The organism is Parafrankia elaeagni (assembly GCF_000374165.1).
In the GTDB taxonomy this organism is placed as follows: Bacteria; Actinomycetota; Actinomycetes; order Frankiales; family Frankiaceae; genus Parafrankia; species Parafrankia elaeagni.
Genome location: NZ_KB893736.1, coordinates 1 through 56823 on the forward strand (window position 1 = coordinate 1; position 56823 = coordinate 56823).

Here is a 56823-nt window from a genome sequence, read left to right on the forward strand (position 1 = left end):
GACGGCAGTAGGCTTTCACCCGTTCGCTCATCTTCCTGATCCCCACCTGCCCGGGTCTTACCCGGACTTCTCCCAGACCGTTCAGCACCATTTCCAGTCTTTAGCTAAGGCACCGCTGGGTGGTTTGAAGCCTCCCCCCGCAGGGCGACTCCGGAGGGCCGCGCGGCACCCGATACGAAGGGACGCCGCTTCCTCCATCTCTCGTACAGCATCACGTCAGGTAAACGTGCCATCAGCTGTCGCTCACCTTCCATGTTCATGCTCACAACGACCTTGTTCCACTTCGACGTCCCCGGCGGGAAATGACACACCGTGATCGTCAGGCCGGTCTCGAGGGCGAACGCGGCGAGCTCGGTCTTCCATGCGCGGGTGCGGTAGCCGTTCGAGCCGCCAGCGTCCGCGGTGATCAGCAGCCTGCGCGCGTGCGGGTAGGACGCCTTGCCCTGCCCGTCCCACCAGCGGCGCAGCGAGGCGACCGCGAACGCGGCGGTGTCGTGGTCGGTGCCGACGCTGACCCAGCCGGCGTCCGCCGCCAGGTCGTAGATCCTGTAGGGGACGACTTTGCCGAGTTCCTTGTCCGGGAAGTCGTGCGTGTCGACCTTCACCGGGTCGCCCTTCGGCCGCCACTGACGGCCGCGGTTGGCGTACTCGCCGACGAGCTCCTTTTTCTTGGTGTCGACGCTGACGACCGGGTCGCCCGCGTTCAGGCTGTCGGTGACCTGGGAGTTGATGTAGCGGAACTGCGCGTCCCGGTCGGGGCTCTGCGCGCCTTCCAGCGTCTTGCTGTTGCCCTGGAGGCTGAACCCCTCCGCGCGCAGCAGGTCGCCGACCGTGTCCGCGCCGACCCGGTGGCCTTGCCGGGTCAGCTCCTCGGCCAGTTTCCTGGTCGACTTCGTCGTCCACCGCAACGGCGACATCGGGTCGCCCCGCTCGTCCGGCTCGACCAGGGCCAGCAGCGCCGGCCGCAGACCAGGGTCGACCTCAACCGCCCGCTTACGGCCCCCACCCGGCCGGCGGACCCGGCCCAGCGGCGGGGCGCCGGCGTCGAGCTCGTCGACTCCCCGCGACACGGTGGCCTCGCGGACTCCCGTAGCCCGAGCGACCGCCCGGATCCCCCCGTGCCCCAGCGCCCGCGCCTCGGCCGCCATCACCAGCCGGCGCTGCCGCTCATCCAGGTGCGGGAAGACCGCCTCGAACTTCGCCGCGAGCACCCGCTGAACGTCCTCCATGGAGGCCATACCACACCAAGACGAGTGATCCTGGGAAGCTACGGGTTATTTTTCGGCAAGCCCTAAACGGCATTGCATCCAGACCCGGGCCCACGTCACCGCGACTACGCGCGGGCCCGGACCTCGGAGAGCCTTCTTACACCGCCTCCGCGGTGTCTCATTGCTGGGCATCACGCCGGATGATGGCCCCTGCACCCCTCTTTTTGACCTTGAAGCCAATCTTGGTCTTAGCCAGGAACGGCAGGGCGTAGGAGATGAGAGTCGCGATGTCGCCAGCGGGTGCGGGATCCGCCAGGCCTTCGGGCTTTTTCGGGCCGGCTGGTGCAGCGTCGAGCGCGAAGTTCAGCAGCAGCGCCCCGCGGGTCGCCGTATGTAGCGCGAGCGCTTCCTCGCCCCCACTCGGGTCCAAGACCGTCCCAGGTCCGGACGGGTTGTCGATCAGGACCCCAGAGATCGTCTTCATCGCGTCACGCTGCCGGCGGTAGCTTCCGTTGAAGCCCGCACGATCACCGGAGCGTCGCCCCAGGGTGGTGATCGGCAGAGGCTCGGGATGGTCCCCTAGGCGCTTGTGCACAACCTTGAGTAAGGGCACGAAGACGACGAAGTCCCGCAAGCTGCCATCGTTGATCAGCTCTTGGACGGCTGCGAAGCGAGGGCGCGGGTCCCAACTGGGAAGCCAACGGAACTGTTCCATAACATCGTGTACCAGCTGCGCTGATACGACGCCGAACCAAGCCGAGTATTTTCCCTTCTTACCGCCAACGCCGGCATCCTTGTCGAAATATTGGAACTCCGCCTGCCTGTCCAGCGCCGCGAGCAACGGCTGGATCGCGGTCAGGTTATGGGCGTTACTCGATCCGTCACCACGGTCGGGCAGGAGGGTGAAATCCTCCACTTTTCCGCCAGCGCCCTGCCGGACAAGTTCGGCGTTGTACATTTTGCTGCCGGACGTGGGCTTGAGCCAGGGAAGCTGCTGGAAGACCATCGGAGGGACATCTTCCGGTCGAACGCGGGGAGATCCGTCGGACGCCGGCTCGGAGTAACGGCGCAGCTCCGCACGAAAGTCCTCCTCATCTTCGACGGTGGCTTGGAACGCCTCGTAAAGGTCGTACTCCCTGTTTCCAATGCGGACGTTGCGGCCTATGTAGAGACGGACGAGGTCGTGGTATCCACGGCGGAAACCGAACCAGCGACCCATCTGCATGAGCGAGTCGGCCTGGCCCGTTCTTCTGGTGTAGTAGGAGACCGTGAGGCCCTCGACGGTGAAGCCACGACTCAGCTTGGTGCCACCGACGAGAATCTTCCAGACGTCACCGGCCTGGAAGTCGAGCTCGTCCTGCTCGTAGTCCTTCTCCTTGCTCCCGTTGACGACGATGACCGGGGAGCGTCCGGTCTCTATCCGGTCGAGCACGGATCCAATCTTGCCAACGAGGTCGTCGAACGTCGCGGGCGCAGGTAGGGCATCCGGCGGCTCTTTTCCCTCGGATTCGGCGCGTGCCACGGCTCGGCCGTGTAGCGCGGCGATGACGGGTTCGAAGTCCCCTTCGAAGAGCTTACGCAGCCGGGCCGTTCCGCTCGGCCCGTCGTAACCGGAACAGCGCCAGAGCTCACAGATCCTGTCCGCGAGGTCCGCGTGATCAACGACCTTGACGGATTCGTGGACCAGCATCGTGTGGTGTCGGAACCTGTAGCGGGGTGACACGGCTTCACGGTAGAGCTTGATCGCACCGGAGAGCACGAAGGCGTCGAGGGCGCCCTGCATCTCGTCGCGCCAGAACTCCTCGTCATCGACCGAGGCGGTCAGGTCCCGGACGTAGGCCTTCTCATTGGAATTGTGGATTGTCTTGGCCTGATCGCCGTAGTCGACGCCGAGGTCGTGGAAGTCTGTGGCGCCCATGTACCCGTCAGGACGTTCGAGGGCGAGGATGAAGTCCTTCGGGAAGATGTCCTCAGAGTCATCGGGATCGACGAAGACATTGGCGAACGGAGTGGCCGTGTAGCCGATGTACTGTGCTCGGCTCAAGACCCGCAAAAGTTGCGAGATCTGCTGATTGACAGCGGTTCGCTCCCGCTTCTCCTGCGATGTCGGGGGTTTGCGGGTGTTGACAGAAGCCTGGTCCGCCTCATCGTCAATGATCAAACTCGGGATCTCGCCGAGGTTCGCACGGATCACCCTGAGGTCGGCGACAAGCTTCTTCAGGACGGTGCTGTTCTTCTTGACCACTGCGATCCGGACATCACTGGAGAGGAGATTTTCGGAGCGGTAGAGAGGAACTAGCTTATTCTTGAGCTGGTTTTGCGCGCGGAAATCGAGCACGCCGAGACCCTGCTTGAGCCGCTTGTAGTCCCCGCTGTAGGTACTGAGCCGGTGAACGGCAGGGACCTCGTCGAGATTGCCGATGTCGACACCGTGGCGCAGAAAGTGGCCTTCGTGCCAGCCGGTGTCCTCGTGGTAGTCGGTTTCCGCGAACTGCGCGGGGTCCTTCTCATCGACGCCACCGAGGATGTTCTCGACGCCAATCAGCTCCATGTCGAGGCGTCGCTGCGTCTGTTTGCGCAGAATCTCGACGGTACCGGTCAAGACGATGACGAGCCGGAAGCCGGCGTCCATCGCCTTCGCCACGACTCCGGTGAAGTTGGCGGTCTTGCCGCTCTGCACATAGCCGACGACGAGACCGCGCGCCTGGAAGCGCTCCTCCCAGGTCGGATCAGCCAGACGTTCGATTACCGCAGTGGTCGCCGTGTCGAGCCGGCCAAGCGCCGAGGCACTCCACCCCTGTCTGGCCAGAAGAAGGCCCGAGTAGGCCTTCCAGTAGAAATCGTGACCGGCCCGACGTTCGGCGGTGTACCAGTGGTGCCAGTCCTTGTCCCTGGCCTCGATGACGACACCCGCTGGATCGGGCGGATAGACCGCTTCGATCGCCGGCCAAGAGGGCTCCGCGAAACCGAGCGCGCGGTAGACCACAGCCCGGCGTTCGGCCGTGTGATGCCTGGTTCCTTGTGCCCAGGAGGCGTCATCGCCTGTGACCGCGTCCCAGCGCGCGATGAGGATTTGAAATTGGACCCGAATTTCGTCGTTGGACCCCTGCGTGGTGAGGGCGGCGACTAGCGACCTTTCGTCACAGGTCGAGGCGCCCCTCTTCACGGCGAAAAAGTTGACCGTGTCGAGCAACGCCGCCGGCGCCTCGTCCAGCATGCTGTTCAGCGCCGGCGGCAGGCCGACGACACCACCGCTCATAATCAGGAAACCCCCGTGAGGTAAGAACCGGTGAACCCGTCGAGTGCCGCCGGTGGTGTCTCCGGGGGCCAGCTCGTCAGGTCGAGGCGGTACGAGACGGCCGTGACATGTTCCGAATGGGGGATCACGGCCTCGACTCGGGCCCGGGTAATCGCCGGAAAGTCGTCGTCGACGAGGTAAGCCGCGGGCAGGGTTCGTGGAAGGTAACGCTCACGGTACAGATCGGCATCGGCCTCGCGCCAGCCAGCAGAGCGCAGAAGCTCGTCGAAAGCCATGGTCTCCGCAATGAGCCGTCGGCGTACCCTGGCGACGAGTTCCGGCAGAGTGAAGCTGTCGGGGCTGGGCCCGGTCCGGGTCAGCTGGATCGAGACGAGCCACAGCGGGCGGTACGGGTTCGCCGTCAGCTGTGTTTCGCTTCCGATCAGGTGAGACCGCCGCTCGTACAGGGTCGCTTTCACCTCGAGGTCGACGTCGTTCAGCGCGAAGTCGTGTTCACCGCGACATGGCCCGAGCCATGCCCCGACGGCCGTCGATTCGCCGATACTGGTCAGCAGTTGCTCGAGCACCAGGAGCTCAGCGAGTAAACCGATGGTTCTCTCCTCGCTGAGACGCCCACGGGTGGCCAGCAGATCGTGGAACGACGCGATGGACTGACCCGTGGCCTGACGTAGAGAGTTGCCGGCGACGAGGTTGTCGACGACGGCCTCGACGAGCGCATACGCCTCGACGCGAGCCCGGTGCGCGTCGACACCGAGCACGAACCAGGGCCCCTCGCCTTCCCGTCGCACAGTGGCAACCGAGACCCGGCTGAACGCTGCAACGTCAGGCTCAGCACCGTCGACCGGTGTCCACAGCTCAAGTCGGTCGTCCGCCGGGGTGATCTTCAAGAGACAAGTCGGCCGGTCGGCAAGCGACACCGTGACCGGGGATCCTGCGCCGAAGTACCTCTCCAGTGTCTCCGGGGTCAGATGCTCCCGCAGGTTCAAACTCACCAGTCCTCTCTTTGCTGACCGAGGCCTGCGTCGATCTGCGCGTGCACGGCCCGGTAGAGGATCTCCTGCCACGCCGCCAGCTCGGCCTTGGCCCGCGGACCGAGATAGCTGCCCTGGAACAGCTGGTTCGTCAGCAGGTGCAGCAGCGCCTTCACGACGGGTGCGTCGTCTGGATCGTCGCTGTCCCAGCCGACCAGCGCCTCCCGGTACCGGCGGTTGAGCACCAGCTCGGACTCGCTCCGATCAACCTCGAACACAGTGCGTCGCGGCAGCCACCGCCAGCGGATCGCGATCGGCGCGACGCCGGAGGCGAACTCGACCGCATCGGCGTACCCGGCCAACAGTGCGCCGGGCAGTCCACCGGCCGGTTCGACGACGGTGACCGGCTGACGTTGACGAGCGCGCCCCCGCTTCTCGACGGCCGCCGCCACGTCGAGGTACTCGAGCAGCGTCTCGCCGGTGACCACGCATCGGGCTGTCTCCAAGGCTCGGCGCAGATCCGCGGACAGAGCAAGGCCCGACTTCTCGGGGTTGATCGTCGCATGGCCGCCGCCGGTCCCGACGACGTCGAGCGCGATGCGTGCGAGTTCCCATCCGGGTCGGTCGGCCCACAGTCCGCACCAGCCGCCCTTCTGCAGGAGCCGGTCACGGCGGTAGGCGAAGATGCCCTGGAACTTGCCTCCCGGATCGCCGCCGAGTTTAAACTGCGGGGCCTGTGACCGTGCTGGCCAGATGTGCGCGACCGCCCTGATGGGCTCGGATCCGTCGGGCAGCTCGATCCGTAGCCGCTGAGGGAAGTCCGGCTCGCCGGCGAACGGATAGGCGAACGGGTCGATCACCTCGACGGTTCTCGGGACCCCGGTGACACCGAGAATGACGTCGAAGGTGTCCACCTTGATGCGTGGTGCGGAGGCACGCGCGAGGAGGCGATGAAACACGACGCCCAAGTGGTTCCGGATGTCGAGGATTGCTCCCTGAAGCCAGCGTCGTTGCTCGTCCGGGTCACGGGTACTCGGAAAGGTCCGCACGTCGCGCCACTCGATCAGCGTCCCGGTCCCGCGTCTAGCCCCGGTCTCGATGCCGTCGAGTCTGGCCGCCGCGTCCGCGGGGCTGAGAACGCCGACCAGCGGCGCCGTCATGTCACCCGACCTGACCAGCTTGCGTCCCACGGGAGTCGCGCCGGCCGCACGAGAGCAGATCAGAACAGTGTCGGCCCGGCTGAGTGAGGCCGCCTTGAGGCCGACACCGAAATGCCCGAGGTCGGTGTCGCTGTACTCACGTGCGCCCGCGTACGTCATCGCCGCGTCGACCGCAGCCTCGTCCATGCCACGGCCGTCGTCGACGACCTGCAGGCCGACGGGCGCACCGTCAGCGAGGAGTATCCGAACCCGGATGGTCCGGGCACGGGCGTCGATGGAGTTGTCGACGAGGTCCGCGACCGCCGAGGCGAGCGTGTGGTGGAGGCCGATCGTGTTCGCGAGCGCCGCGTCCATCTGCACAGCGTGCATCGACCCGACAGCAGCCGGAACCTCGAACGTCGTCATGAACCCCCCGCCCATGATCAACCACTCACCCGACATGGACCACATGATCGAGCTGATGAGGACGATATGATACGGGACCGCTCGGTTCGCGCGAAACTTGCACCCCGATTACACAGAGTGACAATCTGGGGCCCGGATTTACCGTCTGACTAGATACTGATCTCCAACAGACCGGCAGACAAAGCCCCGGATCTACTCGCTGCCTCCATCGCGGCGATCTGCTCACCGATGCGCCGAGCGAGCAGGCTGGGTACTGCGTTGCCGACCTGCAGGGCCATGGCCTCGACACCGCCGGCCAGCTGCGCGTCCGACGGGAAGGTCTGGAGCAGCATCGCCTCGCGGAGTGTGATCGCGCGGTCCTGTTCGGGATGGGCGAAGCGTCCGCGTGTGACGTTGGTGCATCCCGAAGTGAGGGTCGGCGCGACCTGGTTCCACCACATCCGGCCGTAGATGTCGTAGTGACCCTGGTGGTCGCGATGACAGGCGAGCACCAGGTCGTCAGGAAGGTCGGCGCGTCCTCCGCCCTCCGGGACCGCCCGCAGCCGTCGGAGCGCGATCTCGCTGTGCCGACGGGCCACATGAAACCGGTCGTCCGGGTCCCTCTGGCCGGACGCGAGAGGTCGCAAGGCGCCGATCGCCTCGCGCACCGTTAGATGGAGACGCTGACCTGGCATGGGCAGAGCGTCTGGGGCATGGTGGGTCGCAGGTGGCAGTTGCGGCTCGGCGACACGGCTGGCGACCACCAGGACACGCTTGCGACGTTGAGGGACTCCATAGTCGGCCGCGTCGACGACGTGCGAGACGGCTTTGTACTCGAGGTCGGCAAGCATTTTACGGAAGACTTCGAAGTAAGAGCTCCAGCGGCCGGTGACCAGGCCGGGAACGTTCTCGAACGCGAGGTGCCGGGGGCGCAGTTCCCTGACCATGCGCAGGTACTCGTAGATGAGGTCGTTGCGACGTCGGTCGTAGGCGCTTGCATCTTGCCCGCGGCGCAGGACTGTGAAGCTCTGGCAGGGCGGGCAGCCGAAGAGCAAGGTCAACTCACCGGGGACCACTCCCGCCGCGCGGAGGTCATCCAGCGAGACATCCCGGATGTCTCGCACGATCGGCCTAAGGCCGAGGTTGGCCTCATAGGCCGCAGCCGCGAGATCGTCGATCTCGACTGCGGCCACTGGCGCGAACCCGGCCTTTCGGAAACCCATAGAACCGCCGCCACATCCCGCGAAGAGATCGACGACCGTGTACACGAATCCGTCACCCTTCCCGCAACGCCTCCGGCCCGACACGCCAAACCCCTACAGAAGTCCAGCAGAAATCTCTGTCAGATTAATGGCCATTCGAAAGCCATTTTAATCCGCCAATCACTAGGTATCATACCCGACCGGTGATCCGATTTCAACCACCGCTAGATGTTGTAGTGATTTTGATATAAAACGCTACATGTTGTTGGAAATAAGCCCATGTGTGGCCGGTAAGGTGAATCGGGAGAGCTTCGGTCGATCTTTCCCGCCCGTTCAGAGGATGGCAGGCTTTCCCCCTCGGATGACCTCCGCAACTCTGTGTGCAGCCGCACGCGGGTCCTCGTGCTCCCACACTCGGATCACCCGCCAGCCGGCCTCCTCGAGGAGATGATTGGTGTGTAGGTCTCGCTCCCGGTTCGCGCGGATCTTCTCAGCCCAGAAGTCGGCGTTCGTCTTCGCCACAGTGTGATGCTGCGGGCAGCCGTGCCAGAAGCACCCGTCGAGGAACACGACCACCCTCGCCCGGGAGAACACCAGGTCGCCCGTACGCCGGACTGCCGGTAGCGGCCGCGTGCCGACCCTGTACCGCAGGCCGAGGCTGTGCACAGCGGATCTCAGGGCCAGCTCAGGTTTCGTGTCGCGCGACTTGTTGGAGCGCATCGAGGCCCGGACGCCCGCCGAGGACGCCCATGACTCCCGATCAGTCGTCACGAAGTCCAGCCTATCGAGATCGACGGTCGTCCAGGCGACGGACGTCCCGAGCCCGGAGCCAGGATCACGGGACGCACCGCCTCCGGCTCGTTCGCGCCCGGTTCCCACCGAGTTGGTGGGAACACATCGCCGGCAACGGGTGCCACGCCTCGCGCTCATCTGGTCGGAACATCACTAAATGGTGGCCGCGGTCTGTCCAGGACAGATACCGTTTCCGCGTGACCACTTCGAGGGCGGCACACGCACGCAAGTTCACGATCAGCGCAGCAGTGAGCGGCGGATTCAGCCGCGAGAGCCGCAGGCCGGCCACAACGCGGACGGTGCCGGATACCGCGGTCTGTCGGTACGTCGATGCACGATGTGTGGACCTCGGAACCCGAGGACCGGAGCTATGACACCGGACGCCGAGCCCCGCGAACTGCCGTCAGCGCCCGAGCCACCCTCACACAGTCATATACTTCCGCGTATCGGTATCCACCTCCATACCGAACCGCCTGACGGCTTCGAATACTGGATCCCTACCGCGGAAGAGTTGGACAACGACGAGGGCGGCCTCGGTTTCTTCCACGAGACCTGGATCATCACAGGACTGACCCGCGAAGACGCCGCCGCCATCGTCCGCGCCGAGTCGGCACTCGTCCAGCTCCTGATCGCCACCTCCGACGGGCCGGATCAGTTCGACCAGCTCGCGCGAGGAATCGAGGGCAGCGGGGAGTTACCCGACCGATTGGAGGCCGACCACGGCGGACCTGTATCCGCCGATGTGGACATCGCGGTCCTCAGCGCTGTCGAGGTCGGCGTCAGCGGCCTCGTGCACGTGCTCGCCGCCATCGGCGCATATCCCGCCGCGAGCTGCCGCGGGCACACAGGAGCCGACGCGTGGGCGAGATGGCCCGTCGTCTACTTCACCGCACGTAAAGAACTCGTCCGAGACATCCGGCCACTGGTCGCCCAGTCGGGATGCGGCTTCAACCTCGATGGGGAGAGACCGGAGTTTTTGGTCATCGAGGGGCCGTCGATACGGGAGACCATGCTGCTGGCCGGACTTCTGCTCGAGCACCCCATGGCATCCCACGACTGGACCCAGATGTCGATCAGCTGGCCTCGCGGTGAGAGCGTCCCGAGCGAGAAACGAGCCAGGCGACATGTTGATCGGGCCGACGAGCGATAGTTCACGGCGGCTCTGTTGCGTCCGGCCGGGGCAGGCCCGCGAGCTGGCGGTCGGGCATGATCAGGTGATGAGTCGAGGGACGGTCACTCCGCCGGTGCCGGTGTCGGAGTTCGTGGGCTTCCGGTTCCCGCCGGAGGTGACCGTGCTGGTGGTCCGCTGGTACCTGCGGTTCGCTTTGTCGTACCGGGACGTGGAGGAGCTGCTGGCCGAACGCGGTCGAGGTCAATCACGTCACGGTCTACCGGTGGGTGCAGCGCTTCACGCCCCTGCTCGTTGAGGCGGCCCGGCCCTGCTGGCACCGGCCCGGGTACAGGTGTACGTGGATGAAACGTATGTGAAGGTCGCCGGCCGGTGGACCTACCTGTGCCGGGCTGTCGACCAGCACGGACAGGTCATCGACGTCCTCGCCAGCACCCACCGCGACCAGTCCGCCGCCCGCCGGTTCTTCCCCCGAGCCCTGTCCCATGGCCGCCCGGTCGAGGTCACCACCGACAGCACCGGTCTACCCGCGGATCCTCAACGAACTACTCCCCGAGGCCTGCCACGTCGACGCCGCCCGGGAGAACAATCGGATCGAAGCCGACCACGGCCGGTTGACGGCCCGGCTGCGGCCGATGCGCGGGTTGAAACGCCCCGGTCTGCCCAGACCGTCAGCGCGGGGCACGCCCTGGTCCAGAACATCCGCCGCGGACACTACGAACTCGCCCTCGACACCGACCCCCGCCTTCGGCTGGTAGCCGCGTTCACCGAGCTCGCAGCAGCTGTCTGATCCAGGCCGCCAAGGCCCTGGCATGTACTGTCTTCCCACAACGTAACAGCGCCGTAACAGGTACAAACGAGACCAGAACTCAGACCACGAAACCCGCCGATGATCTCGGCGGGTTTCGTTTTACCTGCTGGTGTGGGTGGGCAGGGGCGGGGTCGAACCGCCGACCTTCCACTTTTCAGGCGGACGCTCGTACCGACTGAGCTACCTGCCCATGTTCTACTTTGTGTCACTAATGTACAACGCGGTCCCGACGGGATTCGAACCCGCGACCTCCGCCTTGACAGGGCGGCGTGAACTCCAGACTTCACCACGGGACCATGTTTGTCTTCAGTTGTCCGCTGCCCATCCTAGAGGATCGGATGGCTTTGCACCAAACCACTTCCCCAGCGGATCAGGTCAGCTGCTGTCGAACTGGAGGTCATGCTACAGGACTCCGCACCCCATCCGAGCGCTGGGGGCCAGGAAGTTTTGGCGACGTGGCACGAGGCGGGTGGCACGAGGCGCGCGGGGGCCCGGTCCGCGGGGGGCTGCTGCAGCCGACCCCGCAGGCTGGCCGGAGCTCCGCGCGCCGCACGAGCCACCCGGGAGACGGGGACGTCCACGATCTTCCTGGCGGGTCCCTCACACTCGGGTCCGGACGAATCCGGCGGCTCCGCTGACCTTCGCGATCAGAGCCTGTCGGCTAGGTGACTGTCTTCCGAAGATCGGTGCTTACAGAGCACAATCGGTCACGGTCGCATGATTTGGATCTTTCGCCGAGAAGCGGGTGAGTTCATGGCATCCCAGGCGCCCGGCTGCGAGGAGGAACCGGACGCGGCTCGGCCGGGAACGCCGGCGCCGGCGGACCGGTCCTTGCAGCCTCGAGCGGCTGCGCCAGGCGGGCAGGCGGAGGACGGCGCTACTCGGCTGATCGGGAACCCGCCGGCGCCGCCGCCGGGTGCGGAGAGCTTCGTGCCGGACGCCGCCCACCGGCCTGTGGTCCTGCCCACCGGGGCGTCACCTGCGGGGAACACCAAGGCAGCCGGCCCTGAGGGTACGGAGGGTCCTGAGGGTACGGAGGGTACGGAGGAGGACGTCAGAGCGTGCCCGTATCCGGGGCTGCGGGGGTTCGACGAGTCCAGCGGGCAGTGGTTCTTCGGCCGAGAGCGGATGGTCTCGGATCTGGTGGCAAGGGTGGCCACGACCGCCCGCGCCGGCACCTGGGCTCAGGATCACACCCGGGCCCAGGCCTCGGCCCACGTCCGAGGCCACGGGCAGGCCTCCGCCGAGGCGGCGTGGCACGGGCCGCTGGTGCTGGTGGGTGCTTCGGGGTCCGGGAAGTCGTCGTTGCTGCGCGCGGGGCTGCTGCCGGCGCTCGCCGGCGGGGCGCTGGCCGGTTCGGCCGATTGGCCGCGGCTGGTCATGACGCCCGGGGAACGTCCGCTGGAGACCCTCGTCCAGCGGACGGTCGAGGCGATCGGCATGCCGGCGATGGCGCGCCTGCTGCGCGACAGCCTGCGCGGGGAGCCGGAGCGCTTCGGCGAGGTCATCGGCGAGCTGCTCACCGGACGTCCCGCGGAGGACCGCCCGGCCGACGGACGGCCACCCGATGGGCGGCCAGCCGACGGGCGGCAGCCGGACGGCCAGCAGCTTGACGGGCGGCGGCGAGTGGTCATCGCCGTCGACCAGTTCGAGGAGATCTTCACCCAGTGTGATGATCAGGCCGAGCGGGAGGCGTTCGTCCGGGCGCTGTGCTCGGCCGCGGCGGGCGGGGGCGACGCCGTCGTGGTGCTGGGGCTGCGGGCCGACTTCTACGGTCAGTGTGCGGCCTTTCCTGAGCTGGTGGAGATGCTGCAGGTCAATCAGGTCGTGGTGGGGCCGATGGCCGCGGGCGACATCCGCGAGATCGTGGTGCGGCCGGCGCGTGCCGCGGGACGGGACGTCGAGCCGGGGCTGGTGGAGCTCGTCCTGCGCGACCTCGGGGCTGTCGTGTCTCCGCCTCCGTTGGAGGGAGCGGGTTCGGGGGACGCCGGTGACGGCGGTGACGCGGTGGCGGGGTTCATCGCCGATCCGGGAGCGCTGCCGCTGCTGGCGCACGCGCTGCGCGCGACCTGGCTGGCCGGGCCCGGTGACACCCTCACCGTCGCGGACTACCTGCGGGTCGGCGGGCTGACCGGCGCCGTCGCGCAGACAGCCGAGGCCGTCTACACCGGTCTGGACGCCGAGGCGCAGCAGGCGGTGCGCCCGTTGCTCATGCGGATGATCCGGATCGGGGAGAACGGGGCGGACACCCGGCGCCGGACGAGCCGGGCGACGCTGCTGGCCGAGGTTCCTTCGCCCGCCGCGGCGTCCGCGCTGGACGCCCTCATCGCCGCCCGCCTCGTCGAGGCCGACGCCGGCGACCACTTCGCCGCGGGAGCAGCGGCCGGCGCAGGTACCGGCGCAGGTACCGACACGGGTACGGACGAAGCCGGGCGGGGCAGCGTGCAGATCGCGCACGAGGCGCTGGTGCGGGCGTGGCCTCGGCTGCGCGAGTGGCTGGACATGGATCGCACGGGGGCGGTGGCGTTGCAGCAGCTCGGCGATGCCGCCGAGGTGTGGGAGCGCGGGGGGCGTGACCCGTCCTACCTGTTCTCGGGCAGCCGGTTGGCGGCGGCGCGGGAGTGGGTGCGGGAGGCGAGCGGTGATCGCGGGCTGTCTCCGGTGGCACGGCGGTTCTTCGAGGCGAGTGTCGCGGCGGAGGCGGAGCGGGAGCGGGCGGCGGCGCGGCGGGGTCGGCGGCTGCGTCGGCTGGTGGCGGCGCTGGCGGTGTTGCTGCTGGTGGCCGCGTCGCTGGCGGGGCTTGCCTACGAGCAGAGCGTGTCGTCGGCGCGGGAGCGGGATCGGGCGTTGTCCCAGCGCATCGCCACGCAGGCGCAGGCTGCGCGCCGGGACAATCCGGCGTTGGCGGCACAGCTCAGCCTGGTCGCGCTGCGCACGGCGGACACACCGGAGGCACGCGGCGCCGTCCTGTCGGCGTTCAACGGGGGTGCGGGCGTCCCGTCCCGTTATCCGGCGCATGGGAGGTCGGCGGGCGCGGTGGCGTTCAGCCGGGACGGGGCGCTGATCGCGATGGGGAGCGACGACTGGACGGCGACGCTGTGGGATGCGCGTGATCCGCGGCGGCGGACGCCGCTCGCCCGGCTGCCGGACGAGCGGGGTGGGGGGCACGGCCGGGCGGTGAAGGCGGTGGCGTTCAACCGGGACGGCTCGGTGCTCGCCACCGGCGGCGCGGACGGGCTGACGAAGCTGTGGGACATCACGGACCGGTCGGCGCCGCGGCTGCTGGCGACGCTGCCGAGGGCGGGTGTCGAGGTGTACGGCCTGGCGTTCGACCCGGTGGCCGACCGCCTGGCCGTCGGCGGCTACGGGAACACCGCCCACCTGTTCGACGTCTCGGACCCGGGACGTCCGGCGAAGCTCGGTGAGCTGTACCTGCACCTGGCGCCGGTGGTGGCGTTGGAGTTCGCCCCGGACGGCCAGTTCCTGGTCGCCGGGGACAGGGGCGGCTCGGCGCTGGTGTGGTACGTCGGTAATCCGTCCAGACCGTTGCCAGTGCAGGTCCTCGTCGAGGATGGCGGGCCGAGCCTCGATCAGGCGGGCGCGGTCCGGTCGGTGGCGTTCGCCGACGACGGGCGGACGGTCTACACCACCGGGGAGAGCGGCTACGTCCGCCGGTTCACCGGTCCTGATCTGCTGAACCTGCGGTTCGCCGGGCGGGGTGGCACCGGGGAGTCGGAGATGACGACAGTGGCCGCGGCACCGTCCGGCGGGCTGGTGGCGGTCGCCGGGCCGCGGTTCCTGGGGGCCTCGCTGTACGACCTCACTGCCGGCGAGCGTCCGCTCACTTTTCTACAGGAGGGGCCGAACGTCTGGGACGTCGCCTTCAGCCCGGACGGGTCCCGTCTGGCGACGGCGTCGTCCGACGGGTCGCTGCGGGTCTGGGAGGTCCCCGGCCCGGCGCTGATCGGGCGGGACGGTGAGCAGCAGGAGGTGGCGGTCAGCCCGGCCGCGGACCTGGTCGCGGTGACCACGGACACCGCCGTCGAGCTGTGGGATGTCACCGACACCTACGCGCCGCGGGCCCGCGGAGTGCTGCGCGACGCCGTGGTGGACGAGTTCGATCCGACCGGTTCGGCCGCCTTCAGCCCGGACGGGCGGACCCTCGCCGTCGGCACCGCGAGGAACATCGTCTTCTATGACGTCGCCGATCCGGCGCGGCCGGTGCGGATCTCGGCGGTGGCGGGTCCGCTGGGTGGCACGTCCCGGGTGCTGTTCAGCCCGGACGGGCGGACCCTCGCCGTCGGCGGGTTCGTGGCGGCTCCGGCGCCGGCCTTCGAGGTCAGGGTGGAGCTGTGGGACGTCGGTGACCTGGCCCGCCCGCAACGGCTTTCCTCGACGGTCGGGCACCGCTCGGTCGTCCGCTACCTCGACTTCTCGCCTGACGGGGCGTCGCTGGTGTCGGTGGCGGACCGGTCCGTGCGGATCTGGGACGTCTCGGACCGGCGGCAGGTACGGCCGCGGGCGGAACTGCCGGAGTTCCCCGGCGGCGTGTGGGAGGCCCGGTTCGCCCCCGACGGACGGACGCTGGCGGTCGGCGGTGCCGGCCCGTTCGCGACGCTGTGGGACGTGACCGACCTGGCCGCGCCCCGCCAGCTCGCGGACCTGCCGGGACACACCATCTCGGTGCTCACTGTGGCCTTCAGCCCGGACGGGCGGTATCTCGTCACCGGCAGCAACGACAACACGGTACGGGTCTGGGACGTCACGGACCGGGACGACCCGACGCTGGTCGAGCGGCTGGCCCGGTCGTCCGGGGCGGAGGCCGGGGTCGGCGCGATCGCGTTCACCCGGGACGGGGAGCGCCTGGTGGGTGTCGTCTACACCGAGCCGGGTGTGGTCTGGGATCTCGACCTCGACCGGGTCCGGGCCCGGATCTGCGAGCGGGCCGGGGTGGGCATCACCGAGTCCGAGTGGCGCCAGTTCGTCCCGGATCTGTCCTACGATCCGCCATGTGACTGATCGCCGCCGTCGGCGAGTCGAGGCGGCGCTGCCCGGCTACCAGGTGCTCGGCGTTCTCGGGTCGGGCGGCTTCGGGGTGGTGTACGAGGCCCGCCACCTGCGACTGGAGCGGCACACGGCGGTCAAGGTCCTCGTCCTGCCCGACGCCGGCGAAACGGGCGGGACGGGCGGGACGGGCGGGACGGGCGGCGAGGGGTTCGCGGCCGAGGCGCGGCTGCTCGCCCGGCTGCGCCACCCACACATCGTGGAGATCTTCGACTACGTCGAGGCCGACGACCTCTGCATGATCATCATGGAGATGTGTGCCGGTGGGACGCTGCGTGCCCGCGCCGCGGACGGCCTGCCCGTGGCGGACGCCGTCGGCTTCGGCCTGGCGATCGCCGCGGCCCTCGACGAGGCACACCGCCACCAGGTGATCCACCGTGACATCAAGCCGGACAACATCCTGTTCACCTCCCCCGTCGACGGCACCGGCACCAGCGCCTCGGGCACGCGAGGCACCCCGGGCACCCCGGGCACCCCGGGCACCCTCAAGGTCACCGACTTCGGGGTCGCGAAGCTGGCCGCGGGCACCGTGGGCGGGGCCGGGCCGCACACGATTGTCGGCACCCCGGCGTACATGGCACCGGAGCAGTTCAGCGGTGCGGCGCTGAGCCCCGCGACCGACCTCTACGCTCTCGGCGCCGTCCTGCATGAGCTGCTCACCGGACGGCGGCCGCCCAGCCCGGGCGCGATGCCGCCGGCGATCGGCGCCGTCGTGCACCACGCCCTCAACCCTGACCCGGCAGCCCGTCCAGCCAGCGCGCTGGACCTCGCGCTGGCCCTGGCCCGCGCGGCCGTACGCGACCTCGGTTCGGGCTGGCTGCGCACGTGTTCCGCTTCGCTGCACATTCCGGACGCCGTCCGCACCGCGGCGACTGCTGCTGCGGCGACTGCTGCTGCGGCGACGACGGCCGTGCCGGCGGCGGTGACCATTCCGGCGCCCGAGGCGACGGCGCCGGCCGATTCCAGCCGGGGCAGCTGGTGGCCACGACGCCACCGGTCGGAACCCGGAGCCGAGCCAGACCGCCGCCGCGGCAGCTCCCGCGACCGCCCCCGCGGCTCCCGCGCTGGCTCCCGCGCTCCGGCCACCGGCAGCGGGACGTCCGGTGTCGTGCACCTGGCGGTGGACGGGCCGCTCGGGCTGGCGGTCGTCGCCGGGCCCGGCAGTGCTGGGAGCAGCAGTGCCGGGAGCGGAGGCATGCTGTACGTCTCGCAGCCGCTGCTGCATCGGGTGATCCGTGTCGACAGCGCAGCCGATCCGGTGGTACCGATCCTGGTGGCCGGGTCGGGGCGGGGCGGTCACTCCGGTGACGGGGGCCCGGCGACGGCGGCGGACCTCGACAGCCCGGCGGGTCTCACGGTGGCCTCCGACGGTGCGCTACTGATCGCGGACCAGTTCAACGACCGGATCCGCCGTGTCGCCCCGGACGGGACGATCACCACGATCTCCGCGTCCCTGCCGTTGCGCCGGCCACGGGCCGTGACCGTGGCCGCGGACGGCGCGCTGCTGATCGCGGACACCGACGGGCACCGCGTCTGGCGGCTCGCCCCGGACGGATCCACCGCCGAGGTCCTCGCCGGCACCGGCTCCCCCGGTTTCTCGGGGGACGGCGGCCCGGCACGGCACGCGGCGATCGGACGGCCCGCATCGCTCGCGGTGGACCAACAGGGACGCCTGTTCCTCGCCGACCCGGAACACCGGCGGGTGCGCTGCGTCGAGCCGGACGGGCGCATCCGGACGTTCGCCGGCACCAGCTACGGGGGCCGCCCCGCGGCCGAAGGCGCCGCCGCGGCCAGCACCGACATCGGCACCCCGACCGGTGTCGCGCTCGCCGACGACGGGACCGTCTATCTGGCCGACCCGTCCGGCCATCGGGTCCTGGCGATCCGCGTGGACGGAACCGTGCGCGTGGTGGCGGGCGGGCCCAGCCCGATACCGGTGCGGGACCCCAGGCAGGTCACCGCCGGGCCGGACGGACAGCTGTTCATCGCCCAGCCGGGCCAGCGCCGGATCACCGTCATCGCACCGCCATCGCCCCCACCAGCCTGAACGCCTGACGCCACCCGTCTGGCGCAGAAGACCACGGGCGGGACCACAGTGGTCTGTATTCCGCCCGAACACGGAACGGAGCAGGATGGGCCCCGTGGGGGATTCCGTCACCAGAAGTGCCTACTCGCGCACGCAGCCCACTCTGGGTCGAGGCGCCGGCCCATGAGCGGCTCGGCGACGTCCACGCTGGCGAACGCCGCAACGACCCTCGCGTATCTCGCGATCTGCCTGTCGATCGCCCGCGGCCTGTGGCACTCGGGTCAGTGGCGTAACAACCCGCTCGGCCTGGCGACAGCCGCGATCTTCTTCACGTGCGCGATCGGCCACGGCTCGCACATCTTTCACGACCCGCACCACACCAGCCATGGTGGGCACGGCGTCACCGGCGGAACCGGCCTCGGCGGGACCGATACGTCCACCGGGACCGATACGTCCACCGGGACCGGCACGTCCACCGGAACCGGGGTGGCGGCCGAACCGAGCCTGGTCGACATCCACTTTCTCGCCACCAGCTGGGATGTCCTGACTGCCACGGTGGGCATCTGGTACTGGACGTTACGCGGCAGGTTCCCGGCGCTCGTCCGTGGCGCCGCCCTGTTCGAGGATCTCCGGCTCCGAGAGGCCACCCAACGGACACTGCGCGAAAGCGAGGAGCGCTACCGCGAGATCGTCGAGACGACCTCCGACGGCGTCGTCCTCCTGAGCGCCACCGGTGAGATCACCTACTGCAACACCCAGTTCACCGCACTCGTCGGGCGACCCGCCCCCGGCACTCCTTTCATTGACCTCGTTCTGGACGTCGACCGGGCCGAGGCCCTCGACGCGCTCGACGCCATCCGCGGCGGTGCGGCCCGCCGGCTGGAGGTGCGGCTGAGACACAGTGAGGCACGGACGGTCTGTGCCCAGGTGGCGCTGACCGCCCGGGTCAGCCCCTCGGGCGCCGTCGACGGGACACTGGTGATCGTCACCGACGTCACCGAGCAGAAGAACATCGAGGCCCAGCTGCGCCAGGCACAGCGGCTGGACGCCCTCGGGCAGCTCGCCGGCGGCATCGCGCACGACTTCAACAACCTGCTCACCGTCATCGACGGGTACGCCACCCTCGTGCTCGCGCGCGGCGACCTCGACGGCGGCGTCCGCCAGGACCTGACCGCCGTCCGCGACGCCGCCGCGCGCGCCACCGGGCTGACCAGCCAGCTCCTCGCCTTCTCCCGGACGAGCGACGTCCGGCCCGGGCCGGTCGACCTGAACGACCTGGTCCGCGGGCTGGAGGCCATGCTGCGCCGGCTCATCCGCGAGGACATCGACCTCGTGGTCATCCCCTCGCCACGGCCGGCCGTCGTCCGGATCGACCGGGGCAAGCTGGAGCAGGTACTGGTCAACCTGGCCGTCAACAGCCGCGATGCGATGCCGGAGGGCGGCCGGCTGCTCATCCGGGTCGACCTCGTCGACGGGACCACACCGGCGTACGGCTTCACCGCGCCTCGCGGCACCCTCACCCAGCCGTTCGTCCGCCTCACCGTCGCCGACACCGGGCACGGCATGCCGGACGACGTCCGCGCCCGCATCTTCGAGCCGTTCTTCACCACCAAACCACCGGGCAGCGGCACCGGGCTGGGGCTCGCGACCGTCTACGGGATCGTGCGGCAGGCCGAGGGCACCGTCGGCGTCGACTCCGTGCCGGGACTCGGCGCCACCTTCCGCGTCGACCTGCCGGCGTCGTCCCACACCCGCCCGGACAGCCCGCCCGGCGGTTCACCCGGCGGTTCACCCGGCGCCGCCGGAGCCGACGGCGCCGTCGGAACTGCCGGTCAGCTGGCCGCAGGGGCGTCGGACGGCAACGTCGCCGGCCTGCGGCCTGCTCACTCACGGGAGATCACGCCGGCGTGGCCACTGCCCCGCGACGACCGGCGGGCCAATCGCGGGCGGGCGACCATCCTGCTCGCCGAGGACGACGACGCCGTGCGCGAACTCGCCGAACGGGTCCTGCGGGCCGCCGGCCACCTCGTGGTGTGTGCCGCGGACGGCCGGATGGCGATCGATCTGGCCCGCGGCCTGACCCTCGTCGACCTGCTGGTCACCGACGTCATCCTGCCCGGCCGCAACGGTCGCCAGCTCGCCGAGGAGCTGACCAGGATGTTCCCCGGCCTACCGGTCGTGTTCACCTCCGCCTACAGCCGCGGCATGCTCGCCGGCCACGGCGCCAGCCTCGGTGTCGGCTACCTGCCCAAGCCGTTCACCCCCGACGTCCTGGCGGAGGCCGTCCGGGTGGCGCTCGACGCGCCGGACCCACTGAACGCCCTCGACCGCCGCGATCCGCCGGACCGTTCGGACCCCCGGGATCCCCGGGACCCACCGGATGGCCGCCGGTCAGACAGCCACTCCCAGCCGGGACCGGCGGCAGGCATCCCCTCCGCCCGGATTCCACCGATTCGCCTACCCAGCACACCGCCAGGTCGACACAGGGAGCGACGAACCAGGCGTGGCCCGTAGTAACTGGGCTTTCAGTGGCCTCTTCCCATCCAGACAAACTTCGCCGCTCCTCACAGAGGGCGCCGTTTCGCCTCCACGGACGACACGGAAGGCACGAGAATGGGGGTGTGAACAACGGGAGCGCACTGACGCGCGCAGCCGTGTCCAACTTCGTGCCCAGCATCCATGCCTTCGCGTTTGTCAATGCCTTCCCCCGCCAGCCGGTCCTGCGGATCCCGGTGGCCGGCCTGGGCTCGATCCCGATCGGGGACGCGAGCCGAGGCCTGTGCGGTGGAATGATCTATACCGTGCGGGACCTGTTCGAGTTCGGCCTCGCGCCCCCGCCGGCGTCCAGCCCGCCCGCCGCCGAGACACCGCTGTACCGCTACCTCGTCCGGCGGCTGTTCGACAGCTTCGACGGCCCCCGCGGGGTCTACCGCTACTACCGCCTGATGAGCGCCGCCGACACCGACACCGAGCTCGCCCGCGGCCGGCTGCGGCTGCCCGGCGCCTCGTCGACCAGCGTGGCGAAGGAGTGGCCGCTGATCCGCCACGACCTGGACCGCGGCCTGCTCAGCCCGCTCGGCATCATCACCACCCGGTCGGCCGACCCGATGCGGCTCGGCCTGAACCACCAGGTCCTCGCCTACGGCTACGAGCAGCGTGGGCGCCGGGTCACCCTGCGGGTCTACGACCCGAACACCCCGCGGCCCGCGGCGGACGACGTCACGCTGTCCTTCGACGTCCTCGGCCCGGCAGGCGCCGCCGCGCCGCTGCGCATCGAGCACACGATCGCGATCGGCGGACGTCCCGTCCGCGCGTTCTTCCGCTCCCGCTACCGCCGCGCCGACCCGCGACCCGCGCTCACCCCGGGCTGGGAGATCCTCCGCCGCCGCTGAACCGGGCCGATCCGTCGAGACCGAGCGATCCGTGCCGCCGGCGGCGTTTGTCGGCGGCACGGCCGATCGCCTATGCTTACCGGTGTTCTGATGCTGGGCGCTGCGGTGGTCACCCACCTCATCCCCGGTTCGCGGCCCCCATCGTCTAGCGGCCCAGGACGTCGCCCTTTCAAGGCGGTAGCACGGGTTCGAATCCCGTTGGGGGCACACTCCGATCATCAGCTAGAACCCCCGTCCTACCAGGGGGTTTGACCTCGCTGAACCTCCTTTGGCTGTCCGGCCGTGTCCGGTTGGTACCGGCGGACTCCGGCGGTCCGCGCCGAAGTGGTGCCGAAGTCCGCCGCTCCCCTACCCGCAGTCGGATCCGCCTCCTGGATCCGGTTCGGCAGGCTTCCAGCCGAGGGCTTCCTCGATCCGGCCTCGCATGCGGACCTCCTCACCGTCGAGGCACTTCGCGTAGATCTTGAAGAGTACGTCGACACCGTGCCCCGCCCAAGCGGCGACCAGCGTCGGGGGAACACCGGCGTTCAGCCACGTGGACACCGCGGCGTAGCGGAGGTCGTACGGCGTCTTCGCGAGCACCGACGCGGCGACCTCGGCTGTTCTCCGGCCGCCGTCACGAACAGCCGGCCGCCGGGGCCAGACCCCGAACAGCCGAAGATGGCGGTGCCCTGTCTGCGAGGCGAGCGGGGCTGTCGCGGCAAGCGGGGCATCAGGGGAGATGGCCCCCCGCCTCCTGGAGGCCTGCGAGACCCGCCGGGGGGCGCCGGGGGGCGCCGGACCCAGCTGGGTCCGGAACCGCCAGGACCGACTCGGCTACCGCTGTGGAGGCGGAGGCCATCTCCCCTATGACGGGCCCTGCCGACCCAATGGGCGCGACGACCGATCTGCTGATAGCCGGCGGGGCAGCCGTGCTCGCCGGCGTGATGGGCATCGGTGAGCGGACAGAACACGGCCGCCGCCGTTCTGGCCGCGGTTGGGGTACTGCTACCGGTCGTGGCACTCCTCGCAGACAGGGCAACTGCTCGCTCGGGTGACCTGGACATCGAGAAGGTGGCCGACCGGCTTGCCGACCTTGTCCGCGACCAGTGGCCGAGGGGCGAGGCCATGGCAGCCTCGGGACCCTGCAGGGTCCAGCTGCCGAGGGCAGAGGCTACCTGTGGGCACAGGGGAATCCCCGCGTCGAGCGCACAGGGCATCACGGCCTTGGATGCGGGCGGGGCCAGAAGGGATGCGACGAGCGGTTACCTGGTCTCGAAGACGGATGATCGGATTCGCCGATCGGCCGACTCGGTACTACTCGGCTAACCATCCGCACGGGGTTACCGCTCTGGCCCGGCCCACAGGGCAAGCCTGGTGCAGGAGACGTGGCGAGAGCGAGTGGCCATCGCCAAGGCTCAGGATGGGGATGGGGATGGGGATGCTACGAGACCACGTCGAGCGAGGTGAGCATGTGCCGCGCGCGCGTGCTCGACATCGAATATCTCGCTTTTCCTGGTCGACCAGGAGCGTACCGCGGAAACTACATCACCGGCGTTCGCCGCGTTGCAATGAGCACTGGTGTAGTGGACCGTGGCGAGAAGCTCCAACCCCCAGGGAAACTCGTAACCAGCGATTGTTCGCTGAAGTTCCTCTATAGCTAGCCAATAGTCACGGTCCCCGTCGAGGAGATCATGCGCTTCGCGTACAGCCTGCGGATCAAGTGTCAGGACCGCTTTGCTACCCGAACTGCCATCACCGAAGCCTTTGATGAAGTGCCCTTCAAGGCTTGAGATCAGCTGGTTCAAAGCTTCCGAATAGGGACCGTAGTGCCCGCGGGCGAACTTCATCCCTACAGGCCAACCAGATTCCTGGAGAAGGTAAGCGATCTTGTGCGCCTCAATTAGTGAGATTCGCGCTTCTATCGAGAGACCCGACGCCATGCTGACTACGATGTAGCGTTCGAATGCGAGCAAGATGGCAGCCCGAATCCTTGTCATCCTGGGCCTGGGAGTTCGTACAGGCATCGAGGCTGAATCGGGTGCGCCCGCCGGCCTGTAGAGGCGGACGTCGACATCGGAGAGCGTGGAAAGCGAATCCACAATGATCGGGCGAACTTCCGACCATGCTAGTCCGCCGTTCCCACACCCCAACGGAGGCACCGCGATCGATGATATATTCAACTCACGAATAACCCTGACGAGATCAGTCAGCCCTTCGGTGATGCTTGTAATGCGAGATTTCGACTTCCAATGCGACTTCGTCGGGAAGTTGATGATGTAGTAAGGGCTGCTCAGGCTATCCAATTTTGACACGAACATACGGCCAAGCTGAACCTCGCCATGGCTGCACGCGGCACTGTAGGAGTCGTAGTTCTCAGGGAAAGCCCTCTTGAACTGGAGGGCAATACCCTTCCCCATAACACCAACAGTGTTGACTGTATTGACCAGCGCGTCCACGTCCGCGGCGAGAAGATTGCCCTCCACCTCAGTCACTGGCATCGCGTCCCCTCCAATCCTCCTAGTAGTACCAATTATCCCTTACCGCAACCGGTGTGGCTGCAGGTACACAGGCTTGCGCCTGAGCTTTGTAAAAATCGCTTTTAACTACAATACCCCTGACGCAACTCCATGGCAACTCCCCACGAACGAGAAATTCCGCCATTCTGCGGCGCATGCGATCGCCGTCTTCGACCGTATCTCTCCACATAATTTCCGTCATAATCTGCCAATCAACAGCATCTTCCAGCTGTTTTCGATCATTGAAGTGCCGCGTTACACCGGCGGCACAGTTTCCGTCACTACCCACCCACCGAAGGCCGGCCTGTTGAACAGTGCCGATCGTCGTTACGATGTAAGCCAAGGGATCCTGGCCCCCGTCATACCCGTCCACGTTCCCTTTATAGATCTTGTAGAGCATCGGAGAACGTGGCGCGTAATAAAAAGGGACGTATTCGCCTACTACACCGTAGGGGTCAACCCGAACAGGCTTCGCTCGCCGGTGCTCTTTGATATCCCTGTCTGCGCATTCGTGCACGGCCGCACCTTCAGCCTTCAGCCTGACGTCGGCGCGCAGGCCGCCGTCTCGGACAATGGACTGCAGATTGGCCACATGCGTGAAGTGCATGACAGTTCGATCGACAAGATCCGCCACGAGGGCACAGTACGCCCGACCATGCCGAGGCTCGGCCTCAGGGTCGCATCCAGGGAGGAAGTACCCGAACGGTGGTACTGGAGTGACCCACTCAGGTTCATGGACCCCTCCCCGGTTGTGACGCTACGAGGCGCCGCGCCCCACAGTCTCTGGGAATATCGCACATCTGTTCGCCTCGAGGGAGGCTTCAGGGCAGTTTTACCCGATTTAGCCAATAGTACCGTTGACAGAATGCATGTAGATCGCGACCTTGAGTCACCGAAGTGACGCTCGTCGACGAAGGGGTTGGCCTGAGTAACCATGGCGACCAGGTGTATCCGCGTCTGCACGTGGAGGCACAGTTCCTCCTCCTTAGATCTCAAGATCTACAGAAACTGCGCGGGTCCTCGACGCTCGCTCTGTCGTAGGACGGAGGAGTGTCCCCACACGACGAGCCGGGCCACCAAGCGCTCCGCGCGATGTCCCGACGGCCGGCACCACGAAACTCCAAGCGACTGCGCGGGGTCCCGACGGAGCGCGGGCTTCGACCCCAACTCTTCATGATCACGCCAAATACGTGCCGAAACTCGATCCGCAGATGGTCGCCATTCGACAAAAGACCAGTTCAGAAGGGGTGCAGTGACCGGGTGTCCGTCGCCCTTTCAAGGCGGTAGCACGGGTTCGAATCCCGTTGGGGGGCACACTCCGATCACCAGCCAAAACCCCGCCCCGCCAGGGGTTTTGGCCTCGCTGAACCTCCCTGGGCTGTCCGGCCGTGTCCAGCTGGCACCGGCAGACCCCGGCACCCCGGCCGGCCGTTCCGAAGCGTGGGCGCGGATCGGCCAGGCCTGACACCGGCCGGGCATGGGGTGCGACCCACCGCAGGGTGTCCCGCATCTCGTGCGGTGGGCGCCTCAGCGAGGGTCCGCCTCGTGGCCGCGGCGGCGCGGCCACACTCAAGAGCCATGGGGCATGGGCATCACCACAGCGCAGGTGCGGGGACCGGCGAAACATCACAGTCAGCCACCATCGTCATGGCGGTGGCGGTGGCACTGTTCCTCATCATCACCACGGTCGGTCTTGTCCTGCTCTGGCCCTCTTCCGACACCCCGGAGATCTCCGAAGACCTCCAGGGCCTGGTGGGCGGAGCCAGCCAGCTCGTCGACGCCACCATCGAACGTGCCGGGCGAGGTCCTTGCCCTGATCTCACCGGCACGGGGGCACCCCCGGCGACCTGCGACCAGATCGACGTCGTCCTGGACGATGCGTCGGAATCCGACGGCCGGCTTCACCTTGACACCCTGGTCGACCCGACCGGTCCCGTCCTGGAAGCCGGCGACAAGGTCCGTCTCGCACCCACCACCAACATCGCGGGCCAGGCCACCTACTACGTGGCGGACTTCCAACGCTCCGCACCCATCGGCTGGATCGCGTTCCTTACCGCCGTGGTGGTCGTCGTGGTGGCCCGTTGGCGCGGACTGGCCGCACTCGTCGGCCTCGTTCTCAGCTACCTGGTGATCGTCGAGTTCACGTTGCCGTCCCTGCTCGACGGGCATTCGCCCGTCGCGGTGGCGCTGACGACAGGCACCGCCCTGGTCGTCGCCCTGCTCTACCTCGCCCACGGCGTCTCCGCCCGCACGACCGCCGCCCTGCTCGGGACCCTTGCCAGCATGGCACTCGCCGGCGCGTTCGGCGCACTGGCGATCGATGTCGCCCGAATCACCGGGCTCGGCTCGGACGAGGACGTGATGCTCAAGGGATTCGCCGGGCAGCTCAGCCTGCCCGGCCTGATCCTCGCCAGTGTCATCATCGGCTCCCTCGGCCTGATCAACGACATGACGATCACCCAGGCCGCCGCGGTCTGGGAAGTCTCCGACGCGGCCCCGCAGGCCTCGTTGCGACACCTGTACCGCTCCGGGATGCGTGTCGGACGCGATCACATCGCCTCCAGCGTCTACACCCTCGTACTCGCCTATGCCGGCGCCGCGCTGCCGACCCTGCTCCTGTTCACCCTCGCCGACCGCAGCAACACCGACCTGGCCAGCACCGACCTCGTCGGCGCCGAGATCGTACGGACCGCGGCCGGCACCATCGGCCTCGTCGCCTCGGTCCCCCTCACCACAGCCATCGCCGCCCTCGCCGCCTCACGACGACACCCGTCAACCTCGGCGCCCTCTTCCCACGACACCGACCCAGCCGGTCACGCAGATGCCGACACCCGGCCCCTCACCTACCGGGCCAGCTACTGACAACGGACCTCGGGACCGGCTTCGGTTGCTGCGGCAGGCACCTGGCGGGCTGTCATCAGACCAGCGCCGCCCCGACAGGCTCACTCCACCAGGCGGCGCAGGCGGGCAGCTGCCTCGCGGAGCACGTCCTCGCGCTTGCAGAAGGCGAACCGGACCTGGGCGCCGCCGACACCGGGAGTGCTGTAGAAAACCGAGTTCGGGACGGCGACCACCCCGCACCGGGTGGGCAGATCCCGGCAGAAGGCCAGCGCGTCCCGCTCGCCGAGCGAGGTGATGTCGGTGGTGATGAAGTAGGTGCCCGCCGGCCGGTAGACCTCGAAGCCGGCGGTGACCAGCCCGTCGGCCAGCAGGTCGCGGCGGGCCCGCAGGCCGTCCCGGAAGGCGGTGAAGTAGTCGTCCGGGAGATGGAGGGCCTCGGCGACGGCGTACTGGAACGGGCCCGAACAGACGTAGGTGAGGAACTGCTTGGCGGTGCGCACCGCCGCTACCAGCTCCGGGGCGGCGGTCACCCAGCCGACCTTCCAGCCGGTGAACGAGAAGGCCTTGCCGGCCGAGGAGATGGCGACGGTGCGTTCCCGCATGCCCGGCAGACCGATCAGCGGAAGGTGCCGGCCGTCGAAGACGAGATGCTCGTAGACCTCGTCGGTGACGACGAGGAGATCACGCTCCACGGCCAGCTCGGCGATCGCCGCCAGTTCGGCGTCGGTGAGGACCATTCCGGTGGGATTGTGCGGGGAGTTGAGAAGCAGCAGCCGGGTCCGCGGCGTGACCAGGGCCCGCAGGGCGTCGAGATCGGGCCGGAAGTCGGGCGCCCGCAGGGTCAGCGGAAGCAGCCGGGCACCGGCCATCGCGACACAGGCGGCGTAGGAGTCGTAGAACGGCTCGAAGGCGATGACCTCGTCACCGGGTTCCAGCAGCGCCAGCATCGCCGCCGCGATCGCCTCGGTGGCACCGGCGGTGACCAGGACCTCGGTGTCGGGGTCGACGTCCAGGTCATAGAAGCGCTTCTGGTGCGCGGCGATGGCGACACGCAGCTCGGGAACGCCGGGACCGGGCGGGTACTGGTTGCCGCGGCCCTCCCGCAGCGCCCGCACCGCCGCCTCCCTGACCGCCTCCGGGCCGTCGGTGTCGGGGAAGCCCTGACCCAGGTTGATCGCACCGGTGGCGGCCGCCAGCGCGGACATCTCCGCGAAGATGGTCGTTCCCATCCCGCCCAGCCTGCTGCTGAGCAGCCCTCTCGTGCGCACGGCCAACAGATCCCCGTCCTCGTCGCCCGCCAGGAACATACCCCCGCCCCCCGGCCGGGTGGCCCGTCGAAGTCGGCATCGGCGAGCCCGAGGGCGATGCACCGCACAGGGCTCGCTGACCCTCAGCCGCGTGACCCTCAGCCGCCTGGCTCGCTGACGGTCGGCTCGGGGTCGGTCGGCTCGGGGTCGGTGTCGTTGTCGGCGCTGCTCAGAGTCGATGCCGGGTTGGAAGTCGGGCTCGGGGTCGCCACGGCGGTCGTCGCCGGGGCGGTCGTCGCCGGGGCAGCTGGCGGCGGGCTGGATGGCGAGGCCGGCGGCGACGGCGGCTCGGTGGGCACGTTCGGCGACGACGGAGGCCGGGTTGGTGCTGGTGCTGGCTGCTCCGTCGGCGAGGCGGGCTGAACCGGCATGGCGCCAGGTGCCGGGGTCGCCGAGGGCGGGGCGCTGGGCGGTGGGACCGGCGTGCCCGGGCTGCCAGGGTTCGGGCTGGGACCTGCGGGACTGGAGCCGGCGCCGCCGGGGCTGGAACTGGGGATTTCGGGGCTCGGGTTCGGCGTCGGCACGGCTGTGGGCACTGGCGCGGCCGTGGACGCCGGCGCGGTGGGGATGGGCGTGCCGCCACTCGGCGCGGTGGCGGGTGCTGCGGGTGGCACGGCGTTCGGGGTGAGGAGCGTGACCGAGAGGGCGTCGGGGACCGAGGTGCCCCCGGGCTGGGCTGTGGCTCCGCCCTGCCGGTAGCCGGCCATCCAGGTCAGGACGGACCGGACGTAGGCATCGGAGGGGTTGTACGAGTGGATCGCGGCACGCAGCTGGGCGGGATCGGCCAGGTCGCGGCCGTGGGCGCACAGGTAGTGGCCGGCGGCGAGGGTGGCGTCGTGGATGTTGTGCGGATCCCTGCGTCCGTCGCCGTTGCCGTCACGTCCGGAGCCGGCCCAGGTGGTGGGGATGAACTGCATCGGTCCGACGGCGCGGTCGTAGCGGGCGTCACCGTCGAGGGCGCCGTCGTCGGTGTCGCGGATGAGCGCGACGTCGCCCAGGCCGTTGAGGGCCGGGCCGAGGATGGGACGGGTGACGGTGCCGTCCGCGGCGAGGGGCCGGCCGGCGGCATGGCCGGACTCGACCCTGCCGATGGCGGCGAGCAGTTCCCAGGGCAGGTGGCAGCCGGGCAGGTCGGCGGCGAGCTGGTCGGCGGCTTCGGTGTAGGCGGCGAGGACTCGGGCGGGGATCCCCGTCGCACCGGCGGAAAGGGTGACGGGCGTCGCGCCTGAGCCACTCGACGAGCGGCCCGTCGTCCCGGCGGCGCCCCGCGCTGCACCGGAGTCCGCGGCACCGGAGTCCGCGCCGGTCGCCGCGGTGCCGGTCGCCGCGGCAGCCGCCTGCGCTGCGGCAGCGGCCAGGGCACTGGTGGAGAGCGTGGACGGATCAATGGTTCCGTTCCGGACGAGATCGGGAACCGCCCAGACGCCAGGCCGCGGAGGCTGCTGGTTGATGTCCGACGTCCTGACGGGTTCCCGAGGGACGGCGGCCGCGCAGCACAGCAGCACTCCGGTGGCGAGGGTCACCGGCAGCACCGCCGCCCGCACGGAGCCCTTCCGGCTCCCGGGACGCCTCGCTGGTGCCAGGTGACGTGCCGGTGCCCGCTTACGGCGGTGACGTCCGCGACGACTCACCAGAACTTTCCTTCCGAAATCGGAGAGATCCGGACATGGGTGTCAGTGGCTGTGGGAAGGAAGAACGACGGCCCCGGATGGTGTGCGTGAGGGGATGCCGCACACAGGGTCCGGGGCCGCCGGCTTGGGGCGAGGACTCCTCCTCGTCGGCTACCGGGCCGGGCCGGCCGCCGGGCCGGGCCCGCGCTCCGCGGCGCCCCGGTCACGACAGCGCCGCGTTGTTCTCAACCGGACGCGGCCGGAGCCTGCTCCTGGGGCCGGGCCTGCGCCTGCGCCTGCGCCAGTTTCTGTTCGAGCCGCCGGCGCTGGCGCCGTCCTCGCCAGAAGCCCGCGAGGATGAGAAGCACCCCGGCAAGGATGATCAGTTGGGGCCAGGGGACGGCCCAGGCGACGAACGTCCTCGTCACCGGCTGGGCCGGCGCTGCCGCGTCGCCCCCGGCGGAGACGGTGGGTGCCAGGGTGACCTTGCCGGTGACGATGCCCAGCGGCCAGACCCTGGTGACGGTGGTGATCAGAGATCGCCGGTCTCCCGGCAGAAGCTCCGCGGGCCCGGGTCTGCCGTTGCTGCTCCGGGACTGTTCGGTCCTGCCGGCCGCCTCCACCCCGGCGTCGACGGTCAGGTGCGTGTTGCCGTCGTTGACGACGTCATAGGTGACGTCGAGGTCGCCGGGCTCGAAGGGGTTCCAGCTCAGCGCGTACGACGTGGAGATGTCGTCGATGGCCACGGACGGGCTCAGCTCTCCGGTCACCCGGGTCATCACCCTGAATCCGACCCTGCTCTCGATACCGATGTTCGCGCCGCCGGGCGCCTGGCTGACCGACATCAGCGAGGCCGCGATCCCGGCCGGATGATCTCCGGGGGTGGCGTTACGGGGAACAGTGACGGTGAACGGGAGAACGGCGCTCCCGCCGGCTTCGACGGTGACCGTGTCCGGTACCTCCACCCAGGTCCCCGCCTCCCGGGAGGGCCTGGCGGAGGGAAGCATGTTGAACCGGCCTGTGTCGGTGAAGTAGCCGTCCGCCGCCGTGATCGAGAACGTCGCGGGCGTACGGCCGAGGTTGCGCACAGCGACGTGTTCCGTCGCCGACTCGCCGGGGTCAAGGGTGAGCTCGACCCAGGAGCGTCCATCCGGGCCCTGCTCGTCGGCAGGCCTGACCGTCCAGGTGACGGTCGCAGCGCGCTCTCCTTCCGGGACGGCGCTCGGCGCGCTGCCTGGCAGAGCCGCACCTTCCCGGGCCGCACCTTCCCGGGCCGCACCCGCCGGGGCGGCACCCGCCGGCGGCACGGAGCCGGCGACGACGAGGAGAGGCACGGCCAGGGCGATCAGCGCGCGGAGGCACGCGGTCCGCCGGCGGCCGGTGTGTGGGTGCATGCTCGTGGGTCCGTTCCTCGGCGGGCGTGGCCGCGGGCCGCTCCTGGCGTCCACGGCCACGCCCGCGCGATGACTCTCGCGGCTATTCGAACAGGGAGAGCGTCAGCGTCGCCGCGTAGTTACCGGCGGCGACGGTGGTGGGGGTGCGCAGGAACAGATCCGCGTTGGCGGTCCACTGCCCCTCCTCCGCGACGGCGGCGGAGTCCGCGGCGAGCGCGAGCAGTTCCTGGTCCACCAGGCCCGGCCCCGCCTCCGCGTCGAGGACGGTCCCGACCTCGTCGCCTTCCGCCACGAGCCCGGACTCGCCGCCGTCGATCAGCCGCGGCGCCCAGCCCAGGTGCCCGGCGGAGATCGCCTCCTGCCCGTCGTCACCCGTGAAGTCGGTGGACGTCCCGAGGACGTACCAGAAGGCGCCGTCGGGAATGTCGTCCGCCGAGCGGGTGTCGGTGACGGTGACGGACGGCAGCGTCCCGGTGAACTGCCGGACCAGCGCGTCCGATCCGTTCTCGGTGAGGGCGCTGGTGGTGCCGGCGACGCTCAGCGCGAGCACCCCGGGCTCCTCGATCTCGGGGATCTCCACGTTGACCGAGACGCCGCTCTCGCCGTGGCTCACCTGCGCGATGGCCACCCCTGCGACGCTCGTGAGCATGAACACCCCGGCGGTCACCGCCGAGACGCGCAGGAGGCGTCCGTCGATTCTTGTCATTGTTCTCTCTCCGTCCCTACGGCCGTATCCGCGATCCGATCCGGCCGTGGGCCGGTCAGGCGGCTGATGATGAGTTGTCGGGGGCGGTGGGGGCCCGCCGCTGCCGGCGGGCCCCACCCCTTTCTCACCCGCAGGAGCGGGCCTCGTAGGCGGCTTCGGTGGTCACCGACACCGGGGTTGCGTCGACCGTGGCCGAGGCCACGACGGTCACCGAGCCGGCGGGAATGCTGGCGAGTCGGGTCGTGAAGGCGTGGAAGGCGTTCGTTCCGGGCGCCACCCCGGTGAAGTCACGCGTTCCGTACGTCGTCTGGATCGAGACGTCCACCGGGACCTCGTCCGTGTTCGTCACGGTCACCGCGGGAAGCACCCGCCCCGCGATGCAGCGCGTTTCCGCTGCCACCTGCACGTTCAGCGACGGCTCCGGAATGGCCTCGTCGGAGAAGGTGAACGAGTCGACTTCGACGCCTCCCGAGGAGGTCACGAACAGCTGCCCGGTTTCCGTGGGCGGAGTGGGCAGCGCGGTGGCGACCGTCGCCCATTCCGCACCGGCGGAGACCGGTACCGTGGCGAACGGCTCGGCGTCCGCCGCGTTCCAGCGCAGCGACAGGGTGCCGCTGCCGCTGGCCCTGGTCTGCAGCTGGGTGACACCGGTGAAGTTCACCGGGTCGTAGGCGATCCAGTCCTCGGAGTCCAAGGACGTGAGGGCCCGCAGGCCGGACGCGGTCTCATCGTCGGTGACCGTCACACCGCTGCTGCTGTCGGCGTGCTCGGCCTCCATGAGCCGCGGGTTGAGAATGACCTGGGCCTCACCGGTGGCGCCCGGGATGCCGTTCGCCCCGTTGTCCCGGTAGGTCACGCCCAGCACTCCGAAGACGTTCTCGGTCTCGCCGTGCCCGGCGTCCGCGGGTGTCGGGACGGTGCCCTGGCAGCCCGTTCCGCTGTTGATCGGGTGGGCGTGCTGGTTGTGTCCCAGGCCGAAGGTCCAGGAAACCCGGCTACAGGTCACCGCGGTCCCGTCCTCGGGGTCGGTGATCTGTACCTGGAAGGGAATCCCTTCCCCCCAGGAGAAGAACAGTCCGTTGACCGGGGTGGTCAGGGCAACCGTGGGGGCCGTGTTGCCCACGGTGATCTCCTCGGAGGCGAGACCGATTCTCCCTTCCGGATCGGTCACGCGCAGGCCGGCGAAGAACTGGCCGTTCGCCGGATAGTTGTACGACGCCGAGACCCCGGTGGCGTCATAGGTGCCGTCACCGTCGAAGTCCCACTCGTACGTCAGTGCCCCTTCTTCGGGGTCGAACGAGGCGGCGGCGTCGAACTCCACCGCGAGCGGTGCCTGCCCCGAGGTCACGGAGGCGGCGATGCGGGCCTGCGGCGAGAGGTTTCCCGGCGCGTAGTCGATGCGGTAGAGCCCCGCGTCCGGGTTCTGGCGGAAGAAACCGTCGCCGTACTCCAGCACGTAGAGCGAGCCGTCCGGGCCGAACTCGAGGTCCATCGGGTTGTCCCAGAGGGGCTGCGCCGCGGCGGTGAGCTCCGCGTTCGGCAGGAAGTTCTCGATCGCGGTGACGCTGCCGTTGTTGTCACCGAGGGTGAAGGCGGCGATGTAGTCCTGGGAGAACTCACCGAAGAACGCCTTGCCGTCCCAGTGCTCCGGCAGCTTCGACGTCAGGGGGTTGGCCTCGTCGAAGTGGTAGATCGGGCCACCCATCGGCCCCTGGCCCCCCGAGGCGCCGAAGGCGGTCAGTTCCGGCCAGGGCTGGTCGGTGTCGTTGTCCCCGTAGTACAGGTCGGCGCCCTCCGAGGCGCCTATCTCGGCGAGGCCGGTGTTCCACCGCGAGTTGTTGACCAGAGCGTTGCAGTCGAACATTTCGCCGGGAGTCGCGGTCTCGAAGTTCCACTCGTTGTAGGGCCGGCTGTCCGCGACGCAGTAGGGCCAGCCACTGTTCACCGGCGTGGTGATCGGTGTCTGGTTCCACTCCACGAGACCCATCGGCCCGCGTTCCGCGGAGGGTGTACCGGCGTCCGGACCGTAGTCACCCCACATGACCGACCCGGTCTCGGCGTCGACATCCATCCGGAACGGGTTGCGCACGCCCATCACGAAGATCTCCGGGCGGGTCTCGGTGGTTCCCGGCGCGAACAGGTTCCCGGCGGGAACCGTGTAGGTGCCGTCCTCCTCGACGTGGATCCGCAGGATCTTGCCGCGCAGGTCGTTGGTGTTGCCGGCGCCGCGGCGGGAGTCGAAGCCGGGGTTCATGCCGGGTGCGTCGTTGTTGGGGGCGTACCCGTTCGCGCCCGGGGTCGAGGCGGGGGTGTTGTCGCCCGTCGCCAGGTACAGGTTTCCGTCGGCGTCCCAGCCGACGTCACCGCCGACGTGGCAGCACTGGCCACGCTGGGTCTCGACCTGGATGATGACCTGTTCTGTGGACAGGTCGAGACCGTCGCCGGTCCACTGGAAGCGGGAGAGCTGGTTGTGGCCGCGCCACTGGTCCCAGTACGACTCGTCCGCGCCGGCGGGCAGGGAGTTCGGCGCGGCACCGGCCGGAGTGTTCAGCGGCGGGGCGTAGTACAGGTAGACCCAGTGGTTGTTTTCGAAGTCCGGGTCGATCGAGACGGTCTGCAGGCCGTCCTCGGAGTTCGCGTACACCGGAATTGTGTTGACGATCCTCGTGACGCCCGTCGACGGATCGGTGAGGCGAATGTCGCCGTTCCGTGCGGTGTGCAGGATCCGTCGGTCCGGCAGGACGGCGAGGTCGATCGGCTCGCCGACATTGCGGGTCAGCAGGATTCGTTCGTAGCTCGCCGTTTCCGTGGCGGCGGGGTCTTCCGGGTGCGGGTCGTCCGGGTGTGCCTGCGCCGGGCGAACCATGGCGACCAGACTGACTGCGAGTAATGCGGCGACCACCGCGGGCGCGACTAATCGTCGCAGGTTAGAATGCATCAGACGCTTCCTCGGCAGGAGGTGTCAGCAGGAGGGTGGCCGGACCGCCCGTCACACCGGGGCTACGGTGGGACAACTGAAGGCGGCCCGGCCGCTTGCCGTTTTCACGGCAGGCGGCGGTTCATCGTCGGAAGACGGTGCATCTCGGGGATTCACCCGAAGGCTGGGCGGGATCTCAGCCGCGCAGGTTGGCCATGGCCTGGAAGCTGCGTTCGGCCGCCCCGAACGAACCGGGCGGGTTGGGCAGCGTGTTCGGGGCGGTGTCCTGCTCCCAGATCGGCTTGTACGGCTTTCCGGTCCTGTTCACCTTGCGCAGGAAGTCCGCGAAGGGAAGGTCGCCGGCTCCGAACTCGACGATGTCGAAGCCGTTCGGGTTGTCCGGGTTGGTGTCGCCGTCCTTGATGTGGAAGAGCGGGTACCTGCTCTTGTTCGCCAGGACGTAGTTGGCGGGGTCGAACCCCGGGAAACGGTATGCACCCACGTAGGCCCAGTAGATGTCCATCTCGAGGTACACCAGCCTGGGGTCGGTGTGCCTCAGGAAGACGTCGTAGAGCCGCACCTGTGGCTGGTCCGTGGCGAACGCGAACTCGCCGGCGTGGTTGTGCTGGTAGAACTTGAGGCGCCGCCTGGCCGCCGCGGCCCCGATCTGGTTGAACACGTCGGCGGCCGCCCGGTAGCCGGCCACGGTGTTGTCACCGGTCGGCGCGTTGGCCGTACCCACGTAGCTCAGGCCCAGGATCTGGGCGTTCTCGAACTCGATCTCCCGCTGGGTGGGGTTGGTGAAGTTGCCCAGGCCCACATGGCTGCCCGCGCCGACGAGGCCGTTGTCATCCAACAGCTGGCGGATCTCGGGGACCGTGATCTGTCGTCCCAGGATCGCGGTGTTCTGGGTGTAGCCGGCGAACTCCACCTCCCGGAAACCGATCCGCGAGAGCTCTTCGAAGACGGCCCGGAAGCCCAGCTGGCTGACCTTGTCACGAATGCTGAACAGCTGGATTCCGAGCTTGTTCCTCGGGAGCAGCCGCCCCTTCGGCGCACCGTGTGACACGCCATGTGCCGCGCCGTGTCCCGGGGAACCGGCTAATGCGGATGTCGGGCCGGCCAGAGTGGCCGCGCTGACGGCGACCGTACCGCCGATCGCAGCCTGCAGCAGGCGCCGACGATCGATTTTTTCCCTTGTCATGCTTTCTCCTCGCCCAAGAAGTGGGAAGTCTGGTTTCGATGCATCGGGGACTCGGGTATCTCCCTTCCGGTGTCGGTTCCTTCCGCGGACGGCCCGACCGAGTACCGGCCCGCCCGTCGGGGTTCAGGTGAGAAGGGAGGCGGTGCCGCCGTCGACCGATGCCGAGACAACGGTGTCGATCTCCTCCCAGCAGCCGTTGCGCGCGGCACTGCGCTCCACCGCGGCGAGGACCTGCTGGACCCGCAGGCCCTCGGCGAAGGAGGGCACCGGATTGTCGCCTCGACCGAGGGCCACCAGAAAATCCCGGATCTCGTGGATGAAGGTGTGGTCGTAGCCGAGGCCGTGCCCGGGCGGCCACCAGCCGTCCAGATAGGGATGGGTCGGCTCCGTCACCAGGATGCGACGGAATCCGGCGGTGGCCGGATCCCCGGTGTGATCATGGAACGACAGTTCGTTCATCGCCTCGAAATCAAAGGCAAGGCTGCCGGCGGATCCGTTGATTTCGAGACGGATGGCGTTCTTGCGGCCGGACGCGAATCTGGTGGCTTCGAAGGAGGCGACGCCGCCGCCCGAAAGCCGGCTGTTGAACAGCGCGCAGTCGTCGACCGTCACCGTTCCCAGCTGTTCCCCGGGCGGGGCCACCGCGTCGCCCACCGCTGCCGGCGGCAGCGGGCGTTCCCTGACGAAGGTCTCGGTCAGGGCCGAGACGCCGGTGAGCAGCTCCCCGGTGACGAACTGGGCCAGGTCGATGATGTGCGCACCGATGTCACCGAGTGCGCCCGAGCCGGCCCGGTCACGGCGCAGCCTCCACACCAGCGGGTACTCGGGGTCGACGATCCAGTCCTGGAGGTACTGGGCCCGAACGTGTCGGATCGTTCCGAGCCGGCCCGCCGTGACGATCTCGCGGGCGAGCGCGATGGCAGGTACCCGGCGGTAGTTGAACCCCACCATCGAACGCACCCCGTGGCGGGCCGCGCGCTCGGCGGCCCTCGTCATGGCCACAGCCTCCTCGACCGTGTTGGCCAGGGGCTTCTCGCACAGGACGTGCTTGCCGGCCTCAAGCGCCGCGATGGCGATCTCGGCGTGGTTGTCGCCCGGTGTGCACACGTCCACGAGCGCAACATCGTCGCGCTCCACCAGCCGACGCCAGTCGGTCTCCGCAGACAACCATCCGAGGCGTCCTGCCGCCGCGTTCACCTTCTCGGCGTCGCGGCCGCAGACGACCGTCATCTCCGGGGTGACGGGCAGATCGAAGACGTGGCTGACATTGCGCCAGGCATGCGAATGCGTAGCGCCCATGAACGTGTAGCCCACCATGCCGACGCCCAGCGTCAGCTTGTCGTCCTGAGACAAAAGAAACCTCCGCCCGGTCCTCGCCTTCTACCTCGCGGCGAGGAACTACTCGAAACCGACGGCCAGATAGTCGTCGACGTTGTCCCTGGTCACGACCGCCGAATAGGTCGTGATCGACGCCGGGACCTCATGCTCGGCCATACCGCTCAGCCCTGATCCCTGAGCAAGCAGGCGGGCCAGCGAGATCGCCGAGGAGGACATGCTCGGGCTGTAGAGCACCGTGGCCTTGATCACGGCGTTGTCGCTTTTGATCTGGTCCATCACCCTGCGGGATCCGGCGCCTCCGACCATGAAGAACTCGTCCTCGCGGCCGGCCTGCCGGATCGCGGCCTCCACCCCGATTCCCTGGTCGTCGTCGTGGTTCCACAACGCGTCGATCTGGCCCTCGGCCTGCAGGATCTGGGCGGTGACCTCCTGACCGGTCGCGGCCGTGAAATCGGCCGCCTGCCGCGCGGCGACCGACAGGCCCCGCGCCTCCAGCGCCTCGCGGAAGCCCCGGCTGCGCTCCTGGGTCAGCTCGAGGCTGTCGATGCCGGCGATCTCGACGATCACGGGGTTGTTGACGTTGCGGCTGCGCAGAGTGTCGGCGATGTAGCGGCCGGCGTTGGCGCCCATGCCGTAGTTGTCGCCGCCGATCCAGGTCCGATAGGCCAGCGGCGAGGCGAAGACGCGGTCGAGGTTGACCACCGGGATGCCCGCCGACATCGCCTCTGTCGCGATCTCGGTGAGGGCGTTGCCGTCGAAGGGCAGGATGACCAGCGCGTCGACCTCCCGGTCGATCAGGGTCCTGACCGCGGAGATCTGCTGCTGGACGTCGTTGGTTCCCTCGGTGGCCTGCAGTGTGACGTCGGAGAACTGGTCCGCCTGGGCCGTGGCGTTCAGGCTGATCGCGCCCATCCAGCCGTGGTCCGCCGCAGGCGCCGAGAACCCGATCGTGACGGGTCGCCCGGGCGCTGCGGAGGCGTTGGTGGCCGTGGTCGTCGTGCCGGACGAGTCCGAGTCGTTGCTCGTGCACGCGGCAAGTGCTGCGGTGGCACCCGCGGCCGCACTCCCCAGGAAAAAGCGACGGTTCAGTAATCTGGGGGATAACTGGGTCATTTTTTTACTTCCTTAGGTGTCGAGGTCCCGGCGACAGCCTGGATGAGATGGTTTCCGTTTTTTGCGCGGGGAGGGCAGGGCAGGGCAGCGCAGATCGGCCGGCTAGGAGGATCGCGCTCTTCCGCGCCGTTGCAGCAGCACGGCCGCCACGATGATGGCACCTTTGGCGATGTTCTGGATGGGCGTCGACAGATTGTTGAGGATGAACAGGTTGGTGATGGTGGTGAAGATGAGAACACCGAGAATGGAGCCGATCAGGGAGCCGCGTCCCCCGCTCAGCAGCGTCCCGCCGATGATGACGGCCGCGATGGCGTCCAGCTCGTAAAGGGTGCCGTGGGTGCTGGCCCCCGTGTTCGTCTGCGCCGTCAGCATGACTGCGGCAATGCCGCAGCACAGCCCCGACAGCAGATAGAGCAGCGCGGTGTGCCGCCGCACGTTGATTCCGGCGAGCCGGGCCGCCTCCGGGTTCCCGCCGACGGCATAGGTACGGCGACCGAACGTGGTGCGGTTCAGCAGTATCCAGCCGAGTACGCAGACGACGGCGAGAATGTAGACCAGCATGGGGATGCCGAGCCATTTCGCCAGGGCGATGTCGGCGAAGGTGTTCACCTCCACGACCTGGGAGCGGCGGTTCGACATCTGTTCGGCGAGGCCGCGGGCGGAGGCGAGCATCGCGAGGGTGACGATGAACGGAACCAGGCGGCCGTAGGCGATCAGTGCCCCGTTGATCAGGCCGGCGCCCGCGCCGACCACCAGCGCGGTGAACACCATGGCGGCCAGGCCCAGATCCTGGGTGGCGACGGTGGTCGACCAGACCGAGGCCAGCGCGATGATCGCGCCGACGGACAGATCGATGCCTCCCCCGATGATGACGAAGGTCATCCCGACCGTGACGATGCCGATGACCGAAGCCGTGGTGAGGATGTTGATGACGTTGGATCTCGTGAGGAAGGTGTCGGCCTCGGTCACCGCGCCGATGACTGCGAGCACCGCCAGGACCCCGACCAGGCTGAGGATCCGGGACTCACCAGCCAGCGCCAGCAGCTTCCCCGGAGCCCGCGGAACCCGGGCCGGTGCCGTGGGCGTCCCGACCGGGGTCTCCTCCTTCGCCGGGACGGAGATCTGCCCGTTCATACGACGGCACCGCCTTCCATGACAAGATCGAGAACGGAGCGCTCGTCGAGGGCCTCCGCGTCCGCCTCCCGCACCACCCGGCCCTCTCGCAGCACGAGCACCCGGTCGGCCAGACCAAGCACCTCGGGGATCTCGCTGGACACCAGCAGGACGCCCAGTCCGGCGTCGGCAAGCTGGCGGATCAGCGCGTACAACTCCGCCCGTGCCCCGATGTCGACACCTCGGGTGGGTTCGTCCAGCAGCAGCAGGCGACATTCCCGCAACAGCCACCGCGCGAGCACGGCCTTCTGCTGGTTGCCGCCGGACAGCAGTCGGGCGAGGCGCTGCGGGGCCGCGGGGCGAAGGTCGAGTGTCCGGATCAGGCGGGTGGCGTCATCCCTTTCCCGACGCCGGTCCAGCCAACCCAGTCTGGAGTAGCGCGACAGCGAGGCCACACTGACGTTCTGTGTGATCGAATGGTCGAGAAACAGCGCCTGGCTCTTGCGTTCCTCGGGGGCGAGCCCCATGCCGCGGGAGACCGCGGCGGAGACAGTGCCCGGGCGCAGCACCCTGCCCTCGAACAACACACGGCCGCTGTCGGCTCGACGTGCTCCGTAGATGGTCTCCAGGATCTCCGACCGTCCGGAGCCGACCAGACCGGCGAGCCCGAGGACCTCCCCGCCGCGCAGGGTGAACGAGATGTCGGTGAACTCGCCGTGCCGGGTGAGGCCCTCCACCCTCAGTACCTCGTTCCGCTCCGGCTCCGGCTCGCTCCGGTCCGCCGGATCCAACGGGTTCAACGGGTTCAAGGGGTTCAAGGGGTCTGCCGGGCCCAGCAGGTCCCCCGGGTCCGATGTCTTCTCCGTGGCCGTGCGGGAGCGGCGCGGCGGAAAGGCGTTCTCGATCGACCGGCCGGTCATCAGGGAGACGATCTGCGAGGTGGGCGTGTTCTTGGCGTCGATTCCGGAGGCTGCGGTGTGCCCCTCCCGGAGCACCGTCACCCGATCACCGATCTCCCGGATCTCCGCCAACCGGTGCGAAATGTAGAGGATGGCCACATCTCTGGCGGCGAGTTCCCGGATCACCCGGAAGAGATTGTCGACCTCGTCGGCGGCCAGAACGGCGGACGGTTCGTCCATCACTATCATCCGTGCGTCGCGAGAAAGCGCTCGAGCCATGCTCACGATCTGCTTCGCGGCCGCCGATAATCGACCGACCTCACGCCGGGCCGGGATCTCGCTGTGCCCCAGTCGTTCCAGCAGGCCGGCCGCCGCGGCATAGGTGTCGCCGCGGCGGACGAAGCCGAGGCTGGACCGTTCGTGCCCCAGGAAGATGTTCTCGGCCACGGAGAGCCCGTCCACCAGGTCGAGCTCCTGGTAGATCGTGGCCACTCCGAGCCGTATCGCCGCGACCGGCGTCGCGAGACGGACCTCGGCGCCCTGCCAGCGGATGGTGCCCTCGTCCGGCTGCTGCGCCCCGGCCAGAATTTTGATCAACGTGGACTTGCCGGCACCGTTCTGCCCCAGCAGGCAGTGGACCTCGCCGGCCCGTACCTCCAGGTCGACGCCGCCCAGCGCCCGCACGCCGGGGAAGATCTTGACGATGTCGGACATCGCGAGCAGTGGAGGATTCATGCCCGGTCCTCCGGATACGGCCGGGACGAGGGGTCGGCCGAGAAGACCTGGTCGCTGATCAGGCGAGCCGCGCCAACGACGCCCGCGTCCTCGCCGAGTTCGGAGAGCACGATCGGCAGATTGCTCGTCGCCAAAGGCAGGGAGCGGCGGTAGACCACGGACCGGATCTCGGCCAGAAGCCCGTGCCCGAGACCGGCGACGCCACCGCCTATCACGATGAGGCCGGGATTGAAGAAACTGACCAGACCGGCGAGGACCTGGCCCACCCGGCGACCGCCGTTGCGGATCAGCTCCATGGCGGCGGGGTCTCCGATGGCCACCGCGTGGGCCACATCCGCGGCGGTCAGCTGCCCGGCGTTCGCGAGCCGTTCGGCGAGGAAAGGCGAGTTCCCTGTCCGCGCCGCCGAGGTGGCGTCCCGGGCGAGGGCGGCCCCGCCGAAGTACGCCTCCAGGCAACCGGTGTTGCCGCAGGCGCACGGCGGGCCGGAGGCGTCGACGCTGATATGCCCGATGTCTCCGGCGCTGCCGTCGACTCCCCGGTAGCAACGGCCGTCGACGAACAGCGCCGCGCCGATACCGGTACCGATCTTCAGGAAGAGGAAGTCGTCCACGGACCGGGCGAGGCCGGCATGCCGCTCGCCGAGCCCCATGACGTTCACGTCGTTGTCCACGAGGACGGGACATCCCAGCGCCTGGGTCACCACGTCCCGGACCGGGAACTTGTGCCATCCGGGCATGATCGGCGGGCTCACCGGGACTCCGTCGCGGAAGCTCACCGGGCCGGGGACACCCACTCCCGCGCCGTGCAGGTCATAGACGGTCTCCTCGGCCCGGAGCTTCTCGGCGATCCGCAGGACCTCCGAGAGCACGGCCTTGGGTCCCTGGCTGACGTCGAGTGGCTGGGACGCGCGCCGGACGATCTCCAGCCGACCCGTGGTGATCGCGACGTCGATCGAGGTCGCTCCGATGTCGACGGCGACGAAGCGGATGTCGGAGGACAACTGGACGATCGATGACCGACGGCCGCCCCGGGATGCGGCCAGCCCAGCGCTCTCGACCAGTCGGAGCTCCACGAGCCGGTCGAGCTCGCCGGCCACCTTGGATCTCGACAGTCCCACCGCCTCGCCGAGCTCGGCGCGGGAACGAGGCCCCTCATCCCGCAGTAGTCGGAGCAGGCGCGCCTGGTAAGCGTTCTCCGGCCTGACAGGCATCAACCTCAACTCCACCCTCCCCCCATGGGGCAACGATTCGGACGCAAGCGTACGCCGTTTTGGCGCAACAAGGAACATGTTTTACTGGATCTCGTTCGACTTTCGTTTCGCAAAGAACAAAGTCGGCGTCGTGATCGTTGAGACCAGTACCCACTCGGCACTCCGGGCCGCCCGGCAGGCCGGTCGACCGCACAGAGCGCCCCAGAAGGGAGGGCTCGGCTACGGGATCCACCGATACCGCTCACCAGGAGTGACCCTTCGGCGTACTTATGTCGACAACCAGACAAAAGCGGGCGTCGATAGCAGAGAGTCAGGTGGAAAGACTAGGGTCATGGCGCCTACATCCAAGGTCGTACGTTCTCCGACCCAACGGTCGGGAGGGGCGGGCGAGCTCTTCCAGCTGCTGCGAGACGGCCGGCCGCAGACCCGGGCGGACCTCGCTGCCCGCACAGGTCAGGCCCGTTCCACGATCGCCGCACGTGTCGAACAGCTGCTGGCCTCGGGTCTCGTCACCCCGACGGGAGAGTCCGCCTCCACCGGAGGGCGGCCACCCACCACCTTCGTCTTCAACCCGGCCGCGCGCCTGGTGGTGGCCGTCGACCTCGGAGCCCTGCACGGGCACGTCGCGATCACGGATCTCGCCGCGAACGTCCTGGCCGAGCGCAGCGAGCCACTTCCGATCAACAACGGGCCGGACGACGTCCTCGGCTGGGTGGCGCGGACGGGGCTGGACCTGCTGGCGCAGAGCGGACGTTCGCTGACCGAGGTCGTGGGGGTCGGCGTCGGCCTGCCCGGACCGGTGAACCACGAGACGGGCCGGCTGACCAACCCGCCGATCATGCCGGGGTGGGACGACTACGACGTCCCGGTTCGGCTGAGTGCGGTCTTCCGGACCTCCGTGCTGGTCGACAACGACGTGAACATCATGGCGCTGGGCGAGTACCACATGGCCTGGCGCAACGTCGACCACCTCCTCTTCGTCAAGATCGCCACTGGTATCGGCGCGGGCATCATCAACGACGGACGGCTGAGTCGCGGCGCCCAGGGCGCGGCCGGCGACCTCGGCCACGTGGCGGTGGCGGGCCGGGAGGACGTGCCCTGCCGGTGCGGCAACGCCGGCTGTCTGGAGGCCGTGGCCAGCGGCCAGGCCATCGCGCAGTCGCTGCGCGAGCAGGGCCTCGACGTGCCCGGCAGCGACGAGGTCGTGGCGGCCGTACGGGCCGGAAGCCTCCTCGCCGGCCAGACCGTGCGCCAGGCCGGGCGGGACATCGGCGGCGTCCTGGCCACGTGCGTGAGCCTGCTGAATCCGGCCGTGATCGTGCTGGGTGGCGTCGTGGCCGAAGCCGGGGAGTATCTGCTGGCGGGTATCCGGGAGGTCGTCTACCGGCGTTCACTGCCGCTGGCCACCCAGCATCTGCGGATCGTCTCCTCCCAGGCGAAGGGACGCGCCGGCATCGTGGGCGCGTCCATCATGGTCACCGACCACGTACTGTCCCCGACGGCCGTGGAGGCCCTGCTGGCCTGAGCCGTCAGCTGGCCTGAGCCGTCAGCTGGCCTGAGCCGTCGGCTGGCCTGAGCCGTCAGCGCCGGGTGGAGAACGCGGCGTCGAACGACGCGGCGGACGGCTGGATCGCGTTGAGGCCCCGGATGTACGCCAGCGCCTCGGGGGCACCGACGAGCCGGTCCATCCCGGCGTCCTCCCACTCGATCGAGATCGGCCCGTCGTAGCCGATGGCGTTCAGCGCGCGGAAACTGTCCTCCCAGGGCACGTCACCGCGCCCGGCCGAGACGAAGTCCCAGCCCCGGCGCGGATCCCCCCAGGGCAGGTGCGAGCCGAGCCGCCCGTTGCGGCCGTTGCCGACCCGCCGCCGGGTGTCCTTGCAGTCGACGTGGCAGATCCGGTCGGCGAAGTCCAGGATGAACGCCACCGGGTCGAGGTCCTGCCACACGAAGTGGCTCGGGTCCCAGTTCAGCCCGAACGCGGGATGGCGGTCGACGGCGTCGAGGGCGTGCAGCACCGTCCAGTAGTCGTACGCGATCTCACTCGGGTGGGTCTCGAAGGCGAAGCGGACCCCGACCTCGGTGAAGACGTCGAGGATGGGGCGCCAGCGGTCGGCGAAGTCCCGGTAGCCCGCTGCCACCGTCTCGGCGGGCACCGGCGGGAACATCGCCACGGTGTGCCAGATCGACGAGCCGGTGAACCCGACGACGGTGCGCACCCCGAGCTTCGCGGCGACCCGGGCCGTGTCCGCCATCTCCGCGGCCGCCCGCTGCCGGACGCCTTCGGGCTCCCCGTCCCCCCAGATCCGGGCCGGCAGGATGGCCTGGTGACGGTCGTCGATCGGGTGGTCGCAGACGGCTTGGCCGACGAGATGGTTCGAGATGGCCCAGACCCGCAGGTTGTACTTGTTCAGGATCTCTAACCTGCCGGGCAGGTAGTCGTCCTCGGTGAGGGCGCGGTCGATCTCCAGATGGTCGCCCCAGCAGGCGATCTCCAGCCCGTCGTAGCCCCACTGCGAGGCCAGCCGGCACACCTCGACGAACGGCAGGTCGGCCCACTGGCCGGTGAACAGGGTGATCGGACGGGGCATGGCGGGCTCCTCCTGCGGAAGTCGGCTGCCGGGGCGAGGCCGGCGGGGTCGGCGAGGTCAGCGAGGCCAGCGAGGCCGGCGAGGTCAGCGAGGCCGGCGGGGTCAGCGGGGGCCGGACGGGCCGGGTGGGGCCGCCGTCCGCGCCGCGGGGAGCGGTGCGGCGAGCCCGGCGAGCCGGAGCAGCAGGTCCTTCACCTCGGTGGCGCGGATCGACTCAGTGCCGGCCTCCGGGTCGGAGCAGATCAGTACCGGAGCGTCGTCCGCCGAGGTGGGCAACCGGCCGTGGCTGCCCCGCACGCAGGACGGATCAAGCGGAACGACCTGCATGCTGTAACGCAGGCCGAGCTTTCTGCGGGCCAGCGCGGCGCCGGCGCGCACCTTCGCCCACGGATCCGCGGGGTCGAAGAACAGCTCGGCCGGGTCGTAGCCGGGCTTGCGGTGGATCTCGACCGTGCGCGCGAAGTCCGGCGCCCGGGTGTCGTCCAGCCAGTAGTAGTAGGTGAACCAGGCATCCGGTTCGGCCACCAGGACGAGTTCACCGGAGCGCGGATGGTCCAGCCCGTACCGGGCCTTGCCTCCACCGGCGTCGTCGAGGACCTCGTCCACCCCCGGCAGCCGGGCGCACAGGTCCCGGACCCGGGCCAGCTCGTCGGGATGACGGACGTAGACGTGCGCGATCTGATGGTCGGCGACGGCGAACGCCCGCGACGCCCACGGGTCGAGCAGCTCCCACCCGTCCTGGACGTACACCTCCAGCAGCCCCGCCCGGCGCAGCGCCCGGTTGATGTCGACGGGACGGCGCACGGCCGTGATCCCGTACTCGCTCAGCACCACCGCCGTGGCCCCCCGCGCGCGGATGTCGTCGAGCAGCGGCCCCAGCACCTCGTCGACCTCGCGCGCGGCGACCGCGGCCCGCGGGTCGTCCGGGCCGTACCGCTGCAGGTCGTAGTCCAGGTGGGGCACGTAGACGAGCAGGCAGTCGGGTCGATGCCGGTCCAGGATCGCTCGCGCCGCGGCGGTGATCCACCGTGACGAGGCGATCCCCGCGGTCGGCCCCCAGTACTGGAACAGCGGAAACGGCCCCAGCTCACCGGTGAGCTCGTCGTGCAGGTCGGCCGGACGGACGTAGCAGTCCGGCGACTTGCGGCCGTCCGCGTGGTAGACCGGCCGGGGGGTGACGACGATGTCGGTGGCCGCTCCCATCGCGTACCACCAGCACACGTTCGCCACCCGCCACCCGGGGGCGCGGGTCCGGGCGGCGTCCCAGAGCTTCTCGCCGCCGACCAGCGCGTTGTGCTGACGCCACAGCATGGGCTCGCCCAGGCCGCGGAAGTACCAGCCGTTGCCGACGATGCCGTGCTCACGGGGAAGCGCACCGGTGAGCAGGGTCGCCTGGACCGAGCAGGTGACCGCGGGCAGCACCGGATCCAGCCGGGCCCGGAACCCGCTGCCGGCCAGCCGGGAGAGGTTCGGCATGTGCCGCAGCAGTCGGGGGGTCAGGCCCACGACGTCCAGAACGACCACAGGTGTCGCACTCATCGGTCAGCTCCTCACCGACGTCGCGGGGGCGGCGAGGCCGGCCTGACCGAGGCCGGCCTGACCGGCGCCACCCGGAGCGGCACTGCCCGGAGCGACGCTGCCCGGAGCGACCGCGCTCAGGCCGACGGCGGTCAGGTGGCGCCGGGCCCAGTCGAGTTCGGCGGCGATCCCGGCGACCAGACCCGCGTCGTCGGTGGGACGCTGCCCGGCGGGGAGCACGTCCCAGGTGTAGGTCTCCACCTCGAGGTGATCGGTCCGGGCCGAGCTGTCGCCGAACAGCCGGGTCAGCGTGTCCACCAGCACCGGGCTGGTGCTCGCGAGCGGCGCCGGCGGCCGGGCGTGGAGCGGCAGGTGGAAGTGGACCCGCCAGGGTGCGTCGGTGCGCAGCGCCCGGGGGCCGTGCAGCGCCTCGGCCAGATCGTCGACGCCGACCGCGACGCCCGCTCCACCCCCACCGCCACCGTCATCCCCGCCCGGGGGCGAGACCCGGGTCTGGTGCAGGAAACGCGGCTCGACGAACCGCTCCAACCGGGTCCGGCTGGCCGGATCCGCGGGGTCGGCCACGTGCAGCGCGCAGGACGCCTGCGCCTTGACGATCGGCAGCCCGGCGGCCTCGAGCCGGGCCAGCGCCGTCGCCGGGTCCTCGAACGCGACGGCCAGGTGGCAGATGTCGAGGCAGACCCCGATGCGGTCGGTGTCCACCGAGGCCAGGTGCACGACCGCGTCGTTGATCGTCTCCGCGACGCAGCCCGGTTCGGGTTCCAGCCCCACCCGGATCACCCGGCCGGTCGTGGCCTCCAGCCGTTCCAGGTGCTCCGCCAGCTCGGCCAGGTGCCGCCGGGCGGCGTCGCCCCGGGCCGGCGTCCAGCCGGAGCCCCACCCCAGGGGCAGGGTGGAGATACTGCCCCGGGCCTCGTCGGGCAGCAGGTCGGCGAGCACCTCGGCGACGTCGGTGGTGTAGTCGAGCCGGGACCGCTCGGTCCAGTCCGGTGCGTACACGGCGTGCCCGACGACCGGGGCGTGGAAGCCCCGGTAGGGGAACGCGTTGACGGTCACGACCTCCAGCCCCCGGGCCTGCAGCTCGGCGCGCAGCCGCCGGCGCGCAGCCCCGTCCCGGGCGAGGCCGGCGGCGGTGTCGCGGGCGAGCCAGAGACCCACGCCGAGCAGGTCGACGCCGAGCCGGCGGCGCACCGGTTCGGCGAAGCGGGCCAGCTGCCCCACCACGCCGTCGACGTCCTCCGCGGGGTGCACGTTGGTGCAGTAGGCGAGGTGGACGGTGGTGCCGTCCGCATGACTCAGCCTCATCGCCGGTCAGCTTTCCGGCCGGGTGCCGCGCAGCACCGAGTTGCCCGCGAAGGTCGCCGTGGGCTCCACCGGCACGACGCCCCCGACGCCCCCGACGCCTCCGACGCCTCCGACGTCTCCGGTGCCCCCGATGTCGTCGCCGACGTCCAGCCGCCCGCTCTGCGCGAAGAAGGCGACCGGGTTACGCCACAGCACCGTGTCGACGTCGTCGTCGGTGAAACCGGCGGCGAGCATCGCCTGCCCGGTCCGGTGGGTCCGTAACGGATCGCTGCGGCCCCAGTCGGCGGCCGAGTTGACCAGCACGGATCTGGTGCCGTACTCCCGCAGGATCGCCACCATCCGGTCGGGGTCCATCTTGGTGTCCGGGTAGATGGAGAACCCCATCCAGCAGCCGGAGTCGGCGACCAGCCCGACGGTCACCTCGTTGAGGTGGTCGACGATCACCCGGTACGGGGGGATGCCGGACTCCCGGATCACGTCGAGGGTACGGCGGGTTCCGCTGATCTTGTCGCGGTGCGGGGTGTGCACCAGCACCGGCAGGTCGTGCTCGACGGCCAGTTCGAGCTGGCGGGCGAAGGCCTCGTCCTCCTCGGGCGTCATGGAGTCGTAGCCGACCTCGCCCACCGCCACCACGCCGTCCTTGACCAGGTAGCGCGGCAGCTCGTCGAGCACCTCCACGCAGCGCGGGTCGTTGGCCTCCTTCGGGTTGAGCGCGATCGCGCAGTGGTGGCGGATGCCGAACTGGGCGGCGCGAAACGGCTCCCAGCCGATCAGGGCGTCGAAGTAGTCGACGAACGACCCGACGCTGGTACGCGGCTGGCCGAGCCAGAAGGCGGGTTCGACGACGGCGCGCACGCCGGCCGCGTACATCTGCTCGTAGTCACCGGTGGTGCGGGAGGTCATGTGGATGTGGGGGTCGAAGATGCGCATCGGATCTCCTGGTCACCAGAGAGGACGGGCGTTGGCTAATCGGCCCAGCAGCACCTGTGCGTCGGCGGGCAGCCGGCGGCCGGCGGCCGCGCGCTCGGCGGCGAGGTCACCGAGCATCCGGCCGAGTTCGGCGTCGGCCCGCCGTTCGAGGTCCGCCACCACGGTCAGATCCACCTCGAGGAAGACGCACTTGAGCACGCCGTGACGCCATGCCTGGTCGTCGAGATGACGGGCCGCGTAGGGCCCGAGCGCCGCCGCGACGAGCCGGGAGTCGTTCGTGCGCAGCGCGTCCCGGGTGATCACGAGGGCTGCGTCCCCGAGGTTCAGCAGCGGCAGCGCCCGCAGCACGCCTCGTTTCTCCGCCGCGTCGCCGCGCTGGTAGATCCGCGTGACCGCCGCGACCCTCGGCTCGGTCGCGGTCGGCAGGGCCGCGAGCAGGACGGTGCGGGCGGCGTCCTGGACCTGCCAGCCGTCCAGGTCAGTGCGGGGCACAGGCGTGTCGGACGTGGGCGTGTCGGACGTGGGCGTGTCGGGCACGCCCCGCTGCCCCGCGCGGCCGGGGGTGAGCGGCTTACGACCGCACCAACGGCCGGCCTGGGGAAACAGGCTGGTCAGCGTGTCCGGATCAGCGGCGACGGCCGCCGTCGCGGCGGCCAGCCACCGGGTGGCATGGGGGTCCAGCCGGGGCGCCAGGACCCGACACAGATCGTCCAGCCCGTCGGGTTGGCCAACGTCAGGTTGGTCAACGGGGTGGAGCTGGTCGAGTTCGATCTCCATGGAGTCACACCTCCTGCTGGCCGGGCCAGCTCCCGTCCGCGGTGCCGGTCCGGCGGCCGGCGGTGGGGACCACCGTCGGCCGCCGGACCGCCGCGGCGCGCAGAAACTCGATCGACCGCCGGGCCACGTCGGGGGCGGCATGACTGTGCCGTGGCAGCTCGACGGCGACGAGACCCCGGTAACCGGTCTGTGCCAGCGCGGCCAGTACCGGCGGAAAATCGATCTCTCCGGCCCCGAACTCGAGATGGGTGTGGTCGCCCCGGCACATGTCGTCGATCTGGACATTGCGCAGGTGGGGACCGGCCCGGTGGACGCAGTCGGGCACCGGGTCCGGTTCGAGGCACCGGACGTGCCCGATGTCGAGCGTCAGGCCGAACAGCGGCGGCGCGCCCAGCTGGGCGCGGAGCCGCTCGAAACCGGCCACGTCCTCGACGAGCATCCCCGGCTCGGGTTCGAAACCGAGCGGCATGCCGCACCGGTCGGCGTGGGCGGTCACGGTGGAACAGCCGGCCACCAGCCGCTCCCAGGCCGCCCCGGGGTCGACCTCGGGCCGGCGCACACCGCTCCAGAACGACACGGCCTCGGCCCCGAGGTCGGCGGCGACGTCGACGGCAAGACACAGGAACTCGGTCCGGCGGGCCCGGCCGATCTCCGCGACCAGCGTCGGCTCGTGTTTGCGCCGCGGGTCGAGCAGGTAGCGGGCACCGGTCTCGACGACCACCGCGAGACCGAGGTCGGCGAGCCGGGCCGCGACCGTGGCTGTCCGGCGGGTCAGCCCGGGTTCGAACGGGTCGAGGTGCGCGTGGTCCAGGGTGAGGGCGACCCCGTCATAGCCGAGGTCCGCGATGATCGCGAGTGCGTCCTGGAGCCGGTGGTTGGTGAAGCCGTTGGTGCCGTAGCCGAAGCGCAGGGCGCTCATGTGGGGGACACCCGCCGCGCCAGCAGCCGGCTCAGCGGGTAGGACGCCATCACCGCCGCCGCGGCGACGGGCGCGCCCGACCGGGCGATCAGTGCCGCCTGCAGGGGGATGAGGCCGAGGATTCCGCCGCCCACCGCGCCGCGGATGCGCCCCGCGGTGGGTTCACGGACGGCCTTGACCTGCGCCGTTCCCACGGTCGCGGCGTAGCCGGCGGCGTACGCCAGACCCGCCAGTCTCGCCAGTCTCTCCAGCCCGTCCGAACGGTCTCCCGGCTCGCGGCCCGGCTCGCCTCGACGAAGGCCGGCGAGTGCGGCGGAGCCGGCCGGACCCGCGGGGCCGGGGTGGGCGGCGGGTGCGGCGACGAGGACGGCGGTGACGGCGCCGGTGATGCCCAGCGCCAGCACGGGCACGGAACGTCTCGCCCCGGTGACCTCCCCGCGCGAGAGCACCGTCGTGGCGAACGTGTGGGCGCTGACGGCCAGGGCGCCGCGTGCTCCCGCCCGGATCGGACCCCCGCCGGCCGCGACGGGGACGGTGGCGGTAGCGCCGAGCAGGACGTCGAGCCCGCGGGCCGCGGCCATCGCCGGCGGGCCGGCCGCAGTGTTCTTCAACGCCAGGTCGTAGGCCCACACCACCCCGGCGAGCGGCAGCGCGGTCCGCAGCGCCGGCCGTCCGCCGGTGGCGCCGGCCAGGGCCAGCCCGGCGGCGGTGAGACCGGTCGCGAGCCCCAGCGCGAAACCCGCGGACGCCCGGCCGGAGGGAAGGGGACGCTCCGGCCGCTCGACGCGGTCCAGCTCCCGGTCGGCATAGTCGTTGAGCGCCATCCCGGCCCAGTACAGGCAGACCGAGCTGGCGGCGAGCCCGACGGTACGCGCCGGCCGGGCCGGCCAGCCGGGCCGTGCGCCCGCCCCGGCCACCCGGAACGCCCCGGCCACCCGGAACGCCCCGTCGGCCCGGAACGCCCCGTCGGCCCGACACGCCGCGCCGACGAGGACGTCGCCCGGCACGGTCAGCGCCGCCGGGGCACGCACCAGCTCGGCCAGGACCGCGGCGGTGGGGACGGGCATCAGGCCGCCCCTGCCGGTCCGCCCAGCGCGCAGGCCCAGTCCCGCAGGATGCGGTACTGCTCGGGAAGCCGGTACTCCGTCGTCCCGAGCGGATCCTTGAAGTAGTACCCCAGCGCGCCCAGCGGGCCGCTGCATCCGGCCTCGTGCGCGTGGGCGGCGAACCGGGCGAGGTCGAGCACCAGCGGGGCGGCCAGCGCCGAGTCGCAGCCCTGCCAGGTGACCTGCATCGTCATCCGCACACCGAGGAAGCCCTCGAACAGCACGTGGTCCCAGGCTGTCTTCCAGTCGCCCAGCGCCGGTACGTAGTCGATGCGGGTGTCGCCGTCGGTGCGGTGCCCGAGCATCCCCCGCAGTCCCTGCCCCTTGGAGGTGGTCTTGCTCGCCGCGGCCAGTGGATCGGCGAGAGTCGCGCCGTCGCCGCCACCGAGCAGGTTGGTGCCTGACCAGGCCAGGACCCGCAACGCCCGTCCGGTGAACATCGGCGCCAGCGCGCTGCGTAAGAGGGTCTCCCCGGTCTTGCCGTCGCTGCCCGCGTACGGCAGTGCCCGCTCCCGCGCCAGCAGGCCCAGTGCCGGCAGCCGCATCCCGGTGGAGGGCGTGAAGTCGACGAACGGGCAGCCGGCCTGGATCGCCGCGTACGCGTAGAGGGAGCTCGGCGGAAGTACGTCGCGGCCGCCGCGGAGCGCGCGTCCAAGCGCCACCGGGTCCTGGTGTTCCGGGCCGGCGGCGAACCGCGGCTCGGTCGACGACACGTTGACCACGACGACCCGCCGCAGCTCGTGACGGTCCCGGAAGGAGCTGATGTCGTCGGCCAGCCGCCGCGCCGCGGTGGCCTGGTCCTCGTGCTCCCGCAGGGGCCCACCGGCGCCGTCGCGTATCTCGGTGTCCGCGGCGGCCAGCTCGTCCTCGACGAGGCTGACGAGACGGGCCGGGACGACGCCGGCCTGGGCCAGCTCGGCGGCCCGCTTCGGCAGGGGTGTCGACGCCACGTCGTGGCCACCGAAGACGAGGTCGTCGAGGCTCGGCAGACCGACCCCGGCGAACTCGGCCGTCTCACCGACCATGCCGACCGGCGGAACGAGCCGAACGCGCATCGCGGACGCGCCGGTGACCACGGTTGTCGCGACAGAGCCGCGGGCTCCCACCAGCCACACACCCACCCGTGGGCGTGGCCCCGGTCCGGTGGCGCCCGGTCCGGTGGCGCCCGGTCCGGTGGCGCCGGTCGGCCTGCTGTCGGCGGGCTCGGCCTTCACCTGGGTTGGGTCCATACCGTCATCCCTGATCTCCTCGGAGGAGGCGTGAGGACCGGGCGAGGCATGCGAGCTCCCCTCGGCCCGACCACCGACCCGAGCCACCGGTTCGACTTCAGTCGCGATGTTGCGCGAATCCGTCTTACACGGCGACTCTTTTCTTAGATCTTGCTCTAGTTTCGCCGGAGAGAAGGCAAAAGTCGAGACATCGTCAGACCTCCCGCCTGTCGGAGGCAGCCGACGGCCGCGTCGACCCGCCGGTCCGAAAGCTCCCCGGCAGGCGTCCACGGACGGACCACCGCGGCCGAGTCCGGCAGACCGGTCCTGTCTGCGAGGATCGAAGTATGGACGAGACGCACGCGGCCGCGACGCGGCGCGACGCCGTCACCGCGCTGCGCCAGGCGGGCGCCCGATTCGCCTACCTGCACGGCAGTCGCGCCACCGGGCAGCAGCGAGCGGAGTCGGATATCGACGTCGCCGCCTACTTCGGCGGGCCGCGGCCTCCCAGCTCCTTCGACATCCTCCTGCCAGCCGGCGTCGATCTCCTGGTCCTCGACCACGCGCCACTCGAACTCGCCGGCAGGGTCGCGGTCGGCGGTCAGCTCCTCTTCGAGGATGACCGGGTCGCCCGGGTGCACTGGGAGGCGATGACCAGAAAGATCTATTTCGACGAGCTCCCGCGGATCACCCGTGCCCATCGCGAGTTTGCCGCCGCGCTGCTCGCCGGGGAGATCTAGCCGGTGGTCGACCAGGCCCGGGTGCTGCGCCTGCTCCGCGCGATCACCGACGACCTGTCCGTGCTCCGCCGCGAGGCGGGTGCCGACGACGAGCGCCGCGCGGATCCGATCTGGTTGCGAGGCGTCAAGTACACCTTCGTCACCGCGATCGAGGCCTGCGTCGACGTCGCGCAGCACATCTGCGCGACGAGAGGCTGGGGACCACCGGCCGACAACGGGGACTCGATCCGCCTCCTCGGGGACCACAGCGTGCTGACCCCGGCTCTCGCCCGGTCGCTCCGCAGGGCCGTCGGTTTCAGGAACGTCCTCGTGCATGACTACGTCGACGTCGACGACGAAATCGTTGTCGCCCGACTGAAAGCGCTCGACGACCTCGGTGACTTCGTCCGGGAAACAGCGGTCTACATCTCCGGCCGACAGGAATAGCCTCCGGCTCCCGGCTGGGGCCACCTTCGACCTCGCGTTGACGACGCATCGATGTCGCGCGCTGATTCGGTACCGACCTGCCCCATCCGCGCCAGCGACCGAGCAGCCAGCAGCCAGCAGCCAGCAGCCAGCGCCGGGCGAGCCAGTAGGGAAACCAGGCATCGGGTATTCCTGGGAGCCGGTCTCCGATCATAACAGTTACCTTGTTCACCGGCACCCGGACGCATAACAGGAGACCCGTCTCCGACTTCTCCGGGAGGGTTATACCTCTTCCCAGATAATCCGCCCAGAGTGGTTGACGTACCTCACATCCGTCGGTCATGCTGACCCACCTAAGCAGCTTCTCGGGCGCACAGGAGACGGTTGCTCATGACCCCGTGACCGTCACCGACGACTTACCTCCGCCCTGCTTTCAGGCACCCACAGGACCACGGCGGAGATGTCTCGCCGTCCTGTTTCGGCTGCGTTCGCCATGACGCATCCACGGCAGTCAAACGTGACAGCCACCAGACTGCCACGTTATCGCCGTCCCCAGCATCTCCGCTGGTAGTGGGCTCACAAGGGCCCGCCATCAGGTGGTTCACCGACCAGCTCCCTCCGCGGTACCCCAGTACCGATGTGCCATTCGTCAGCGGCCGCCGATGAATGGGAAACAGCACCCGCCAGCTCCACCTGGAAGGAGTTCGCCATGCGTGGCAGAAAACTGTTCGGAAGTGCCAGCAGACGACTGAAACTGACGCTTGCGTCGTCGATGGCCGCGGCGTTATGCGCCGGTGCCGTGGCCGCGGCGCCGGCCCAGGCCCAGGTCGCCAACCCCTACGCCAAGGGACCCAACCCGACGGAGGCGAGCGTCACCGCGACCACCGGTCCGTTCGCGGTGACGACATCGAACATCTCGTCGCTGGTCTCCGGTTTCGGCGGTGGCAGGCTCTACTACCCGACCGCCACCAACCAGGGCACCTACGGTGCCATCGCGCTCTCCCCCGGATTCACTGCCGGCTGGTCCAGCATCGACTGGCTCGGGCCGCGGCTGGCCTCGTTCGGGTTCGTGGTCATCGGCATCGAGACCAACAGCCGGTATGACTACCCGCCGTCCCGGGGCCAGCAGCTGCTCGCCGCCCTCGACTGGGCGGTGGAGGACAGCCCGGCTGCCAGCCGGATCGACCCGACCCGGCTGGCCGTGGGTGGTCACTCCATGGGTGGCGGTGGATCGCTGGAGGCAGCCTCCGACCGGCCGTCCCTGAAGGCCGTCCTGCCACTGGCGCCGTGGAACTCGGACAAGAGCTGGAACGAGGTCCAGGTGCCAACCATGATCATCGGCGGCGAGTCCGACACCATTGCCTCCGTGGGCTCCCACTCGACGCCGTTCTACAACTCGCTCAGTGGCGAGAAGGCCTTCCTCGAGCTCAACAACGCAAGCCACTTCTTCCCGCAGTCCCCGAACAACCTGGTCGCGAAGATGGCGATCTCCTGGGCGAAGCGGTGGGTGGACAACGACACCCGCTACAGCCAGTTCCTCTGCCCGGGCCCGTCCGGCGGCCTCTTCAGCGAGGTCCAGGCGTACCAGCAGACCTGCCCCTTCTGATCTGCCTGATCTGCCTGATCTGATCTGCTCGTTCGAGGTATCCGTCCCTGATCTCCGGGGGCTTCCCGGTTCCCGGTGACCTTCCTGGCGCCGTGACCGGCGGGACACGCACCGTCTGAAGCGGGTCCTTCCGGTCACGGCGCTTCGCCGTGCGGGGGGTGCGGGGCACACACGGCGTTGCGCCGGGTACGGCATACGGTCCCCGCCTGCCGCCTGCCGCCGAGCGCCGGCTCTCGGCGGGCCGTGCCGTGGAGCTCGCCGGGCTGGAAGGGTGCCCGAGTCGCACGGCTGGTCGGGCTGCCCCACACTCGGATACGTCCGCATACACCCGAGCACGCGGCGACAGCGGCGGCTCACGGCCATGGCAGGACTGATCCCCAGTTGACGGGACACCAGACGGCGCGGGCGTTTCTCACCCGCCAGCCGATCCTCGTCGAGCTGGACGAACGCCTGCCGTACTCGGAGACGCAGGGTCTCGCGTTCCTCTACCGGCACTTCCAGATTCGGTCCGCGATCATCGTTCCGCTGCTGGCTGGCCGTAACTGCATCGGCTGCGCCGGGTTCGCGGTCACCGCCACGCAGCCCTACGACGAGGCGGACGTGCACACCGCCATGGAGCTGGGAAGCCGGATCGCGGCCGCGAACGCGAACGCGCGCACGTTCGACTACCAGCGCACCACCGCGCTGACGCTGCAGCGGGCCCTGCTTCCGAGGGACATCCCGCAGGTGCCGAACCTCGACCTGGTCTGGCGCTATCTGCCCGGTGCGTCCGGCGCCGAGGTCGGCGGCGACTGGTTCGACGTCATTCCGCTGCCAGGTGGACGGGTCGCGCTGGTCATCGGCGACGTGATGGGTCACGGCCTGCAAGCCGCCGCCGCCATGGGGCAGCTGCGTGCCACCACACGCACCCTGGCCCGCCTCGACCTTCCACCCACCCACGTGCTGACCGAGCTCGACGACGTCGCTCTCCTGCTCGCCCGCTCCCGGGGAGACACCCGGGCCGCCACCGGTTCATAGTCCGCTCCCAGGCCGACCCCAGCCCCGGTTCCGGCTCCGGCTCCGGTTCCGGCCTCCTCGGCTCCGGGATCGGGATCAGGCACGGTCGAGGCCGTTGGCTGTGCGGACGATCTCGGCGATACCCCGCATGATCCCGGTGAGGCCGTAGTCCTTCGGAGTGAACACCGCCGCGACCCCGAGCGCGGTCAACGCCTCCGCGTCCGACGGCGGAATGATCCCCCCGACCACCACCGGAACGTCACCGAGCCCGGCCTCCCGCAGCCCGTCGAGGACCTCGGGAACAAGGTTCATATGCGACCCCGACAACACCGACAGACCCACAATATGAACATCCTCGTCGACCGCGGCGGCGACGATCTGCGCCGGAGTGAGCCGGATCCCCTGATAGACCACCTC

Annotated in this window: 39 protein-coding genes, 3 tRNA genes and 2 pseudogenes; 13 read left to right on the forward strand and 31 right to left on the reverse strand. The window is 69.7% G+C overall.

The annotated features are described in order from the left end of the window. Nucleotides 1-245: 245 nt before the first annotated feature. The 6 genes and pseudogenes from B207_RS0119565 to B207_RS38585 all read right to left on the reverse strand — a co-directional run. A pseudogene (locus B207_RS0119565) lies at nucleotides 246-1238 on the reverse strand (ISAzo13 family transposase); the annotation flags it as partial. A 148-nt stretch (nucleotides 1239-1386) separates the two neighbouring features. Next, entirely contained in the window at nucleotides 1387-4467 is a 3081-nt protein-coding gene (locus tag B207_RS0119570) for a Z1 domain-containing protein (RefSeq protein ID WP_018638303.1), read from the reverse strand. 2 nt (nucleotides 4468-4469) lie between these two features. Then, nucleotides 4470-5459 (reverse strand): PD-(D/E)XK motif protein, encoded by a 990-nt coding sequence (locus B207_RS0119575; RefSeq protein WP_018638304.1) that lies wholly within the window; start codon nucleotides 5457-5459, stop codon nucleotides 4470-4472. After that, the gene (locus B207_RS0119580; RefSeq protein WP_154675484.1) at nucleotides 5456-7003 is read right to left on the reverse strand and encodes an ATP-binding protein; all 1548 of its coding nucleotides are present in this window, start codon (nucleotides 7001-7003) and stop codon (nucleotides 5456-5458) included. Before B207_RS0119580 ends, B207_RS0119575 begins: the two co-directional genes overlap by 4 nt. Nucleotides 7004-7152: 149 nt before the next feature. Next, nucleotides 7153-8250: a DNA cytosine methyltransferase gene (locus B207_RS34625; RefSeq protein WP_154675485.1), complete on the reverse strand. Its 1098-nt coding sequence runs from the start codon at nucleotides 8248-8250 to the stop codon at nucleotides 7153-7155. A 267-nt stretch (nucleotides 8251-8517) separates the two neighbouring features. After that, entirely contained in the window at nucleotides 8518-8955 is a 438-nt protein-coding gene (locus B207_RS38585) for a very short patch repair endonuclease (protein ID WP_154675486.1), read from the reverse strand. 391 nt (nucleotides 8956-9346) lie between these two features. On the opposite strand from B207_RS38585, the gene B207_RS0119595 reads away from it, so the two are divergent. Beyond that, entirely contained in the window at nucleotides 9347-10126 is a 780-nt protein-coding gene (locus tag B207_RS0119595; RefSeq protein ID WP_195905323.1) for a hypothetical protein, read from the forward strand. A gap of 100 nt (nucleotides 10127-10226) precedes the next feature. After that, nucleotides 10227-10895, forward strand: a pseudogene (locus B207_RS34630) (IS6 family transposase). A gap of 137 nt (nucleotides 10896-11032) precedes the next feature. Here the strand turns inward: B207_RS34630 and B207_RS0119605 are convergent. Both B207_RS0119605 and B207_RS0119610 read right to left on the reverse strand, forming a co-directional pair. After that, nucleotides 11033-11106, reverse strand: a tRNA-Phe gene (locus tag B207_RS0119605). A 31-nt stretch (nucleotides 11107-11137) separates the two neighbouring features. Then, nucleotides 11138-11212, reverse strand: a tRNA-Asp gene (locus B207_RS0119610). A 658-nt stretch (nucleotides 11213-11870) separates the two neighbouring features. Between B207_RS0119610 and B207_RS0119615 the strand changes: the two genes are divergently transcribed. From B207_RS0119615 to B207_RS0119635, 5 genes are all read left to right on the forward strand, one after another. Further along, nucleotides 11871-15935: an nSTAND1 domain-containing NTPase gene (locus tag B207_RS0119615; RefSeq protein WP_407671436.1), complete on the forward strand. Its 4065-nt coding sequence runs from the start codon at nucleotides 11871-11873 to the stop codon at nucleotides 15933-15935. Continuing rightward, the gene (locus B207_RS34635) at nucleotides 15928-18027 is read left to right on the forward strand and encodes a serine/threonine-protein kinase (protein ID WP_018638310.1); all 2100 of its coding nucleotides are present in this window, start codon (nucleotides 15928-15930) and stop codon (nucleotides 18025-18027) included. Before B207_RS0119615 ends, B207_RS34635 begins: the two co-directional genes overlap by 8 nt. Before the next feature lie 162 nt (nucleotides 18028-18189). Then, on the forward strand, nucleotides 18190-20520 hold the full coding sequence (locus B207_RS0119625) for a hybrid sensor histidine kinase/response regulator (RefSeq protein WP_018638311.1): 2331 nt from the start codon (nucleotides 18190-18192) through the stop codon (nucleotides 20518-20520). 107 nt (nucleotides 20521-20627) lie between these two features. Further along, nucleotides 20628-21398 (forward strand): hypothetical protein, encoded by a 771-nt coding sequence (locus B207_RS0119630; protein WP_018638312.1) that lies wholly within the window; start codon nucleotides 20628-20630, stop codon nucleotides 21396-21398. 134 nt (nucleotides 21399-21532) lie between these two features. Beyond that, nucleotides 21533-21605, forward strand: a tRNA-Glu gene (locus tag B207_RS0119635). A 141-nt stretch (nucleotides 21606-21746) separates the two neighbouring features. On the opposite strand, the gene B207_RS0119640 is transcribed toward B207_RS0119635, so the two are convergent. From B207_RS0119640 to darT, 3 genes are all read right to left on the reverse strand, one after another. After that, nucleotides 21747-21980 (reverse strand): site-specific integrase, encoded by a 234-nt coding sequence (locus B207_RS0119640; protein WP_018638313.1) that lies wholly within the window; start codon nucleotides 21978-21980, stop codon nucleotides 21747-21749. A gap of 815 nt (nucleotides 21981-22795) precedes the next feature. Next, nucleotides 22796-23872, reverse strand: coding sequence for a type II toxin-antitoxin system antitoxin DNA ADP-ribosyl glycohydrolase DarG (darG, locus tag B207_RS38590; protein WP_230205119.1), 1077 nt, complete (start codon nucleotides 23870-23872; stop codon nucleotides 22796-22798). Between the two features lie 25 nt (nucleotides 23873-23897). Then, complete coding sequence (gene darT / locus B207_RS38595; protein WP_154675488.1) at nucleotides 23898-24530, reverse strand: type II toxin-antitoxin system toxin DNA ADP-ribosyl transferase DarT; 633 nt, start codon at nucleotides 24528-24530, stop codon at nucleotides 23898-23900. A gap of 1013 nt (nucleotides 24531-25543) precedes the next feature. Between darT and B207_RS34640 the strand changes: the two genes are divergently transcribed. Further along, a complete protein-coding gene (locus B207_RS34640; RefSeq protein WP_018638315.1) occupies nucleotides 25544-26758 on the forward strand; it encodes a YibE/F family protein in 1215 nt (404 codons plus the stop codon). Nucleotides 26759-26838: 80 nt separating this feature from the next. On the opposite strand, the gene B207_RS0119660 is transcribed toward B207_RS34640, so the two are convergent. The 11 genes from B207_RS0119660 to B207_RS0119710 all read right to left on the reverse strand — a co-directional run bounded on the left by B207_RS0119660 (nucleotide 26839) and on the right by B207_RS0119710 (nucleotide 42284). After that, nucleotides 26839-28044 carry a pyridoxal phosphate-dependent aminotransferase gene (locus B207_RS0119660; protein ID WP_018638316.1) on the reverse strand — a complete coding sequence of 402 codons (1206 nt, stop codon included), beginning with the start codon at nucleotides 28042-28044 and terminating at the stop codon, nucleotides 26839-26841. A 98-nt stretch (nucleotides 28045-28142) separates the two neighbouring features. Next, complete coding sequence (locus tag B207_RS34645; protein WP_018638317.1) at nucleotides 28143-29588, reverse strand: lytic transglycosylase domain-containing protein; 1446 nt, start codon at nucleotides 29586-29588, stop codon at nucleotides 28143-28145. Between the two features lie 311 nt (nucleotides 29589-29899). Further along, on the reverse strand, nucleotides 29900-31048 hold the full coding sequence (locus B207_RS0119670; RefSeq protein WP_018638318.1) for a DUF916 domain-containing protein: 1149 nt from the start codon (nucleotides 31046-31048) through the stop codon (nucleotides 29900-29902). A gap of 82 nt (nucleotides 31049-31130) precedes the next feature. After that, the gene (locus B207_RS0119675; RefSeq protein ID WP_018638319.1) at nucleotides 31131-31754 is read right to left on the reverse strand and encodes a hypothetical protein; all 624 of its coding nucleotides are present in this window, start codon (nucleotides 31752-31754) and stop codon (nucleotides 31131-31133) included. A gap of 124 nt (nucleotides 31755-31878) precedes the next feature. Further along, nucleotides 31879-34692 carry a PQQ-dependent sugar dehydrogenase gene (locus B207_RS0119680; RefSeq protein WP_154675489.1) on the reverse strand — a complete coding sequence of 938 codons (2814 nt, stop codon included), beginning with the start codon at nucleotides 34690-34692 and terminating at the stop codon, nucleotides 31879-31881. 175 nt (nucleotides 34693-34867) lie between these two features. After that, on the reverse strand, nucleotides 34868-35875 hold the full coding sequence (locus B207_RS0119685; RefSeq protein WP_026311240.1) for a sugar phosphate isomerase/epimerase family protein: 1008 nt from the start codon (nucleotides 35873-35875) through the stop codon (nucleotides 34868-34870). A gap of 123 nt (nucleotides 35876-35998) precedes the next feature. Next, entirely contained in the window at nucleotides 35999-37192 is a 1194-nt protein-coding gene (locus B207_RS0119690; protein WP_051102594.1) for a Gfo/Idh/MocA family protein, read from the reverse strand. Nucleotides 37193-37273: 81 nt separating this feature from the next. Continuing rightward, complete coding sequence (locus B207_RS0119695; RefSeq protein WP_035741374.1) at nucleotides 37274-38326, reverse strand: substrate-binding domain-containing protein; 1053 nt, start codon at nucleotides 38324-38326, stop codon at nucleotides 37274-37276. A gap of 102 nt (nucleotides 38327-38428) precedes the next feature. Next, a complete protein-coding gene (locus B207_RS0119700) occupies nucleotides 38429-39460 on the reverse strand; it encodes an ABC transporter permease (RefSeq protein ID WP_018638324.1) in 1032 nt (343 codons plus the stop codon). After that, on the reverse strand, nucleotides 39457-41073 hold the full coding sequence (locus tag B207_RS0119705; RefSeq protein WP_018638325.1) for a sugar ABC transporter ATP-binding protein: 1617 nt from the start codon (nucleotides 41071-41073) through the stop codon (nucleotides 39457-39459). Before B207_RS0119705 ends, B207_RS0119700 begins: the two co-directional genes overlap by 4 nt. Next, on the reverse strand, nucleotides 41070-42284 hold the full coding sequence (locus B207_RS0119710) for an ROK family transcriptional regulator (RefSeq protein WP_018638326.1): 1215 nt from the start codon (nucleotides 42282-42284) through the stop codon (nucleotides 41070-41072). Before B207_RS0119710 ends, B207_RS0119705 begins: the two co-directional genes overlap by 4 nt. A 331-nt stretch (nucleotides 42285-42615) precedes the next feature. Between B207_RS0119710 and B207_RS0119715 the strand changes: the two genes are divergently transcribed. Next, a complete protein-coding gene (locus B207_RS0119715) occupies nucleotides 42616-43809 on the forward strand; it encodes an ROK family transcriptional regulator (RefSeq protein WP_018638327.1) in 1194 nt (397 codons plus the stop codon). A gap of 55 nt (nucleotides 43810-43864) precedes the next feature. Here the strand turns inward: B207_RS0119715 and B207_RS0119720 are convergent, their stop codons facing one another. The 8 genes from B207_RS0119720 to B207_RS0119755 all read right to left on the reverse strand — a co-directional run bounded on the left by B207_RS0119720 (nucleotide 43865) and on the right by B207_RS0119755 (nucleotide 52680). Then, nucleotides 43865-44875: a sugar phosphate isomerase/epimerase family protein gene (locus B207_RS0119720; protein ID WP_018638328.1), complete on the reverse strand. Its 1011-nt coding sequence runs from the start codon at nucleotides 44873-44875 to the stop codon at nucleotides 43865-43867. A 102-nt stretch (nucleotides 44876-44977) separates the two neighbouring features. Beyond that, on the reverse strand, nucleotides 44978-46414 hold the full coding sequence (locus tag B207_RS39920) for an alkaline phosphatase family protein (RefSeq protein ID WP_035741376.1): 1437 nt from the start codon (nucleotides 46412-46414) through the stop codon (nucleotides 44978-44980). 3 nt (nucleotides 46415-46417) lie between these two features. Then, on the reverse strand, nucleotides 46418-47719 hold the full coding sequence (eboE, locus tag B207_RS39925) for a metabolite traffic protein EboE (protein ID WP_018638330.1): 1302 nt from the start codon (nucleotides 47717-47719) through the stop codon (nucleotides 46418-46420). Nucleotides 47720-47725: 6 nt separating this feature from the next. After that, nucleotides 47726-48649, reverse strand: a complete 924-nt coding sequence (locus B207_RS0119735; RefSeq protein ID WP_018638331.1) for a TatD family hydrolase — start codon at nucleotides 48647-48649, stop codon at nucleotides 47726-47728. A 12-nt stretch (nucleotides 48650-48661) separates the two neighbouring features. After that, the gene (locus B207_RS0119740; RefSeq protein ID WP_018638332.1) at nucleotides 48662-49426 is read right to left on the reverse strand and encodes an EboA domain-containing protein; all 765 of its coding nucleotides are present in this window, start codon (nucleotides 49424-49426) and stop codon (nucleotides 48662-48664) included. A 4-nt stretch (nucleotides 49427-49430) separates the two neighbouring features. Next, nucleotides 49431-50345 (reverse strand): sugar phosphate isomerase/epimerase family protein, encoded by a 915-nt coding sequence (locus B207_RS0119745; RefSeq protein ID WP_018638333.1) that lies wholly within the window; start codon nucleotides 50343-50345, stop codon nucleotides 49431-49433. Beyond that, entirely contained in the window at nucleotides 50342-51412 is a 1071-nt protein-coding gene (locus tag B207_RS0119750; RefSeq protein WP_018638334.1) for an SCO3242 family prenyltransferase, read from the reverse strand. Before B207_RS0119750 ends, B207_RS0119745 begins: the two co-directional genes overlap by 4 nt. Further along, on the reverse strand, nucleotides 51412-52680 hold the full coding sequence (locus tag B207_RS0119755) for an inositol-3-phosphate synthase (RefSeq protein WP_018638335.1): 1269 nt from the start codon (nucleotides 52678-52680) through the stop codon (nucleotides 51412-51414). The genes B207_RS0119750 and B207_RS0119755 overlap by 1 nt, the downstream gene beginning before the upstream one ends. Nucleotides 52681-53006: 326 nt before the next feature. Between B207_RS0119755 and B207_RS0119760 the strand changes: the two genes are divergently transcribed. The 4 genes from B207_RS0119760 to B207_RS34650 all read left to right on the forward strand — a co-directional run bounded on the left by B207_RS0119760 (nucleotide 53007) and on the right by B207_RS34650 (nucleotide 56427). Next, on the forward strand, nucleotides 53007-53399 hold the full coding sequence (locus tag B207_RS0119760) for a nucleotidyltransferase domain-containing protein (protein WP_018638336.1): 393 nt from the start codon (nucleotides 53007-53009) through the stop codon (nucleotides 53397-53399). A 3-nt stretch (nucleotides 53400-53402) separates the two neighbouring features. Next, nucleotides 53403-53825, forward strand: a complete 423-nt coding sequence (gene hepT, locus B207_RS0119765; RefSeq protein WP_018638337.1) for a type VII toxin-antitoxin system HepT family RNase toxin — start codon at nucleotides 53403-53405, stop codon at nucleotides 53823-53825. Between the two features lie 688 nt (nucleotides 53826-54513). Then, nucleotides 54514-55410, forward strand: a complete 897-nt coding sequence (locus tag B207_RS0119770; RefSeq protein ID WP_051102593.1) for a poly(ethylene terephthalate) hydrolase family protein — start codon at nucleotides 54514-54516, stop codon at nucleotides 55408-55410. A gap of 243 nt (nucleotides 55411-55653) precedes the next feature. After that, the gene (locus tag B207_RS34650) at nucleotides 55654-56427 is read left to right on the forward strand and encodes a PP2C family protein-serine/threonine phosphatase (RefSeq protein ID WP_326828577.1); all 774 of its coding nucleotides are present in this window, start codon (nucleotides 55654-55656) and stop codon (nucleotides 56425-56427) included. Nucleotides 56428-56502: 75 nt separating this feature from the next. On the opposite strand, the gene B207_RS0119780 is transcribed toward B207_RS34650, so the two are convergent. After that, nucleotides 56503-56823: cobalamin-dependent protein (locus B207_RS0119780; protein ID WP_026311246.1), on the reverse strand; the 321-nt coding region annotated here is incomplete at its 5' end.

Bases quoted from the DNA above. Each gene is read 5' to 3' on its own strand.
- B207_RS0119570 (WP_018638303.1), bottom strand. From the start codon at position 4,467: ATGAGCGGTGGTGTCGTCGGCCTGCCGCCGGCGCTGAACAGCATGCTG.
- B207_RS0119580 (WP_154675484.1), bottom strand. From the start codon at position 7,003: ATGACGACGTTCGAGGTTCCGGCTGCTGTCGGGTCGATGCACGCTGTG.
- B207_RS0119595 (WP_195905323.1), top strand. From the start codon at position 9,347: ATGACACCGGACGCCGAGCCCCGCGAACTGCCGTCAGCGCCCGAGCCA.
- B207_RS0119625 (WP_018638311.1), top strand. From the start codon at position 18,190: ATGAGCGGCTCGGCGACGTCCACGCTGGCGAACGCCGCAACGACCCTC.
- B207_RS34640 (WP_018638315.1), top strand. From the start codon at position 25,544: ATGGCGGTGGCGGTGGCACTGTTCCTCATCATCACCACGGTCGGTCTT.
- B207_RS0119660 (WP_018638316.1), bottom strand. From the start codon at position 28,044: ATGTTCCTGGCGGGCGACGAGGACGGGGATCTGTTGGCCGTGCGCACG.
- B207_RS0119670 (WP_018638318.1), bottom strand. From the start codon at position 31,048: ATGCACCCACACACCGGCCGCCGGCGGACCGCGTGCCTCCGCGCGCTG.
- B207_RS0119675 (WP_018638319.1), bottom strand. From the start codon at position 31,754: ATGACAAGAATCGACGGACGCCTCCTGCGCGTCTCGGCGGTGACCGCC.
- B207_RS0119680 (WP_154675489.1), bottom strand. From the start codon at position 34,692: ATGCATTCTAACCTGCGACGATTAGTCGCGCCCGCGGTGGTCGCCGCA.
- B207_RS0119685 (WP_026311240.1), bottom strand. From the start codon at position 35,875: ATGACAAGGGAAAAAATCGATCGTCGGCGCCTGCTGCAGGCTGCGATC.
- B207_RS0119690 (WP_051102594.1), bottom strand. From the start codon at position 37,192: ATGGTGGGCTACACGTTCATGGGCGCTACGCATTCGCATGCCTGGCGC.
- B207_RS0119695 (WP_035741374.1), bottom strand. From the start codon at position 38,326: ATGACCCAGTTATCCCCCAGATTACTGAACCGTCGCTTTTTCCTGGGG.
- B207_RS0119700 (WP_018638324.1), bottom strand. From the start codon at position 39,460: ATGAACGGGCAGATCTCCGTCCCGGCGAAGGAGGAGACCCCGGTCGGG.
- B207_RS0119705 (WP_018638325.1), bottom strand. From the start codon at position 41,073: ATGAATCCTCCACTGCTCGCGATGTCCGACATCGTCAAGATCTTCCCC.
- B207_RS0119710 (WP_018638326.1), bottom strand. From the start codon at position 42,284: ATGCCTGTCAGGCCGGAGAACGCTTACCAGGCGCGCCTGCTCCGACTA.
- B207_RS0119715 (WP_018638327.1), top strand. From the start codon at position 42,616: ATGGCGCCTACATCCAAGGTCGTACGTTCTCCGACCCAACGGTCGGGA.
- B207_RS0119720 (WP_018638328.1), bottom strand. From the start codon at position 44,875: ATGCCCCGTCCGATCACCCTGTTCACCGGCCAGTGGGCCGACCTGCCG.
- B207_RS39920 (WP_035741376.1), bottom strand. From the start codon at position 46,414: ATGAGTGCGACACCTGTGGTCGTTCTGGACGTCGTGGGCCTGACCCCC.
- eboE (WP_018638330.1), bottom strand. From the start codon at position 47,719: ATGAGGCTGAGTCATGCGGACGGCACCACCGTCCACCTCGCCTACTGC.
- B207_RS0119735 (WP_018638331.1), bottom strand. From the start codon at position 48,649: ATGCGCATCTTCGACCCCCACATCCACATGACCTCCCGCACCACCGGT.
- B207_RS0119740 (WP_018638332.1), bottom strand. From the start codon at position 49,426: ATGGAGATCGAACTCGACCAGCTCCACCCCGTTGACCAACCTGACGTT.
- B207_RS0119745 (WP_018638333.1), bottom strand. From the start codon at position 50,345: ATGAGCGCCCTGCGCTTCGGCTACGGCACCAACGGCTTCACCAACCAC.
- B207_RS0119750 (WP_018638334.1), bottom strand. From the start codon at position 51,412: ATGCCCGTCCCCACCGCCGCGGTCCTGGCCGAGCTGGTGCGTGCCCCG.
- B207_RS0119755 (WP_018638335.1), bottom strand. From the start codon at position 52,680: ATGGACCCAACCCAGGTGAAGGCCGAGCCCGCCGACAGCAGGCCGACC.
- B207_RS0119760 (WP_018638336.1), top strand. From the start codon at position 53,007: ATGGACGAGACGCACGCGGCCGCGACGCGGCGCGACGCCGTCACCGCG.
- B207_RS0119770 (WP_051102593.1), top strand. From the start codon at position 54,514: ATGCGTGGCAGAAAACTGTTCGGAAGTGCCAGCAGACGACTGAAACTG.